Origin of the sequence: Pantoea sp. Seng, assembly GCF_009829935.1 — a bacterium.
GTDB lineage: Bacteria > Pseudomonadota > Gammaproteobacteria > Enterobacterales > Enterobacteriaceae > Pantoea > Pantoea communis.
This window is the reverse complement of sequence record NZ_SZZV01000021.1, coordinates 1-56454: the sequence shown is the minus strand read 5'-3', so window position 1 is coordinate 56454 and position 56454 is coordinate 1. Positions and strand designations below refer to the sequence as shown.

General features: G+C 54.9%; 58 protein-coding genes and 1 tRNA gene (1 of these 59 only partly in view). 30 read left to right on the top strand and 29 right to left on the bottom strand.

Going from position 1 to position 56454, the window contains the following annotated elements; all coding sequences use genetic code 11:
• On the top strand, positions 1-801 hold the 3' portion of the coding sequence (locus FD737_RS19645; protein ID WP_034826777.1) for a carbohydrate ABC transporter permease. Its footprint begins 15 nt before the window's first position; 801 of the gene's 816 nt are visible here — the last part of the coding sequence; the start codon falls outside the window, past its left edge; it ends in the stop codon at positions 799-801.
• A 104-nt stretch (positions 802-905) separates the two neighbouring features.
• Here the strand turns inward: FD737_RS19645 and FD737_RS19640 are convergent, their stop codons facing one another.
• Positions 906-1976, bottom strand: coding sequence for a tartrate dehydrogenase (locus FD737_RS19640; RefSeq protein WP_097118991.1), 1071 nt, complete (start codon positions 1974-1976; stop codon positions 906-908).
• Positions 1977-2060: 84 nt separating this feature from the next.
• Here FD737_RS19640 and FD737_RS19635 point away from each other — a divergent pair, with 84 nt between their 5' ends.
• The 4 genes from FD737_RS19635 to FD737_RS19620 all read left to right on the top strand — a co-directional run bounded on the left by FD737_RS19635 (position 2061) and on the right by FD737_RS19620 (position 6517).
• On the top strand, positions 2061-2966 hold the full coding sequence (locus FD737_RS19635) for a LysR family transcriptional regulator (RefSeq protein WP_160834340.1): 906 nt from the start codon (positions 2061-2063) through the stop codon (positions 2964-2966).
• Positions 2967-3220: 254 nt separating this feature from the next.
• Positions 3221-4642, top strand: a complete 1422-nt coding sequence (locus tag FD737_RS19630; protein WP_097118993.1) for a sodium:solute symporter family protein — start codon at positions 3221-3223, stop codon at positions 4640-4642.
• 1 nt (position 4643) lies between these two features.
• Positions 4644-5843 (top strand): exo-alpha-sialidase, encoded by a 1200-nt coding sequence (locus FD737_RS19625; RefSeq protein ID WP_160834339.1) that lies wholly within the window; start codon positions 4644-4646, stop codon positions 5841-5843.
• A complete protein-coding gene (locus FD737_RS19620; RefSeq protein WP_058961842.1) occupies positions 5840-6517 on the top strand; it encodes an SDR family NAD(P)-dependent oxidoreductase in 678 nt (225 codons plus the stop codon). The genes FD737_RS19625 and FD737_RS19620 overlap by 4 nt, the downstream gene beginning before the upstream one ends.
• A gap of 191 nt (positions 6518-6708) precedes the next feature.
• Here FD737_RS19620 and FD737_RS19615 read toward each other — a convergent pair whose 3' ends face one another.
• Positions 6709-8667, bottom strand: coding sequence for a sigma-54-dependent Fis family transcriptional regulator (locus FD737_RS19615; protein ID WP_176505789.1), 1959 nt, complete (start codon positions 8665-8667; stop codon positions 6709-6711).
• A gap of 197 nt (positions 8668-8864) precedes the next feature.
• Here FD737_RS19615 and FD737_RS19610 point away from each other — a divergent pair, with 197 nt between their 5' ends.
• From FD737_RS19610 to FD737_RS19595, 4 genes are all read left to right on the top strand, one after another.
• Positions 8865-9884 carry a Gfo/Idh/MocA family oxidoreductase gene (locus FD737_RS19610; RefSeq protein WP_097118995.1) on the top strand — a complete coding sequence of 340 codons (1020 nt, stop codon included), beginning with the start codon at positions 8865-8867 and terminating at the stop codon, positions 9882-9884.
• Positions 9884-10663 carry a TIM barrel protein gene (locus tag FD737_RS19605; RefSeq protein WP_160834338.1) on the top strand — a complete coding sequence of 260 codons (780 nt, stop codon included), beginning with the start codon at positions 9884-9886 and terminating at the stop codon, positions 10661-10663. The genes FD737_RS19610 and FD737_RS19605 overlap by 1 nt, the downstream gene beginning before the upstream one ends.
• 73 nt (positions 10664-10736) lie before the next feature.
• Complete coding sequence (locus FD737_RS19600) at positions 10737-11651, top strand: substrate-binding domain-containing protein (RefSeq protein ID WP_034826747.1); 915 nt, start codon at positions 10737-10739, stop codon at positions 11649-11651.
• Between the two features lie 207 nt (positions 11652-11858).
• Positions 11859-13310, top strand: coding sequence for a methyl-accepting chemotaxis protein (locus FD737_RS19595; RefSeq protein ID WP_160834337.1), 1452 nt, complete (start codon positions 11859-11861; stop codon positions 13308-13310).
• Between the two features lie 73 nt (positions 13311-13383).
• Here FD737_RS19595 and FD737_RS19590 read toward each other — a convergent pair whose 3' ends face one another.
• The 3 genes from FD737_RS19590 to FD737_RS19580 all read right to left on the bottom strand — a co-directional run bounded on the left by FD737_RS19590 (position 13384) and on the right by FD737_RS19580 (position 15677).
• Positions 13384-13674, bottom strand: a complete 291-nt coding sequence (locus FD737_RS19590; RefSeq protein WP_160834336.1) for a DUF1330 domain-containing protein — start codon at positions 13672-13674, stop codon at positions 13384-13386.
• Positions 13674-14555, bottom strand: a complete 882-nt coding sequence (gene yghU / locus FD737_RS19585; protein WP_038643540.1) for a glutathione-dependent disulfide-bond oxidoreductase — start codon at positions 14553-14555, stop codon at positions 13674-13676. The genes FD737_RS19590 and yghU overlap by 1 nt, the downstream gene beginning before the upstream one ends.
• 102 nt (positions 14556-14657) lie before the next feature.
• The gene (locus FD737_RS19580; protein ID WP_160834335.1) at positions 14658-15677 is read right to left on the bottom strand and encodes a LacI family DNA-binding transcriptional regulator; all 1020 of its coding nucleotides are present in this window, start codon (positions 15675-15677) and stop codon (positions 14658-14660) included.
• 100 nt (positions 15678-15777) lie between these two features.
• Here FD737_RS19580 and FD737_RS19575 point away from each other — a divergent pair, with 100 nt between their 5' ends.
• Positions 15778-16788 carry a Gfo/Idh/MocA family oxidoreductase gene (locus tag FD737_RS19575; protein WP_160834334.1) on the top strand — a complete coding sequence of 337 codons (1011 nt, stop codon included), beginning with the start codon at positions 15778-15780 and terminating at the stop codon, positions 16786-16788.
• A gap of 35 nt (positions 16789-16823) precedes the next feature.
• Here FD737_RS19575 and FD737_RS19570 read toward each other — a convergent pair whose 3' ends face one another.
• Both FD737_RS19570 and FD737_RS19565 read right to left on the bottom strand, forming a co-directional pair.
• Entirely contained in the window at positions 16824-17705 is an 882-nt protein-coding gene (locus FD737_RS19570; protein WP_034827178.1) for a sugar phosphate isomerase/epimerase family protein, read from the bottom strand.
• Between the two features lie 16 nt (positions 17706-17721).
• On the bottom strand, positions 17722-18759 hold the full coding sequence (locus FD737_RS19565) for a Gfo/Idh/MocA family protein (RefSeq protein WP_097119001.1): 1038 nt from the start codon (positions 18757-18759) through the stop codon (positions 17722-17724).
• A gap of 332 nt (positions 18760-19091) precedes the next feature.
• Between FD737_RS19565 and FD737_RS19560 the strand changes: the two genes are divergently transcribed.
• The 3 genes from FD737_RS19560 (at position 19092) to FD737_RS19550 (ending at position 22475) form a co-directional block, all read left to right on the top strand.
• Positions 19092-20117: a LacI family DNA-binding transcriptional regulator gene (locus tag FD737_RS19560; RefSeq protein WP_097119002.1), complete on the top strand. Its 1026-nt coding sequence runs from the start codon at positions 19092-19094 to the stop codon at positions 20115-20117.
• 254 nt (positions 20118-20371) lie between these two features.
• Entirely contained in the window at positions 20372-21295 is a 924-nt protein-coding gene (locus tag FD737_RS19555; RefSeq protein WP_097119003.1) for a TIM barrel protein, read from the top strand.
• Between the two features lie 10 nt (positions 21296-21305).
• Positions 21306-22475, top strand: coding sequence for a Gfo/Idh/MocA family protein (locus FD737_RS19550; RefSeq protein WP_160834333.1), 1170 nt, complete (start codon positions 21306-21308; stop codon positions 22473-22475).
• A 49-nt stretch (positions 22476-22524) separates the two neighbouring features.
• Here the strand turns inward: FD737_RS19550 and FD737_RS19545 are convergent, their stop codons facing one another.
• From FD737_RS19545 to nac, 6 genes are all read right to left on the bottom strand, one after another.
• On the bottom strand, positions 22525-23262 hold the full coding sequence (locus tag FD737_RS19545; protein ID WP_045816006.1) for an amino acid ABC transporter ATP-binding protein: 738 nt from the start codon (positions 23260-23262) through the stop codon (positions 22525-22527).
• Positions 23263-23271: 9 nt separating this feature from the next.
• Entirely contained in the window at positions 23272-24027 is a 756-nt protein-coding gene (locus tag FD737_RS19540) for an amino acid ABC transporter permease (protein WP_034826721.1), read from the bottom strand.
• Between the two features lie 5 nt (positions 24028-24032).
• On the bottom strand, positions 24033-24728 hold the full coding sequence (locus FD737_RS19535) for an amino acid ABC transporter permease (RefSeq protein WP_058961854.1): 696 nt from the start codon (positions 24726-24728) through the stop codon (positions 24033-24035).
• Positions 24729-24750: 22 nt separating this feature from the next.
• Positions 24751-25503, bottom strand: coding sequence for an SDR family oxidoreductase (locus FD737_RS19530; RefSeq protein ID WP_160834332.1), 753 nt, complete (start codon positions 25501-25503; stop codon positions 24751-24753).
• A 131-nt stretch (positions 25504-25634) separates the two neighbouring features.
• A complete protein-coding gene (locus FD737_RS19525) occupies positions 25635-26051 on the bottom strand; it encodes a hypothetical protein (protein WP_058961856.1) in 417 nt (138 codons plus the stop codon).
• Between the two features lie 114 nt (positions 26052-26165).
• Entirely contained in the window at positions 26166-27089 is a 924-nt protein-coding gene (gene nac / locus FD737_RS19520) for a nitrogen assimilation transcriptional regulator NAC (RefSeq protein ID WP_034826712.1), read from the bottom strand.
• Positions 27090-27545: 456 nt separating this feature from the next.
• Here nac and FD737_RS19515 point away from each other — a divergent pair, with 456 nt between their 5' ends.
• Entirely contained in the window at positions 27546-28748 is a 1203-nt protein-coding gene (locus tag FD737_RS19515) for a pyridoxal phosphate-dependent aminotransferase (protein WP_034826708.1), read from the top strand.
• A gap of 64 nt (positions 28749-28812) precedes the next feature.
• Here FD737_RS19515 and FD737_RS19510 read toward each other — a convergent pair whose 3' ends face one another.
• Genes FD737_RS19510 through FD737_RS19495 form a run of 4 tightly spaced genes read right to left on the bottom strand, consistent with a single transcriptional unit; the run spans position 28813 to position 32140 of the window.
• A complete protein-coding gene (locus FD737_RS19510; RefSeq protein ID WP_160834331.1) occupies positions 28813-29583 on the bottom strand; it encodes a 5-oxoprolinase subunit PxpA in 771 nt (256 codons plus the stop codon).
• A 21-nt stretch (positions 29584-29604) separates the two neighbouring features.
• Positions 29605-30591, bottom strand: a complete 987-nt coding sequence (locus FD737_RS19505) for a biotin-dependent carboxyltransferase family protein (protein WP_160834330.1) — start codon at positions 30589-30591, stop codon at positions 29605-29607.
• Complete coding sequence (gene pxpB / locus FD737_RS19500) at positions 30588-31289, bottom strand: 5-oxoprolinase subunit PxpB (RefSeq protein WP_370523125.1); 702 nt, start codon at positions 31287-31289, stop codon at positions 30588-30590. The genes FD737_RS19505 and pxpB overlap by 4 nt, the downstream gene beginning before the upstream one ends.
• An 11-nt stretch (positions 31290-31300) precedes the next feature.
• Positions 31301-32140 (bottom strand): transporter substrate-binding domain-containing protein, encoded by an 840-nt coding sequence (locus FD737_RS19495; RefSeq protein ID WP_058961861.1) that lies wholly within the window; start codon positions 32138-32140, stop codon positions 31301-31303.
• A 259-nt stretch (positions 32141-32399) separates the two neighbouring features.
• Between FD737_RS19495 and FD737_RS19490 the strand changes: the two genes are divergently transcribed.
• Positions 32400-33320, top strand: coding sequence for a DMT family transporter (locus FD737_RS19490; protein WP_097119011.1), 921 nt, complete (start codon positions 32400-32402; stop codon positions 33318-33320).
• Between the two features lie 79 nt (positions 33321-33399).
• Here the strand turns inward: FD737_RS19490 and FD737_RS19485 are convergent, their stop codons facing one another.
• Both FD737_RS19485 and FD737_RS19480 read right to left on the bottom strand, forming a co-directional pair.
• Positions 33400-34095 carry an RraA family protein gene (locus tag FD737_RS19485; RefSeq protein WP_097119012.1) on the bottom strand — a complete coding sequence of 232 codons (696 nt, stop codon included), beginning with the start codon at positions 34093-34095 and terminating at the stop codon, positions 33400-33402.
• Positions 34096-34424: 329 nt separating this feature from the next.
• Positions 34425-35249 (bottom strand): SDR family oxidoreductase, encoded by an 825-nt coding sequence (locus tag FD737_RS19480; RefSeq protein ID WP_160834328.1) that lies wholly within the window; start codon positions 35247-35249, stop codon positions 34425-34427.
• Positions 35250-35545: 296 nt separating this feature from the next.
• On the opposite strand from FD737_RS19480, the gene FD737_RS19475 reads away from it, so the two are divergent.
• Complete coding sequence (locus FD737_RS19475; RefSeq protein WP_034826694.1) at positions 35546-35905, top strand: type II toxin-antitoxin system RelE/ParE family toxin; 360 nt, start codon at positions 35546-35548, stop codon at positions 35903-35905.
• A complete protein-coding gene (locus tag FD737_RS19470; RefSeq protein WP_034826692.1) occupies positions 35898-36197 on the top strand; it encodes a helix-turn-helix domain-containing protein in 300 nt (99 codons plus the stop codon). The genes FD737_RS19475 and FD737_RS19470 overlap by 8 nt, the downstream gene beginning before the upstream one ends.
• Positions 36198-36392: 195 nt before the next feature.
• Here FD737_RS19470 and FD737_RS19465 read toward each other — a convergent pair whose 3' ends face one another.
• The 6 genes from FD737_RS19465 to aspA all read right to left on the bottom strand — a co-directional run bounded on the left by FD737_RS19465 (position 36393) and on the right by aspA (position 42529).
• Positions 36393-36722, bottom strand: coding sequence for a helix-turn-helix domain-containing protein (locus FD737_RS19465; RefSeq protein WP_045831892.1), 330 nt, complete (start codon positions 36720-36722; stop codon positions 36393-36395).
• A 256-nt stretch (positions 36723-36978) separates the two neighbouring features.
• A tRNA-Phe gene (locus tag FD737_RS19460) sits at positions 36979-37054 on the bottom strand.
• 190 nt (positions 37055-37244) lie between these two features.
• Positions 37245-37823 (bottom strand): transcriptional regulator, encoded by a 579-nt coding sequence (locus tag FD737_RS19455; protein ID WP_097119015.1) that lies wholly within the window; start codon positions 37821-37823, stop codon positions 37245-37247.
• A 66-nt stretch (positions 37824-37889) separates the two neighbouring features.
• The gene (locus FD737_RS19450) at positions 37890-39590 is read right to left on the bottom strand and encodes a protein-disulfide reductase DsbD (protein WP_160834327.1); all 1701 of its coding nucleotides are present in this window, start codon (positions 39588-39590) and stop codon (positions 37890-37892) included.
• 83 nt (positions 39591-39673) lie between these two features.
• Complete coding sequence (locus tag FD737_RS19445) at positions 39674-40975, bottom strand: anaerobic C4-dicarboxylate transporter (RefSeq protein ID WP_160834326.1); 1302 nt, start codon at positions 40973-40975, stop codon at positions 39674-39676.
• A gap of 117 nt (positions 40976-41092) precedes the next feature.
• Entirely contained in the window at positions 41093-42529 is a 1437-nt protein-coding gene (aspA, locus tag FD737_RS19440; RefSeq protein WP_007886584.1) for an aspartate ammonia-lyase, read from the bottom strand.
• Between the two features lie 375 nt (positions 42530-42904).
• On the opposite strand from aspA, the gene FD737_RS19435 reads away from it, so the two are divergent.
• The 4 genes from FD737_RS19435 to FD737_RS19420 all read left to right on the top strand — a co-directional run bounded on the left by FD737_RS19435 (position 42905) and on the right by FD737_RS19420 (position 46090).
• Positions 42905-43357 carry an FxsA family protein gene (locus tag FD737_RS19435; protein WP_097119018.1) on the top strand — a complete coding sequence of 151 codons (453 nt, stop codon included), beginning with the start codon at positions 42905-42907 and terminating at the stop codon, positions 43355-43357.
• A gap of 195 nt (positions 43358-43552) precedes the next feature.
• Positions 43553-43846 (top strand): co-chaperone GroES, encoded by a 294-nt coding sequence (locus FD737_RS19430; protein WP_021507766.1) that lies wholly within the window; start codon positions 43553-43555, stop codon positions 43844-43846.
• 45 nt (positions 43847-43891) lie between these two features.
• Complete coding sequence (groL, locus tag FD737_RS19425; RefSeq protein WP_034826677.1) at positions 43892-45544, top strand: chaperonin GroEL; 1653 nt, start codon at positions 43892-43894, stop codon at positions 45542-45544.
• A gap of 198 nt (positions 45545-45742) precedes the next feature.
• Complete coding sequence (locus FD737_RS19420) at positions 45743-46090, top strand: DUF4156 domain-containing protein (RefSeq protein WP_034826674.1); 348 nt, start codon at positions 45743-45745, stop codon at positions 46088-46090.
• A gap of 43 nt (positions 46091-46133) precedes the next feature.
• On the opposite strand, the gene epmB is transcribed toward FD737_RS19420, so the two are convergent.
• Positions 46134-47162, bottom strand: coding sequence for an EF-P beta-lysylation protein EpmB (gene epmB / locus FD737_RS19415; protein ID WP_097119020.1), 1029 nt, complete (start codon positions 47160-47162; stop codon positions 46134-46136).
• 41 nt (positions 47163-47203) lie between these two features.
• Here epmB and efp point away from each other — a divergent pair, with 41 nt between their 5' ends.
• The 4 genes from efp (at position 47204) to epmA (ending at position 49336) form a co-directional block, all read left to right on the top strand.
• A complete protein-coding gene (efp, locus tag FD737_RS19410; protein ID WP_034826669.1) occupies positions 47204-47770 on the top strand; it encodes an elongation factor P in 567 nt (188 codons plus the stop codon).
• 55 nt (positions 47771-47825) lie between these two features.
• The gene (locus FD737_RS19405) at positions 47826-47960 is read left to right on the top strand and encodes an entericidin A/B family lipoprotein (RefSeq protein WP_034826667.1); all 135 of its coding nucleotides are present in this window, start codon (positions 47826-47828) and stop codon (positions 47958-47960) included.
• Positions 47961-48064: 104 nt separating this feature from the next.
• Positions 48065-48199 carry an entericidin A/B family lipoprotein gene (locus FD737_RS19400; protein WP_038649531.1) on the top strand — a complete coding sequence of 45 codons (135 nt, stop codon included), beginning with the start codon at positions 48065-48067 and terminating at the stop codon, positions 48197-48199.
• A 159-nt stretch (positions 48200-48358) separates the two neighbouring features.
• The gene (gene epmA / locus FD737_RS19395) at positions 48359-49336 is read left to right on the top strand and encodes an elongation factor P--(R)-beta-lysine ligase (protein WP_038649528.1); all 978 of its coding nucleotides are present in this window, start codon (positions 48359-48361) and stop codon (positions 49334-49336) included.
• Between the two features lie 69 nt (positions 49337-49405).
• On the opposite strand, the gene degS is transcribed toward epmA, so the two are convergent.
• The 3 genes from degS to zapG form a co-directional block, all read right to left on the bottom strand.
• Entirely contained in the window at positions 49406-50485 is a 1080-nt protein-coding gene (gene degS, locus FD737_RS19390) for an outer membrane-stress sensor serine endopeptidase DegS (RefSeq protein ID WP_034826661.1), read from the bottom strand.
• Between the two features lie 86 nt (positions 50486-50571).
• The gene (gene degQ / locus FD737_RS19385) at positions 50572-51942 is read right to left on the bottom strand and encodes a serine endoprotease DegQ (RefSeq protein WP_160834325.1); all 1371 of its coding nucleotides are present in this window, start codon (positions 51940-51942) and stop codon (positions 50572-50574) included.
• A gap of 111 nt (positions 51943-52053) precedes the next feature.
• Complete coding sequence (gene zapG / locus FD737_RS19380) at positions 52054-52458, bottom strand: Z-ring associated protein ZapG (protein WP_034826655.1); 405 nt, start codon at positions 52456-52458, stop codon at positions 52054-52056.
• A gap of 184 nt (positions 52459-52642) precedes the next feature.
• Between zapG and zapE the strand changes: the two genes are divergently transcribed.
• The 5 genes from zapE (at position 52643) to sspB (ending at position 56301) form a co-directional block, all read left to right on the top strand.
• Positions 52643-53770, top strand: coding sequence for a cell division protein ZapE (zapE, locus tag FD737_RS19375; protein ID WP_160834324.1), 1128 nt, complete (start codon positions 52643-52645; stop codon positions 53768-53770).
• 239 nt (positions 53771-54009) lie between these two features.
• On the top strand, positions 54010-54438 hold the full coding sequence (rplM, locus tag FD737_RS19370) for a 50S ribosomal protein L13 (protein WP_034826650.1): 429 nt from the start codon (positions 54010-54012) through the stop codon (positions 54436-54438).
• Between the two features lie 15 nt (positions 54439-54453).
• Entirely contained in the window at positions 54454-54846 is a 393-nt protein-coding gene (gene rpsI, locus FD737_RS19365) for a 30S ribosomal protein S9 (RefSeq protein WP_034826648.1), read from the top strand.
• A gap of 327 nt (positions 54847-55173) precedes the next feature.
• Positions 55174-55815, top strand: a complete 642-nt coding sequence (gene sspA, locus FD737_RS19360; RefSeq protein WP_034826645.1) for a stringent starvation protein SspA — start codon at positions 55174-55176, stop codon at positions 55813-55815.
• A gap of 3 nt (positions 55816-55818) precedes the next feature.
• Positions 55819-56301: a ClpXP protease specificity-enhancing factor gene (gene sspB / locus FD737_RS19355; protein WP_034826642.1), complete on the top strand. Its 483-nt coding sequence runs from the start codon at positions 55819-55821 to the stop codon at positions 56299-56301.
• Positions 56302-56454 lie beyond the last annotated feature (153 nt).

The window sequence follows — 56454 nt, the reverse complement described above, 5'->3', positions numbered from 1 at the left end:
GTTGTCTCACGCGCACTGATTTGGATTGTCGCGCTGATGACCATCCTGCCGTTTTTAATGGCGCTGATGACTTCGTTCAAAACGCAGATGGAGCTGTTTCAGGGCGTGTTCACGCTGCCTTCATCGCTGAACTTTAAAAATTACGTGACGGCCTGGCAGCAGGGGCACTTCAACGTCTACTTTATGAACTCGGTGCTGGTGGTGATTCCGGTGGTGATCAGCAGCATTTTGTTAGGGATTCTGGCGGGATTTGGTTTTGCCTGGCTGAAAATCCCCGGTAAGAAAGTAATAGCGGCGATGCTGGGCCTGGGTATGGTGCTGCCGAGTGAGGCTTTCATTATCCCGCTTTATCACGAACTGCGCTGGATGGGGCTGACGAACACGTATCTGGCGCTGATCCTGCCACAAATTGCCTTATCACTGCCGTTTACCACGTTGATGATTGCCACTGCACTGCAGCAGGTGCCACGCGAACTGGTGGAAGCGTCAGTGATGGACGGCGCATCCCGGCGCAAAATCCTGTGGGGCATTCTGGTGCCCGCCATCTGGCCCACGCTATCAACGCTGGCGCTGCTGCTGTTTATCTGGACGTGGAATGAGTTCCTGATTCCGCTGATTCTGGTGAACAAGGATGAACTGCGCACTTTGCCAATCGGCATGATGTTTTTCCAGAACAAAAACACCATTGATATTCCAGTGCTAATGGCGGGCGCGATGATTGTGATCATGCCGCTGGTGGCGGTGTTTCTGGTGTTCCAGCGCAAGTTTATCAGCGGAGTGACGGAAGGGGCGGTGAAGTAGGGGTGCGCCAGAGCACGACTCTGTGAGCACCTGCAACTGCGAACATTACAGGCCGTGGCCATTGGGGCGCCCGAGTTGATAGCGGGCGCATCCGTTAAGCCTATTTAAAGCGCTGCTGCGATCGCCGCACCCAACTCTTCCGTTGAGGCGCTGCCGCCGAGGTCGCGCGTCAGGTTAGAACCGGCGGCCAGGGTGCGCTCAATGGCATCCAGCACGGCGGCACCCGCTTCGGCGTAACCGAGGTGCTCCAGCATCATCGCACCACACCAGATCTGTCCAATCGGGTTTGCCACGCCTTTGCCCGCGATATCCGGCGCTGAGCCATGCACCGGCTCAAACAGACTCGGGAATTTCCCTTCCGGGTTGATGTTCGCGGAGGGCGCAATACCGATGGTGCCGGTACAGGCCGGGCCGAGATCCGACAGAATGTCGCCAAACAGGTTGCTGGCCACCACCACATCAAACCAGTCCGGATGCAGCACGAAGTTCGCGGTCAGAATATCGATATGATACTTATCGACTTTCACTTCCGGATAGCTCTGTGCCATGGCTTCAACGCGGCTGTCCCAATACGGCATGGTGATAGCAATGCCATTGGATTTGGTGGCAGAGGTCAGGTGCTTTTTCGGACGCTTCTGCGCTAACTCGTAGGCAAACTTCAGGATGCGATCGACGCCGACGCGCGTCATCACAGTTTCCTGAATCACCACTTCGCGGTCGGTGCCAGGGAACATGGTGCCGCCGACGGACGAGTACTCGCCCTCGGTATTTTCACGCACCACGTAGAAATCGATATCGCCGGGCTGACGATTGGCCAGCGGCGCTTTGACGCCCGGCATCAGGCGAACCGGACGCAGGTTGACGTATTGATCAAATTCGCGGCGGAACTGCAGTAGCGATCCCCACAGCGACACGTGATCCGGTACCACATCCGGCCAGCCCACCGCGCCAAAATAGATGGCATCAAACTGGCTGAGGGTGGCGAACCAGTCATCCGGCAACATCTTGCCGTGCTCTTGCCAGTATTCAGCGCTGGCGAAGTCAAACCATTGCCACTCCAGAGAAATATCGAATTTCTTTGCCGCTGCATCCATTACACGGATGCCTTCTGGCATCACTTCTTTGCCAATGCCATCGCCAGGGATGACGGCGATTTTGTAGGTTTTGCCGCTCATAGGGTTCTCACAGGTTGCTGTTGATGTTCTGAACGCAGTATAACCATGCATCACCGGGAAATAATTAGCCTGAGCGGCAAGCCAATGTTGAATAAAAGTAGAGAATCGCGCACTTCGACTGATGATCTGGCCTTCTTTGTGCGCGTCGCCGCGCTGGAGAGTTTAACCGCTGCGGCGCGTGAGCTGGGGTTGTCGCTGCCCGCCGTCAGCAAACGTCTCAGCCACCTTGAACAGCGTCTGGGGGTGCAACTGCTTAAACGCACCACGCGGCGGCTGGAGCTCACCGCTGAAGGAAAACGCTATCTGGAAGGGGCTCGCCCTTTGCTCGATCAACTGGCGGAGCTGGAGGAGTCGGTCAGCAGCCAGGCGGCGGTGCTGCGTGGCAGCCTGAACATCAACGCCTCGTTTGGATTTGGACGCCGCCATGTTGCCCCTTGCGTGTCGCGCTTTGCGGCGCTGCATCCTGAAGTCTCGTTATCACTACAGCTCAGCAGCCAGCCACTGAATTTCATCGATTCACACATCGACATTGATATCCGCATAGGCGAACCGCCCGATGCGCGACTCATCGCGCGCAAGTTACGCACCAATCCACGCGTGCTATGCTGCGCCCCGATTTATGCGCAACGTCACGGCCTGCCTGACAGTATTGTGGCGCTGGCGCAGCACAACTGTATTTTGCTACGCCAGTACGAAAGCGATTTCGCATTGTGGCGATTGAGTGATGGCCAGCAGCAGGTGACGCAAAAAGTGCAGGGCAGCCTGATCACCAACGATGGTGAAGTGGCGATGCAGTTAGCGATGGATGGGCACGGCATTTTGTTGCGATCCTGGTGGGATGCCCAGCACATGATTGAGCGTGGCGATCTGCTGCATATACTGCCAGCGTGGAGCAGCGTGGACGGGGATATTTTTGCGGTGTGGCGGCCGCAGCGTCAGTTACCTGCCCGCATTAGCGCCTTTGTGGATTTTTTGCAATCCGCCTTGTAACTATTAAGTTATTTTTGATTATTTATTATCATAATTGACTGTTTGTGAGCATGATCAAACAAATCATTGGCTGATTAGCCTATAAATTGCCCTGCTTATGCGTGAATTCATTCTGTTTTGAGTGAAATGAATCAATAAGCATAAACAGGGTTGCCGTTGTGCACAGACACTAAAATAACAAAACAGGCAACCTCATTAACGGCAAGCGTGAAGCCCAGCGCAGGCCACGACCCTACGTTATCAATGAGGCTAAAATGAAACAGTTTTCTGCAGAAGGGATGATGATTATTGTCGGGATCGTCATCGCGTATATTCTGTTTACCACCTGGCTGACCTGGCGCCTGCGCAGTAAAAACAGCGGCGACTTTATGGCGGGATCCAACGTGATGCCGGCTTTTGTTGTGGGTGTGATGTTAATGTCTGAGTACATTGGCGCAAAATCGACCATTGGTACCGCCCAGGCGGCGTTTGAAGGTGGGTTTGCCGCATCCTGGTCGGTGATTGGTGCCGCGATTGGCTTCCCGCTGTTTGGATTCCTGCTGGTTAAGCGTATTTATAACACCGGAAAAATCACCATTTCGGGTGCGATTGCTGAACGTTACGGCAACTCAACCAAGAACATCATTTCCCTCATCATGATCTATGCGCTGCTGCTGGTGAACGTGGGGAACTATGTGAGCGGCGCAGCGGCGATCTCGACCGTGTTGAACCTCGATCTCACCACGGCGGCCGTGATCACCGCAATCGTCAGTACCTTCTACTTTATGTTCGGTGGCATGAAGGGCATTGCCTGGGTCACGCTGCTGCACAGCGGACTGAAATATATCGGTATCCTGATCATTCTCGGCGTTGCACTGCATATGACCGGCGGCGTTAGCCCGATGATCAAAGAGATGCCGCATTTCTACTGGACGTGGGACGGTAATATCGGGGCCAGCACTATTTTTGCCTGGATGATAGGCACCATCGGTTCGATTTTCTGCACCCAGTTTGTCATTCAGGCTATTGCTTCCACCAAAAGTGCCGCATCCGCTAAGCGTGCAACCTGGGTTGCCTTCTTCTTTTGCATGCCGATTGCGATTGCCATTGCGTTGATTGGCGTGGCGGCGAAGTACCTGCATCCGGATATCAAAAGCCTGTATGCACTACCGGTGTTCCTGCAGGATATGAGCCCATGGCTGGCCGGGATTGTGACCACCTCGCTGGTGGCATCGATTTTCGTCAGCGTCAGTACCGTGGCGCTGGCGATTGCCTCGCTGGTGGTTAAAGATTTCTATGTACCGTATCGCAACCCAACGCCAGAACGTGAATTCCGTATGACGCGCTGGCTGTCGCTGCTGATTGGTTTCCTGCCGTTAATCCTGGTGCTGTTCGTCCCCGAGGTGCTGAAGCTCTCCTTCTTCACCCGCGCGATTCGTCTGTCGATCTCGGTGGTGGCGATTATTGCCTTCTACCTGCCGTTCTATAAAAGTACCCGAGGGGCGAATGCCGGTCTGATTGGGGCCTGCGTGGTGACCACCGTCTGGTATCTGCTCGGTGATCCGTTCGGCATCAACAATATGTACGTGGCGTTGATTACGCCTGCAGTGATCATGGTGATTGATCGCCTGATCCCTTCGGTACAAACGCACGACAAAAAAGCACCAAAATCTTCAATGCAAAACAGTGGAGCCTGATATGACCGAATCAACGATTACCGTCGAACGTAACGGTAACCTTCATCCGCACGCGCAGGATGCGCAGCAGCTCACGGCGATGCTGCCTTCGGTCTGTCCGCAGAATCATGCCGCTAATCTGCTGCCGCTGCCCAACGGTGATCTGCTGTGTGTCTGGTTTGGTGGTACGCAGGAAGGGATTGCCGATATCTCCGTGTGGTGCTCGCGCCTGGAACAAGGCGGCAGCCAGTGGAGTGAGGCGCAGAAACTTTCTGATGATTCGACGCGCTCTGAGCAGAACCCGGTGCTGTTCCTCGATCCTGACCAGGTATTGTGGCTGTTATGGACAGCGCAGAAGTCCGGTAATCAGGACACGGCGATTGTGCGCTATCGCCAGTCACGTGATTTTGGCCGCAGCTGGAGCGCCATCGACACGCTGCTCGATCAACCCGGCACCTTTATTCGCCAGCCGATTACGGTGTTACCGAATGGCAACTGGCTGTTGCCGGTGTTCTATTGCCGCACTCAGCCGGGCGTAAAATGGGTCGGTAATGACGACATTAGCGCGGTAAAAATCTCCAGCGATAAAGGCAAAAGCTGGCGCGATGTGGCGGTGCCGGATAGCCTCGGCTGCGTGCACATGAACATTACTTTATTGCAGGATGGCAGTTTACTGGCGCTGTATCGCAGTCGTTGGGCAGACTTTATCTACCAAAGTCGTTCTGTAGACGGTGGTGAAAGCTGGAGTGCGCCGGCGGCGACGGAACTGCCGAACAACAACTCCTCAATTCAGGTGACCACGCTGAACAACGGCCATCTGGCGCTGGTGTTCAACGCCATGAGTGCCAAAGATGCCAGCGAGCGTCGCCTGTCGCTGTATGACGAAATCGAGGATGATGATGAGGATGAGGATGACGATGTGGCGGTGGCCGCTGAACCGGTGGTGCATAGCGGACGTACCGCGTTCTGGGGCGCACCGCGTGCACCGATGACGCTGGCCATCTCCCCGGATGGCGGCCAAAGCTGGCCGTGGCAGCGTCATCTCGATGAAGGCGACGGCTACTGCATGACCAACAATTCGCAGCAGAAGCTCAACCGCGAGTTCTCCTATCCCAGCATCAAGCAAAGTGAGGACGGCGCACTGCATATCGCCTACACCTATTTCCGTCAGGCGATTAAGTACGTCCGCGTTAACGAAGCGTGGGTGAGGGGCGAAAAATGAGTCGACACGCGCTGGTCACGGGTGTCAGTTCAGGTATTGGCGCGGCGATTGCCGATCATCTGCTGGCGCAGGGCTGGCAGGTGACGGGGTTCAGTCGCACACTGGTCAAGAAAGATCATCCGGGCTTTACCTCGGTGAGCGTGGATCTGTTCGATGCCAGTTTGCTGAAGCAGGCGCTGGCCGCTTTGCCAAAGGTGGATGCGCTGGTGCATGCCGCAGGCATGATGGCGGCAGCGCCGCTCGGCGATCTCGATGAGGAGCAGAGCGCGCGCCTGTGGTATCTGCATGTGCAGGTGGCGCAGATCATGGCGAACGCGTTGCAGCCGCAGATGACGCAGGGCGATCGTATTTTGCTGATCGGCAGTCGCACCTCACGCGGCGCCGCTCATCGCAGCCAGTATGTCAGCACCAAAGCGGCAATGGTTGGGATGGCGCGCAGTTGGGCGGCTGAGTTAGCGCCGCAGGGGATCACCGTGAATGTGATCGCGCCCGGTGCCACTGAAACGCCCATGTTGCTGCAACCTGGCCGTGCCAGTTCACCACCCAAGCTGCCGCCCATTGGGCGCTACATCAAGCCGGAGGAAGTGGCGGCGCTGGCGGGTTTTGTGCTGTCCCCCGCTGCTGATGCAATAACCGGGCAGGAATTGGTTATCTGCGGTGGAGCGTCGTTGTAGATAGCGATTCGTGTTGTTATCCGCAGCTGATGCAATCACCGGGCAAGAGTGAATGATTTACGGTAGAGCGTCATTGTAGATGGCGGTCAATATACTCCCCCTCATCCGTCTTCCCTGAATCCCGTCCGGGATTCAGGGAGTGTTGGTACGAGAGCGGGTGGGCTAAAGGAAGCACATGAACCCTTTTTAACCTATCTCCCTCGCAATGCCGTGACATCCACCTGCCAGACATTCAGTTTGTTATACAGCGCGGTACGTGAAATCCCCAGTTGCTGTGCTGACTGGCGCAGGTTGCCTTTCTGCTCACTCACCACCTGCAATACATGCTGACGCTCATTTTCCTGCAATGATGTTAAAACGCTGGATTGTGGCGGCGAGACGCGCTGCGTCATCTCTTCCGGCAAATCCGGCTTGCCAATCTCCAGCCCTTCACACAAATTCACCATGCGTTCGACCAGGTTCTCCAGTTCACGCACGTTGCCCGGCCAGTGCCACGTCTGCAAGCAGTGCATGGCTTCAGACGACACCTGCGGCGCGATACGTTTCAAGCGGGTACAGAGCGCCTGAATAAACGTATTCACCAGACCTGGAATATCTTCCTGACGTTCTCGCAACGGCGGAATGGCTAATGAAATCACGTTAAGACGGTAATACAGGTCGCGGCGAAAGGCGCCTTTTTCCACCGCATCCAGCAGATTACAGTGGGTGGCGGCAATGATGCGCACATTGACCTTAAGCGGATGCGCGGCGCCAATACGCACCACTTCACTCTCTTGTAATACGCGGAGCAGGCTGGTTTGCGCCTCCAGCGGCATTTCGCCAATTTCATCCAGAAACAGCGTGCCGCCATCCGCCAGCTCGAATTTTCCCGCGGAGCCGCCGCGCCGGGAACCGGTGAATGCGCCATCGACATAACCAAACAGTTCGCTCTGCACCAGGTCACGCGGCAGGGCGCCGCAGTTGAGGGCGATAAAGGGTTCCTGATGTCGTGGGCTGGCGTTATGGATCGCCTGCGCGAACAACTCCTTGCCGGTGCCGCTTTCACCGCTTAACAGCACGGTGCTATCTGTGCGGCTGCTGGCGCGTGCCTTCTGAATGGCTTGCTGCACGCGCGGAGCGTGGCCGCGGATCATCTCAAAGGTATAACTGGCGCTGACGCCCATTACCTGCCGCGTAATCGCCCGGATGCGCTGGTTCTCGCGCAGAGACAGCACACGTCCACCATCGGGTGCCGGCATCAATGAAATCAGACAGGAGAGGGGCTGCACGCCGTCCGGGATAAACTGCAACTCACGGTCATTACAGAATGGCATGGTCAGCAGCGATCCTCCCTGGGGTTGCAGTAACACATCAATCGGCCCGGCTTGAGGATCGAGACCACTAAAGATCTGCCGCGCATAGCGGTTTAACGTTTTGATCCGTCCGTGGCGATCGCAGACGATCACGCCCTCATTCAGGGTTTCCAGGATCGACTGTTGTTCTGCCAGCAAACTGCGCAACATTAATTGTTGTCCCACCGCTTCTGCAGCGGCCTGTACCGTGCCCAGCGTGTGCGCATTAAAGTTATCCGGTGTGGCGGTGAGTGTGAGCACGCCGAGCAGTTGGCCGCTGGCATCTCGAATCGGCGCGGCTGCGCACTGGTAGTGGCGCTTACGCAGATCGATCTTCCAGTTTTCCCCGCTCAACACATACACCAGCCGTTGCTCAATCAGGCAACGAGCTGTGCAGTTGGTGCCGAGCACCTCTTCGCTCAGGATGCTACCAATCGGCGTCAAATCAGCGCCGCAAAAATGCAGCGTGACACCTTGCGCGTCGGTGAGGTTGATATGGCCATCCGGGTTATAGGCCAGCAGGTTTTCCATTACGTTACGCGCCACCGCAATCAGCTCGGCATTGTGCGCCAGGATGGCCTTCAGCTCATCCGCAGGAGGCGAAGTGTAGATGAAGGTGTGTGGATCGATGGCGCGCTGCTGCGATCGCTGCCATGACTGCAAAATACTGCGCCGCATCCAGCCCGGTTGTTCCCCCCGGACAAAGCTGTGCCAGCCCTGCCAGAGCAAGGTATCCCATTCGCCCGCTTCAGCCCCTTCCGGCAGGCTGAAAATCGGGTCGCTTTCATCTTTAAACGGCAAACGTTCGCTGGCGCGCATCAGAGGCTCCTGGTCAATCTGGAATGTCCATTTTATTGACATGTGAAGTTGACATGTAAAGTTTATGACCAATTCAAAACGCAACGCTGTGTGGTTCCTCACATAAATTGCCCCTTTTTAGTTGGCATCTGGATTGCAATGAAATGCCTATCTCACCTGTCCCGAACGGACATATCCAAAACAGTAAGGAATGATTTATGACATTTCATCTTCAACCGGTACGTGTTGGTCTGATTGGCGCAGGGCGAATGGGCAGCTTCCACGCCGAGAATCTGGCATATCGCGTCCCCGGCGCCACGCTGGCAGCTGTCGCCGATCCGCAGCCCGGTGCAGCGGAAAAGCTCGCCAGCAAGCTGGGTGTCGCGAAAGCCTATAGCGATTTGCATGCGCTGCTACTCGATCCTGAAATTGATGCGATTGCCATTGCGGCGCCCGCTCGCACCCATGCCGAGTGGGTGATTGCCGCTGCGAATGCCGGTAAGCACGTATTTTGTGAGAAGCCAATGGCGGTCACGCTGGAGGAAGCTGACCGCGCCATTGCCGCCGCCAAAAGCGCAGGCGTAGTGTTGCAGGTGGGCTTTAATCGCCGTTTCGATACGGGTTTTGCGGCGGCGATTGCGGCAGTGAAGGCAGGCGAGAACGGTATTACGCAATTGAGCCGTTCTGTAACGCGCGATCCGGCGCTGCACGATCCGTCGCGCATCCCGCAGTGGACCATTTATCTCGAAACGCTGATCCACGATTTTGACACCCTGCTGCATTTCAACCACGGGGCGAAGCCGGTGGAAGTGTATGCCATCGCCGATGCGCTGGTGCGCCCGGACTTCAAAGATAAAGGCTTGCTGGATACCTCAGTGGTGACCATTCGTTTTGATAACGGGGCGATAGCCATTGCGGAAGCCAACTTCCAGGCAGTGTACGGCTATGACGTGCGCGGCGAAGTGTTTGGCAGTAAGGGGATGTTGCAGGCGGGCCATATCACCTCTTCTAACTGTGTGCGCTACAGCGCCAGCGGCATCAGCATGGAGACCTCGCGCATGGATTCGGATCTGCTGCGCGATGCCTATGTGGCGGAGATGATCGAATTTGCCCGCTGTATCCGCACCGGCGAAACACCGCGTGCCACCGGCGAAGACGCGCGCAATGCGCTGGAGATTGCGCTGGCCTGTATTGAATCGGTCACCCACAACCTGCCTGTCAAAGTAGGAGCGCGCTAATGGCTGCTTATCAACTCTCGGTTTGTGCCGAAATGGTGTTCCTCGATCTGCCATTTGTTGAGCGTGTGAAACGCATTCACGCGCTGGGGTTTGGCGTTGAAATCTGGGGATGGGCCAATAAAGACATTGATGCGTTGGTGGCGACCGGTGCGCGATTCACCTCCATGACCGGTTATCTCACTGGCAATCTCACCGATGATGACGAGATCCAGCAGCTCTTACAGAGTGCCGAAGCCTCGCTGGCGGTGGCTGAGCGGCTTAACTGCCCTGGATTAAATTTGCACGGCACCGGGCTGGATGACAAAGGCTTGCCGGTTAAACCCGTGGAAGTGGTGACCGGTGCGATGTGGCTGAAAGCGGTCGATACCTTGCGCAAAGTGGCGCAACTGGGCGAGCGCGCCGGGCGCGTGTTCACCCTCGAAAACCTCAACCTGCCGGTCAATCACCCCGGCACCCCGTTCGCGCTGGCCGCCGATACCCTGGCGCTGGTGGAAGCGGTCAACAGCCCGGCGCTAAAGATGAATCTCGACCTTTACCATGCGCAGATTGGCGAGGGCAATTTGATTGAGCTGATTCGCCGCAGCGGTTCCGCCATTGGCGAAGTTCAGGTGGCGGATGTACCGGGTCGCCAGCAGCCGGGCACCGGCGAGATCAACTATCGCGCCATCGCGCGTGCACTGCAGGAAGTGGGTTACAGCGGTACGGTGGCGATGGAGGGCTGGGCCAGCGGTGACAGCACCGCCGCGCTAGAGCAGTTCCGCGATCACTTCACGATTTAAGCGTTTTACCGCCGGGTATTTGCCTGTTGCCCGGCGTCATAACAATAAAACCTCAACCTACAGGAATCACCTCATGAACATCCGAAACATCGTGCTTTGTCTGTGCTCGCTGCTGCTGAGTTTGAGCGTCAGTGCGAAAACCTTCACCGTCGGCGTTGCGCTGGCCAACTTCGACCTTAACTTTGTCTCGATTCTGCGTACGCAGATGCAGGCAGAGCTAAAAGCCAATCAGCTCAACGGCCAGTTCGTGGATGCCAAAGGAGATGTGGCACTGCAAGTACAGCAGGTTGATGATTTTATTAACCAGGGCGTGGACGCCATCATCCTTAATCCCGTCGATACGCAGGGCGTGTTGCCGATGATCACCGCCGCGAAAAACGCCAATATCCCGCTGATTTTCGTCAATCGTAAGCCAGAAGTGAAACTGCCGGGCGACATGGCTTATGTGGGTTCTGACTCTGCATTGGGCGGGGAAATGCAGATGGAAGCGTTAGCGAAGAAGATGAATTACAAAGGTAATGTGGCGATTCTGATGGGCGCACTGTCCAATGAAGAGGCGCGCGAGCGCACCCGTGCGGTCGAAGCGGTGATCGCCAAATATAAAGACATGAAAGTGATTGAGAAGCAGACCGCCAAGTGGCAGCGCAATGAAGCCGTAGATGTGGTATCGAGTTGGTTGCTGAACCAGCGTCCGATCGATGCGATTGCCGCTAACAATGATGAAATGGCGATTGGTGCCATCATGGCGCTCAGTCAGGCGAAAAATGAAAAAATTCTGGTCGCGGGAATCGATGGCACGCCTGATGGACAGCAGTTTGTGAAGAACGGCAAGATGACACTGACCATTTTCCAGGACGCTAAAGGTCAGGCAACCGGTGCAGTACAGGTGACGAAGGCACTGCTGGATAAACAGAAAGTGCAGGAGTACAACTGGGTGCCGTATCAGACCATCACTCCGGAAAACTACGCGCAGTTTGCTGCAAAGTAAGTTGAGCGTCATGGCACAGGCGCACGACGTTGCGCCTGTGCTGCCCGGGAAATCATCGCATTCAAGTGAACCTGCTCACATCCTTCTCTTTCAATTATTCACGGTCCTAAACTTTCCCATTAACGCGCCGATAATTTCACCACTCAGTCTGAGCACTTTGCCCTGACGTTTGGGCATCTTAATCAACCTCTGGTGTGGAAAATTGCCATGATCGCAACGCCCTTGTCAGGCCCGGATGCCGCGCCGGTGGAGATGGTTTCGCTGCGACGTATTGCACAGCGCGCAGATAGCCTTGCGGTGATCCTCAACTGGGGATTGTGGCCGATTGCACTCGGCGTTGGGTGGATGAATGACAGTTTAACCGTAGCGCTGATTGCTGGCCTTGCGTTGGCACTGCTGTCGACCTTCTTTGGCACCGTCCTGCGCGGCACGCTGACTTCAAGGTTGGTGCTCTCAGCCCTGTTGATCGGCTGGGCAGGTTTACTGATTCAACTCGGCGGTGGTGAAACCGAATATCACTTCTCGGTATTTGTGTTGATGTCGGTGCTGCTGGCGTGGCGCGACATCCGTCCACTGATCATGGGCGCGGCGGCAGCGGCCACGCATCACATTCTGTTTAATTATCTGCAGGAAAACGATCTTTTCGGCGTGGTGGTGTTCCATCATCCGGGCTGGGACATGGTGGTGTTTCATGCCCTGTTTGTGGTGGCGCAGACCGCCATCTTGCTGGTGATTGCGCGTCAGATGGCCGCCGATGCACGTTCCGCGAGTGAAGTCGCGGAGCTAGCCTCACGGATCAATCAGCAGGCCGGGTATCTGACGCTGAATGCGGATAGCCAGCAGAGTGAAAGCCCGTTCGCCCGCACCTTCAGTACCACGTTGGGCACCATGCATGGCACGCTTCATCAGGTGAGTCTCGGCGTGAGCGCCTTGTTGACGGAGTCTGAAAGTATATTGCAACGCAACGCTGAACTGTCGACCCGCACCGATGAACAGGCGCAGGCACTGGAAGTCGCGGCCAGTGCGATGACGGAAATCAGCATTGCTGCCAGCTTAACGCGTGACAAAGCACAGAGTGCAAGCGAACTCGCGCGGGATGCACGTGCGGTGGCCACGCACGGAGAGGAAAATATCCAGTCGGCGATGAGCTCAATGGCGAAAATCAGCGAAGAGTCACAGCGGGTGAAAGTGATTTTAGCATTGATCGACGGCATCGCTTTCCAGACCAATATTCTTTCTCTGAATGCTTCAGTAGAAGCGGCGCGCGCCGGCAGTCAGGGGCGTGGTTTTGCCGTGGTGGCAAGCGAAGTGCGCAATCTGGCGATGCGCAGCGAGAATGCTGCGCGCGAAATTCGCCAACTGATGGATGCCAGCAGCCTGAGCACCGAACATGGCACCGTGCAGATTGAACATGCTGCACAGACCATGCGTGATATTCACAGCAGCATCAGCGGATTGTCACAGCTGGTCACCGAGTTGTCTGAGATGAGTGAACAGCAGAATTTGAGCATCGAGCAGATTCAGCAGAGCATCAACAGCATCGATCACAGCGTGCATCACAACGTTCAGCACGTGGCGGAAACCTTGCAAGTGGCGCATCAGCAGCAACAGCAGGCGAATCGGTTGCAGCAGGCGATTGCGCTATTCAGACTGGATTGATCGGCGAGACGAGCAAATCTCGACCTCTCTGGCTGGCAGGGCGCACCGATTGAAGTGCGCCCCTGTTGGCAGATTAAGCCACACCCTTGACCAGTAACACGCGATAGTTCGCGCCTTTGACCCGATGGGCTTTCGCTTCCTGATACGCCGGGCTGTGGTACCTGGCTTTTGCTGCATCAATATCCGCAAATTCCAGCACCACTACGCCTTCCGCCTCACGGCCTTCCAGCACTTCAAGATCGCCATAAAATGCCAGCGGCGTGATCTGATGATCGCCGCGTGCCTCACCGGCTTTCTGCGCGTAGGTCGCCAGCTCATCTTTATCCAGCGTTTCGTCTTTAATCATCACCACATAAGCGGCCATTACTGCTCTCCTCGCGCCTGACGTTTGTCTTCGGTGTTGGTATCGAAATCAGAGGCATCGTGGCGTTCCAGCAGTTGATCCTGTGGTTCGGCACCAAATGCCTTATTCACTTTGCGACCCCGAATCACCGCTGGACGCTCAGCGATCTCTTTAGCCCAGCGCACCACGTTTTTGTACGACTGCACATCAAGGAACTCGCCGCCGCCATAGATGTTGTTCAGGACCAGGTTGCCGTACCACGGCCAGGTGGCGATATCGGCGATGGTGTATTCCTCACCGGCGAGGAAACGGTTATTGGCGAGCTGACGATCCAGCACATCCAGCTGACGCTTGGCTTCCAGCGTGAAGCGGTTGACGGCGTACTCGATTTTTTCTGGTGCGTAGAAATAGAAGTGACCATAGCCGCCGCCAAGGTAAGGCGCAGAGCCCTGCAGCCAGAACAACCAGTTCAGGGTTTCGGTGCGGCCTGCAATATCCGCCGGGATGAAGTGACCAAATTTCTCGGCCAGATACAGCAGAATGTTGCCTGATTCGAACACGCGCAGCGGTGGCGTGACTGAGTGGTCACTCAGTGCCGGAATTTTGGAGTTCGGGTTCACGTCAACGAAACCGCTGGAGAACTGATCGCCATCACCGATGCGAATCAGCCAGGCATCGTATTCGGCTTCTTTTGCCCCGACGGCCAGCAACTCTTCCAGCAGGATGGTGACCTTCTGGCCGTTTGGCGTCCCCAGTGAATAGAGCTGCAGCGGATGTTTGCCCACCGGCAGGGTCTTCTCATGCGTCGGCCCGGCGAACGGACGGTTGGTTTTTGCGCCGTTACCTTTGGCTTCCGGGTCCCAGGTCCAGACTTTCGCGGGCTGATACTGATTTTCCGACATAATGATTTCGCCTTGTTGTGATTGCGTTTTTTGCTGCTACTGAGTGTAGCAGCGACAGATGAAGGCGATTTAACCGCGCTGGCGGTGAGATGCAAAGTGTGATTATGCGAAGTTCTCTTGCGTAAACAGCATAAAGTCGACTTTGCCGGACTGGTAGGTGTCAGGCTGTTCACCCTCTTCGAGATGTTTTAGCAATAAGGTGAGCGCCAGCTGAGCATGGCGCAGGGTGTTTTGATCGAGTGTTAGCGTCAGCACGCGCTTCTCAAAAAGCTGGCGCGTGGTGGCATAAAGTTCATGCGTCACGTACACCACTTTGCCGCCGAGTCGATGGCGCGCCAGCGCTTCGTGAATCTGCGTATTGCCGAGGCCGGTGTTGTAGAGTCCGACGATATTTTGCGATCCGGCCAGGGTTTTCTCCAGCAGGCGGCTAATGCGATCGCGTTCATCCTGCCCGGCCAAAACTTCCCGTAACCTGAGCTGCGGAAAACGCTCCGCCAGCACGGTTTGAAAACCTTCAATGCGCTGACGATGCGCCGAATAGTCGGCGCGGCCACTCACCAGCACCACATCGCCCGGTGCTTTGATCATACTGCCCAGCATCAATCCGGCGGTGCGTCCGGCTTTGTATTGATCGATGCCGACGTGACACAGACGTGCCGCATTGGGCAGATCTGTGACCATGGTGATCACCGGTACGCCGCGTGCCTGACACGCCGCTAAGGCATCATAAATCAGCGGATTTTCATGGGCGAAAACGATCAGCGCATCCATCTTTTTACTGCTGGCCGCAATGTGTGCCGCCAGCTTCTCGGGGGCGTTTTCCGGGATCAACGTGCGATGCAGGCGCAGTCGACGATAGCCCAGCTCATCAGCCAGTCGGGCAAAGTCCTGTGCCAGCTGCTGGAAGAAGAACGAGCCGTTGCCGCTGAGCAGCACTTCGATCTGCCAGCTATGGCGATGCTCCTCTGGCAAAATACGCTTCAAACCCGCATCCCGCGCCGCCTGCAGAATTTTTTTTGTCATCGCCGGGGACACACCACCGCGATCGTTGAGTACCCGATCAACCGTGGCCACGCCCACGCCTACTTGCTTCGCCAGCTCCGCCAGCGTCAGTGCTTTCATCTGAGGTAATTCCATCAAAAACCGCGTACAGCTAGCCTGCCAGAAAGCGCTATTTTGACAACATCGGCTATTCCGAAGTGTGAACAAAAGGAGCGTTAAAATGCGGACTCCGCAACGTTTTGCCTTGATTGGCAGTGGATTTATCGGCCAGGTGCACGCTGCCAACCTGGCGGCGCATCCTGGCGTTGAGCTGGCGCTGGTGTGTGACATTGATGCGTCACGTGCCGAAGCGGTGGCACAGCGCTATGGCGCAAAAGCGGCCAGCGTGCAGCAGGCGCTGAGCAGTGATGGGATCGACGCGGTGCTGATCGCCAGCGCTACGCCAACCCATGCCGAACTGCTGGAGCAGGCAGTGCTGGCGGGCAAAGCGGTGTACTGCGAGAAACCGATCGACCTGTCGTTGCAGCGCGCGCGGGAAGTCGTGGAAAAAATCTCACCGGTGCAGGTTCCCGTTACCGTCGGCTTTAACCGTCGTTTTGACCACAGTCATCAGCAACTTAAATCCCAGCTGAAACAGGGGCTGATTGGCTGTACCGAGCTGATTCAGATGGTGTGCCGCGCGTCAGAACTGCCGCCAATCAGCTATCTGCAAGCCTCTGGCGGTCAGATGCGCGATCAGGCGATTCACTTTTTCGATCTGCTGCGCTGGCTGACAGAAGATGAAGTCAGCACCGTTGGTGCACTGGGCGCGGCGCTGGCGATGCCGGAGATCCGCGATTTTGACGTTGATACCTCGGTGCTAATCATGCGCATGCAGCAGGGCGCGCTGGCGCAGTTGGATAACACCCGCCGCACGGCTTACGGCTACGACGAACGCATCAGCGTGATGGGCAGTGAAGGGATGCTGGCTTCAGAGAGCCAGTCAGCGCGGGGTGCCACACTTTATCAGGGCAAAGGCATCACTCAGCCCGGCTTGTATACAGACTGGTTTAGTCGGGTGAAAGAGACCTACTACACCCATCTGGATGCGTTTGTACGCCACATCGGCGGAGAGAAAATCGAAGGGCTGCCGGGATTGATCGACGGTCTGCGCGCGCAGGCGATTGCCGAGGCGGCACAGTTATCGCTGACGCGAGGTGAATTTACAGAAGTGGAGTGGGTAGCCATTTGATGGCAGGGCGCGGCACACTGGCCGCGCCTTCAACTTTATTTCAGCAGCTCACGCTCAATTAATTCACGTGTTTCCACCGCTTGATATTTCATCTTCTCAGGATAGCCAAACAGCGCCGCCGAGATAATCGACTCTCCCCCGACTTTATAGGTGCGGTTGGCGAAATCCATCTCGCGCAGCGCTTCAAACAGCGCATCGAAGTTCACTTCCCCTTCACCCACCGCCACGTGCTGGTGGATGGTGGCGTCGACACCCGGTGGGTTGACGATATAGCGGCAGTGCTTGGTGTGGTTCATGGTATCGGCAATCAGCATATGCGACAGATCGTCGCCCGCGTAGTGCAGCATGTTTTTCACATCGCCCACGCCTTTGTCGTAGTAGAAGGTGTGCGGTGCGCTATAGATGTATTTGACGTTGTCGCTGCGGAACGATTTGACGATATCTGCCGTTTCGTTGCTTTGTTCGCAGAAATCCCACGGATGTGCCTGAATTTCGACGCGGATACCTTCACGTTCGATAATTGGCAGTAACTCATCCATCGAGCGATAGAACATCTCTTCACAAATCTCCGGCTCGTTCGGGTTGCCGGAGAGTTCGGTATTGATCACCTGCACCCCCATCTCGACGGCGATCTCGATCATGCGTTTCCAGTTCTTCACCGCCGCCTGACGACGCAACTCGTCCGGGCCTGACCAGCGATAAACCGTGATAAACGATGAGATTTCCACGCCAGTGGCATTCAGCGCATTTTTGTACTCGCGCATGATTTCCCGGCTGGCTTTCGGGTGTTTATAAAACGGATTGATCTGTGGATGGGGCGATTGTTCGATGTACTTGTAACCCCATTCGGCCACCTGATGCACCATGCGTGTGATGCCCATTTCTCTGATGACATCTACATCAAAAGCGATTTTCATATTGTTCTCCTGATCGTTAAGCGGTGCGCTCTTCATTAAACACCACACCGATCTGCTTCCTGACTTCATCCATGGCGTGCAGCGTGGCCAGTGAGGTGGCCAGCGGACGGACAGGCGAATCAAGCAGCCCCTGGTGGATACACCAGGCGGTATGTTCGATTTCATGACAGAGCTGAATATAGCGATTAGTCGGTTCTTCCCAGCGCAGCGTATGGCGGCCATCGCTGGAAGTGAGACGGAAATTGCCCGGCGCATAGAACTGGCCGTCGAGATAAAGCGTGGCATCACGACCGGCGATCACGGCAGTGCCCGGTGTGTTGCTGAACAGCGTGGTGTTGAGCACTGAGTGCATGCCGTTGCCGTGGGTCAGCAGCATTGATGTTTGCCCATTCACACCGCCAGGTGCAGGCTGGCCTTGCGCCACAATGCTGTCGGGTGCGCCGCCGACCAGCACGCTGAAGCCGATCAAATAGCTGCCGAGATCCAGCATCGGCCCGCCCGCCAGATCGAGATTGAAAATGCGGTGATCCTGGGTGAAATATTCACCATGATCGGCGATCAATGTATGAACATCTCCTAACGCGCCATCGGCCAGCAATTGACGGATCACATCGTATTTCGGCGCAAAATCACACCACATCGCTTCTACGCACAAGCGTTGTTGTTTGTGCGCTTCCTGCTGTAACTGCAACGCCTGCTGTGCATTGAGCGCCAGCGGCTTTTCAATCAGCACATGCTTGCCCGCTTGCAGCGTGCGCAGCCCATCAGGAAAGTGATGATTGTGCGGTGTGGCTATATACACCACATCAATGTCCTGGCGGCTCAGCAGTGCGTCAAGGCCTTCAACGGCGTGCGGGATATCCCATTTGCTGGCAAAAGCTTGTGCTTTCTCCAGACTGCGTGACGATACGGCCACCAGCTGTTGCTGAGTATGATGACGCAACGCATTGGCAAAGTGGTCGGCGATCCAGCCGGGTCCAACAATGCCCCAGCGCAGCGCGGGGATCTGGTTTTCAAGGGGACGGCGAGGTGCAGGTAGGGTCTGAGGGAACATATCATCTCCGTTATTATTGAGTCGTTCATGTGCCGGGAGCCGATAAGGCAGATCGCTTTCACTATAGAAAGGCGCGACCGCCGCCTCTATGGATTTACTGATGCAAATCCATCAGCCCTCACCTCTGTCCTCGAACAGGAAAATATCAAACATTTATTCCGGTAGGTAATTTAATGAAATGAATCATTTCATTTTTGCGATAACGATCAAATTACTGAGAGATTCTCTATCAAATATTGAGATTTGATGACGATTTACTCCGCAATGTCTTCGCACTCCCGGTCCATTTCGGGCATTATTTTGATAACTTACTATCAAACTGGAATCTGTTGATGAGCAAAATCACCATGAACGCTATCGCCAATGCGGCTGGCGTTGGCGTCGCCACGGTGGATCGGGTACTGAATCGGCGGGCTCCGGTTCGAGCGGCCACCGAGCAGAAGGTGTTAGAAGCTGCCAACCGACTGGGTTATCGCATGGCGCCGGTTATGCCTGTCAGCGCTGAGTCGCAGTCCGCGCACGTGACGCTGCGCATGGGTTTTGTGCTGCTATCAAAATCGTATTCGTTCTATCACTCGCTGACAGATGCCCTCAGACAACAGACGCAACCGTTGCATCCTGCGGGCAGTGAGCCACGGTTTTACTGGCATGACATTGATGATGTGGCAGCTGTGGTGGCCTCACTGCACAAGCTGGCGCAAGAGGTGGATGTGATTGGCTTAGTCGCGCTGGATCACCCACTGATCCGCCATGCCATCGAGCAGATATCACGCCAGGGCGTGCGGGTTTACGCCCTGTTCTCCAACTTCTCGCCCTGCGGACATGCGGGGTATTTCGGGTTGGATAATCAGAAAGCCGGACGCACTGCCGGTTGGGTGGCCTCGCATTTGCTGCATCAGCCGGGATCGGTGGGCGTGCTGGTGGGCGACCATCGTTTTACCTGTCAGGAGAGCTGCGAAATCAGCTTCCGCTCCTATCTGCGCGAGCAGGACAGCACCCGACGCGTATTAGAGCCGCTGAAAACCCATGAGTCGATTGATGGCGGCTATCACGCCACGCGTCAGTTGCTGGAAGAGCATGCCGATCTCGCCTTAATCTACGCGCCCTGTGGCGGTATTGAAGGCGTGATTCATGCGTTACGCCAGCAGCCGCAGCGCAAGGTGGCGTTAATCTGTCACGGCCCGGTGAAAGAGGGCGAACTGGCACTGATTGACGGCACAATCACCGTGATGATTCGCCATGAAATTGAGGAAATGGTGCGGCAATTTGTCCGCACGACTCAACAAACTGTCGAATCAGGGGAGCATTTCTCTCAGGTCACGCTGCCGTTTGAGATCATCACGCGTGAGAATCTTTAGCCTCTAAGCACCGAAATCTGGCGACGCGATGAGAAGCGTCAGCCTGATTCGCTCTCCGGCTGGCTGACCGAGAATGCGTTGGCAGTACTTGAGTGGTTGGCCTGAAAGTGGCGCCAGCTATGAACTTGATAGATTATCTATCATTTTAATGATAAAAAATAACATGATCGCTATCAAAAAATGAATGTTTCATGATTGCTGTGGGTGAAATTTTTATTTGATACTTGCGCTATCCAACACCGCAAGGAACGATCATGACGATTCACATTGCTAATGCGCCCTGCAGCTGGGGTGTCGACGATCCTAAAAACCCTTTCCTGCCGCCCTGGCAGAAAGTCCTGTCGGAAGCCGCTCAGGCCGGATACAAAAGCATTGAGCTGGGTCCGTGGACCTATCTGCCGACCGATGCCGCTGAACTGCGTCACCAGCTGGAAGCCCATCAGCTTTCACTGGTGGCGGGCACGATCTTTGACGATCTGGTCAGCGAAGCCAATTTCCCGGCGATGGTTGAACTGACACACAACATCTGTCGCAACCTGTCGCAGGTTCCTACTGCCGAGAAAACCCACGCGGATAATCTGCCCGCACCTTACCTGGTGATTATCGATTTCGGTAACCCTGAGCGTGCCAGATTTGCCGGGCAGTTAGATAAAGCGCCGCGCCTCTCCAGTGAAGAGTGGCAGCGCATGATGCAGCACATCACCACCCTGAGCCAGATTGCCTGGGATGAGTATGGCGTGCGCGCGGTGATCCATCCGCATGCGGGCGGCTGTATTGAGTTCGCCGACGAGCTGGAGCAACTGGTGCAGGACATTCCACACGAGGTAGCCGGTTTGTGTCTCGACACCGGGCATCTCTACTACTCCGGTATGGATCCGATCCCTTATCTGAGCCGTTACTGGGATCGCATCGATTACCTGCATTTTAAAGATGTGAATGACGCAGTCTGGCGCGATGTGATTGCGCGTGGCGTGGACTTCTTTGCCGCCTGCGCCGAAGGGGTGATGTGCCCGATTGGCAAAGGCGCGATTGATTATCCGGCAGTGCGCGCGTTTCTCGCTGAGCGCAACTATCAGGGCTGGATCACCATCGAGCAGGAGCGCGATCCGCGCAACGCCGACACTAGCCTGCGCGACGTCACTGCCAGCCTTCACTACCTGCAATCGGTCGGATTCTGAGGAGATCATCATGATTAACGGCATTAAAGCTCTGGATCGTTCACTGCGCTGGGGCATGGTGGGCGGCGGCGGTACCAGTCAGGTTGGCTACATCCATCGTTCATCGGCACTGCGTGATGGCAACTTTGTGTTGCAGGCGGGCGCATTTGATTTTAACGCCGAACGCGGTCGTGCGTTTGGCGTATCACTGGGCGTCGACGCAAATCGCTGCTATCCGGATTATGAAACGATGTTTGCGGCGGAAGCGGCGCGTGCAGACGGCATCGAAGCCGTTTCGATTGCCACGCCGAACAATACCCACTTCATCATTTGCCGTGCGGCACTCAATGCCGGTCTGCATGTGGTGTGTGAGAAGCCGCTGTGCTTCACCACGGAAGAAGCGGACGAGCTGGAAAAACTCTGCGCCGAGAAGAAGAAGATCATCGGTGTGACTTACGGTTATGCCGGCCATCAGCTGATCCAACAGGCGCGCGAGATGATCGCGGAAGGGCTGCTGGGTGAGATCCGCATTATCAATATGCAGTTCGCGCACGGTTTCCATAACGAAGCGGTCGAACTGCAAAACGAAAGTACCAGGTGGCGCGTCGATCCACGCTTTGTTGGCCCCAGCTATGTGCTGGGCGATCTGGCGACGCACCCGCTGTTTATCGCCGAAACCATGGTGCCGAAACTGCAGGTGAAACGTCTGTTGTGCAGCCGCCAGAGCTTCGTGAAAACCCGTGCGCCGCTGGAAGATAACGCCTTTGTGATGATGGAGTACGACAACGGCGCGGTTGGCACCATGTGGGCCTCGGCAGTGAACTGTGGCTCGATGCACGGCCAGAAAGTGCGGGTGATTGGTGAGAAGGCCAGTCTGGAGTGGTGGGATGAGCAGCCGAACCAATTGCGCTATGAAGTGCAGGGTGAGCCGCTGCAGATTCTGGAGCGTGGTATGGGCTATCTGCACAAAAGTGCGCTGGCTGATGACCGTATCGGCGGCGGCCATCCGGAGGGGCTGTTTGAAGCCTGGTCGAATCTCTATCGCCGTTTTGCGCTGGCGATGGATGCCACCGATCGCGGTGATGAGGCGTTTCTGGCTGACTTCTGGTATCCCGATGTGCATGCCGGATTGATGGGCGTGCGTTGGGTAGAGCAGTGCGTGAAGTCAGCGGATGCCGGTGCGGTGTGGGTGGATTGCTGATTGAGATGAAGTCAACAAACCGGTCGGCGGCTCTGCCGACCGGGATGCATCAATGCGAACGCAAATCGCTCAGGAAGCGCTGGGCACGTGGGTGCTGCGGTTGGGTGAAGAACTTCTCTGGCGTCGATTTTTCCAGAATTTGCCCCTGATCCATAAACCAGATGGTGTCCGCCACTTCACGCGCGAAATTCATCTCGTGCGTCACGCACATCATCGTCATCCCTTCTTGCGCCAGGCTGCGCATCACCGATAACACTTCACCGACCATTTCAGGATCGAGTGCCGAGGTCGGTTCATCAAACAGCATCACCGGCGGCTTCATTGCCAGCGCACGTGCAATCGCCACGCGCTGCTGCTGGCCGCCAGACAACTGCGCCGGATAGGCGTCTGCTTTGTGTGATAAGCCAACGCGCTCCAGCAACTCACCCGCTTGTTTACGCGCTTCGGCACGCTTCACGCCCAATACTTTCATGGGTGACATCATGATGTTCTCTGCCACCGAGACGTGGGGGAACAGGTTGAAGCTCTGAAACACAAATCCAATGCGGGTGCGTAGATGGTTGAGGCGTGTACTGCTGCCGTGAATGTCGGTGCCATCAAACACGATCTGGCCATTATCAATCGGTTCCAGGCGATTAACGGTGCGGATCAAGGTGGATTTCCCCGACCCGGAAGGACCGCACACCACCACCACTTCACCGGTATTGATTTCGGCGCTCAGGTCAGTCAGCGCCTGATACGCGCCGTACCATTTGTTGACCTGGTTAAACATGATCATCGGGCTCATAGTGGTTCCTTATTGCGAAGAGGTTTTAGTCAGCATCACCGCGGGCGCTACGCTGGGATTCGCCTGCGGCGGTTGGCGACGTTTCTGCGCAATATGCGCTTCAAGTTTGTTAGCCAGCCAGGTGAGGCTAAAGCAGATGATGTAGTAGCTCAGCGCCACAATGGCGAACACCTGGAACGGTTTGGTCAGCAGTTGATTGCTGACCTGATTAGCGGCAAAGGTCAGCTCCGGCACGTTAATCACGTAGCCGAGCGTGGAGTCTTTGATGATCGAAACCAGCTGGCTCACCAGGCTCGGCAAAGTGTTAAACAGCGCCTGCGGCAGAATCACTAAACGCAGGGTTTTCAGGTGGCTCATACCCAGCGCGCGTGACGCTTCATACTGGCCGTGCGGCAGTGCCTGAATGCCGCCACGCACGATCTCAGCGATGTAGGCGCTTTCGTAAATCACCAGCGTACACAGCATGGTGGCGAAGCCGCTGATGTTGTGGCCAATCAGCAACGGGACGCAGAAGTAGGTCCAGAACACCACCATCATCAGCGGAATGCCGCGCAGCAGATACACCCAACAGGTGGCGGGCCAGCTCAGCCAGCGCCACGGCGACAGACGCGCCAGGCCGAGCAACACACCGATGGGGAAGGCCAGCAGTACTGCCAGCACGGAGATCAAAAGCGTACAGAGTACGCCGCCCAGCGGACCGTTAGGATACTGGCCCATTAACAGCAGCATGCCGTTGTCATGCAAAATGGTGAAGATCTCAAACATCGCCATTACCTCGCGTAAACGCGCTGGAAGCGGCGGGCCAGCAGCGCGCCCAAGCCCATCAGCAGCAGGGAGAAGAACAGGTAACCCACGGTTGCCACTAAGTAGGATTCGAAGGTACGGAAGGTTTGATTCTCGATATCACGCGTCACATAGGTGAGGTCTGCCACGCCAATCACCATTGCCAGACTGGTGTTTTTGAACAGCAGCACGGTGTGATTGACCACGGATGGCAGCGCATTGCGCACACCCTGCGGCAAAATCACCGAGTGCATGGCGCGGACATAGCTCATGCCAAGCGCGCGGGCGGCCTCATTCTGTCCGTCTGGAATGGCCCGCAGGCCGCTACGGATATCTTCAGAGAAGTAAGCGGCCTGACACAGCCCGAGCGCGATAAGAGAAAATAAAAACTCGGCGTTGTAGTCAACGATCATCATCTGCAGCGATTCCGGCAGCAGGGTGGGGATCGCGAAGTACCACATCATCAACTGAATCAGCGTGGGCACATTGCGGTGATAGGAGACATACGCCTTAACCAGCCCAACGGCAAGACGATTCTCCGTCAGGCGGACCACCACCAATAGCAGGGCGAGAACCATCGCCAGCAGCCAGGCACCCAATGCCAGTTCAAGGGTGACCACCGTTCCGTCAACGATCATCTGGCCGTAATGGCCGGTTATCACACTGCTGAAATCAAGTGCCATACAGTTACCTCATTGTACGGTTTTACGCGGTGCGGTCGCCCGGTCGCATAGTGGAAAGACCGCCCGGCACCTGCAGCGTCGGGGTAATTTCGATGTTGCCGATGTTGACGGCGACTGGCGCAGACAGCGCAAAGGCCACGCAGTCGGCAATATCTTTGGCCTGCGGCAGTTCGAACCCATCGATAAAGCGGCGACGCGCCTCATCGTGATCGCCTGAAACGTTGCCGAAAATATCAGTGGCGACGCGGCCTGGGCAGATTTCGGTGATGCGCACACGTTTGCCATAGCAGTCCACGCGCAGCTGGCGTGACAGGGCATGCACCCCGGCTTTGGTGGCGTGATACACCGAGTTGCCGTTGAAGTTGTAGATGGCGGCAATCGAGGTGATGTTGAACACGTGGCCACGGTCACGCGCCATCATGCCCGGCACCAGCAAGCGGCACAGGTGCAGCACGGCACGCAGATTGACATCGACCTGGGTTTCTACCACGTCTTCGTCGGCATCAAGAATCGAACCAGGATGAGAGAGACCTGCATTGTTGACCAGGATATCGATTTCCAGGTCTTTGCACAGCGCGGTCAGCGCATTGACGTCACTGACATCCACGGCATGCGGGATGCAGCCAGTGCGATCGGCCAGCGCGGCCAGTTGCTCTTTACGACGTGCCACCGCGTGCACGGTGATCCCTTCTTTGCACAGGCGCTCAACAATCGCTTCGCCCATACCAGCCGATGCGCCGGTCACCAGCGCGGTTTTGTAATCTGAGAATGGCATTTGTGTTTCCTCGTCTCGCCAGGTGTGTGTCCGGCGTAATGGGTCTTTTTTGACTTTATGCAGTTATGCCGCAAGGGCATAAGACATAAAAACTGTGAGGCGATAAGAGCCCCTTATAACCGGATTAATGATTAATTATCTGATTGAAGAATAAGAATTTCTTCATCATATTCAACCGCAGATCGCGTTGCAGAGGGGAATGGCTGCACCCGCCCTTTGCAGGGACTGAGCACCGGCACGTACAGGAGGCCGACCTGCACCATCGCCAGCAGATCCTGAGGTTCTACCTGCTGTCCAGGCTGGACAAAATCTTGCTGGCTGTGTGGGTGGCGACGCAGCAGTGTGCCGGGCAGGGGCGCGCCAATGCGATGCGTCACGGGCGGGCACGCTTGCGTCGGGATCTCCGTTGGGGATGAGAAGGAGGGCGGGTCAAACGTCAGACGCACCGACCACTGTTTGCCCTCTAACGCCAGGCTGTTAAGGCCGGATCGTTGCATCTTGCGCGCCAACGCACGCAGCGTCGGCAGCGGTATCGCAGTTTTTTCCATGGGGTTCCCGTCAAAGCGAAACACGCCCGCCGAAGCGGGCAACAGACCGAATCAATCTAGCGCGTTCGTCAGACGGGCAGTAAGAGGGTTTCGCTTTGCGGTGATAAGCGGGTCTTATCCCACCAGGGTCAGTGGATGATTCTCCACGTTGCGGCGCGACATTAGCGACAGCAAAATGGATTTCACTGCTTCAGCAGGCTGGGACAGCGGCAGATGATCTGACATGCAGAACGACAGCGAAGCCTGCACATCCGGCTCGATGATCTTCGCCATCCAGGTATCCCCATTTTTCAGCATCGCGCGTGCGGCGGATTCCGGCATGATGGTGGTGCCCAGACCGGCACTCAACGCCGCATTCAGGGTGGTTTGCGACTCAATTTCGCACTTCACGCGGTACTGCAGATTGTTCTGCACGAAGGCGTCATCCAGCACTTTGCGCATGATGTTATAGATACGTGGCAGGAACAGATCATATTGCGCGACCTGTGACAGCGGGATCTCTTTCACCGGTTTTGCCAGGCTGAACGGGCAAACGAAGCACAGATCTTCTTTCATCAGCGGCATGAAGCGCAGGCCATGGATGGTGCGATGATCGTAAATCACCGCCATATCCATACGCCCGTTCATGATCAGCTCGCTCAGGGTGGTGCCGAAGTTCTCGTTAAAATAGAGCACGATGCCAGGATGCTGCTGCTGCACTTCCATCATCAGCGGTAGCGCCAGGTTTTGCGCCGCTGTGCCCGGTGCCAGCCCGACGGAAACGCTGCCACTCAGCGCAGCGCCGACCAGATCAATCGCACTTTGCGCCTGTTCGCACTGGCGCAAAATGGACTGTGCATGGGAATAGAGTGTTTTCCCGGCTTCAGTAGGCGTGACACCGCGTTTGGTGCGAATCAACAGCTGTTGATTGACTTCACCTTCCAGCGTAGCCAGCTGCTGGCTCAACGCGGGTTGGGCTATATGCAGGATATCGGCAGCTTGCGTCAGGCTTCCGACGTCAACAATTTTAACAAAGTACTTCAGGCGACGAAGATTCATGGACACTTCCCTCAAACAGAACGCATATGCTCATCAAGCAAAGTTGATGCCAGGATAAGCTTTCGTTATTGAACTCAGACAGGAGGGTACGGCTACCGGGCCTCCTGAGGCTGGTGCTGAGCTAGTGAGCCGCCGGCATGGCGGGTGTTGAAAAATGCAGCGCTGCACCGAATGAGTGCAGTTGACCCATCAGCATTGCCAGTGACGGGCAAGGAAAATCGTGGGTTCGGGATGTAATCTGGGAAAGAAAGTAACACTTTATTAACATCCCGTCAGGCGTGCGGGCGTGACCTGTCGCGCAATTCTGAGTCAATCTGCCGCCTTTATGGCAGAAGTGTGCAGTCGGTCCAGTCATCGCTTTGTGTTATATCACCACAACAAAGCACTATTATCCGTGGCTTCGGCCCTAATCCTATGCTCAGGGAAAACTGACATCCCCCGAACCCAGGATTGAACATGCCCGAGATAGCCGATCGTTTAAAGAATGTGACCGTTTCCGCCTCCGTTGCCATGACCCAAAAAGCGCGCGATCTCGCGGCGCAGGGCGTTGATGTGGTAGCACTTTCTACCGGCGAACCGGATTTCCCCACGCCGGAACATGCGATTGAAGCCGCCTACGCCGCTGCACGCGCGGGCGACACGCGCTATCCACCGACCGACGGTACGCCTGCGCTGCGCAAAGCTATCCAGCTGAAATTCAAACGGGATAACCAACTGGAGTATGACGTCAGCCAGATTCTGACGGCCGGTGGCGCTAAGCAGATCATCTTTAACGCCATCCTGGCGACCATCAATCCGGGCGACGAAGTGGTGATCCCCACGCCGTCATGGATCAGCTATGCCGATATCGTGAAATTTGCCGGTGGTGTTCCGGTGCCGCTGCCGTGTGCGCAGGAGAATGGCTTTAAACCACTGCCAGCGGATCTGGATGCGGCGATCACTGACAAGACCAAATGGCTGCTGCTGAACTATCCGAGCAACCCAACCGGTTCGGTGGCTAGCAAAGCCGAGTTGCAGGCGCTGGGTGACGTGCTGCTGCGCCATCCACAGGTGTGGATTATGACGGATGATATCTATGAACATCTGATCTATGACGATGTGCGTTTCTATACCCTGGCGCAGGTTGAACCGCGCCTGTATGACCGTGTACTGACGGTGAACGGCGTATCGAAAGCCTATTCGATGACAGGCTGGCGTCTGGGCTTTTGCGGTGGTCCTGCGCCATTAATTAAAGCCATGAGCAATGTGAACACCCAGAACAGCGGCGGCGTCTGTACCCTGACGCAGGCGGCAGCGGTGGCGGTGCTGGAAGGTCCACAAGATCTGTTGCAGGAGCGCGCACGCATTTACCGTGAACGTCGTGATTACGTGCTGGAGCGTCTGACCTCGATTGATGGCCTGCGCTGCCATAAGCCAGAAGGCGCATTTTATCTGTTTGTGAACATTGAAGGGCTGATCGGCAAGACCAGTGCCGGTGGACGCTTCATCAGCAACGATGCCGATTTTGTGCTGGCGCTGATTGAAGAGCAGCATGTGGTGACGGTGCAGGGTGCGGCTTATGGCATGAGCCCGTACTTCCGCTTGTCCTACGCCACCAGCATGGAGCGCTTAGAGACGGGCTGCGATCGTATTGCGGCATTCTGCGCTGGCTGCCGTTAAACGAAAGGCGAAAAAAATGGCTGCCGATGGGGCAGCCATTTTTATTTGGGCGATTCAAAAAAACTTATTGAGCAAGCACCTCTGCCGCCGGCGCCACCTGATGGCCGCTGGCTTCGATTTCACTGCGTACGATGGTGGCGAGGGCCAGTGAGCCTGGCGTATCGCTGTGCACCAGGATCGACCGGGCACGCACGGCTATCACTTCCCCTTCGAAGGTGGTGACGGTGCCATGCTGCAGGAACTGCCGCACGCGGGCACGCAGCGCCGCTTCCTCTTTGATCACCGAGCCGGCAATGCCACGCGGCACTAAACGGCCCTGTGCATCGTAAGCGCGGTCGGCGAGGAACAGCGTCAGGGTTTTCAGGCCCACTGCCTGTGCCGCTCGCTCAATGATGGTATCGGGTTGTGCGAACACAATCAGATCCGCATTGATACGGGCGACGAGCGTCATGACCTGCTGCGCTAATGCCTCGTCGCGATTGACGATATTGCCCATCGCAGCGTGGAAGCTGAAGTGCGACACCTTCGTGCCTTCTGCCTGAGCAATCGCTGTCAGCGCGCCGAGTTGATAAGCGACCTGCTGGCAGATCTCTTCGGCACTGAACGGCAGCTCGCGACGACCAAAGCCCTGGCGATCGGGCAAGCCAGGATGCGCACCAATGCCGACACGATTCTCTTTCGCCAGTCGCACCATTCGGGTCATGATCGCCGGATCGCCGGCGTGGAATCCGCAGGCGATATTAGCTGAGGAGACCACTTTCATCAGCGCGGCGTCATCGCACAGTTGATAAACGCCGAAGCCTTCGCCCATATCGGAGTTCACATCAATCTTCATGGTTTGGGTTCCTTCGGAAAATTATGCGGTTAACGCTTTACGCAGCGGTGGGCAGCTCACACGTAAGCGGCTCAGCCAGCGTGTGACTTCCTGATCAATGGCGATCGCCTCACGCGTATCGCTCTGGATCAGCTGGATCGATTGGCCGGGTAATACCTGTCCTAAACGCCACAGATCCTGCTCAATCACCCCGGCGATCTTGGGATAACCGCCCGCCGTGTTGGCATCGCTGAGCTGAATGATCGGCTCGCCGCCAGGCGGCACCTGCACAATGCCGGGAATCAACCCGTAAGAACGCATCTCAATGGTTTTTGACGGGAAAATCGGATCGCCCGCCAGTCGATATCCGGTGCGATTGCTTTGATTGGAGACCTGCCATGATTGCTGCCAGAAGCGACCGGCATCGGCAGCAAACAAGGGATATTCGCCGGATGGAATGGCGCGCAGCTGAATCTCACCTGCGCTGTTACGCGGGAAATGTGCACGCAGGGCGCTGTCGGGCGGCTCAATGCCAATACCGCTGCTGGGCAACGGGGATGCCTGTGTTTCACCCAGCGCCAACCGATCGCCACGCTGCAGCGGGCGGCCTTCCAGGCCACCAAAGCCACCACGAAGTGCCGTGCTGCGCGAACCCAGCACCATTGGCACATCAATGCCGCCTGCTATACAGAGATAACCCCGTGCGCCACTGCGCGGGTAACGCATTTCCAGCACCTGTCCGGCACGCACGCCGCAGCCCCACCAGGGCGGCAACGGCGCACCGTCTAAAGTGGCGCGACAATCCGCACCTGTTACCGCAATGCTGCTGTCCTGCAAAAAACGCACACGAAATGGGAACAGCTGAACTTCAATGGCGGCGGCATTTTCTTCATTGCCGAGCAGCAGATTTCCGGCGCGCAGTGCCAGCGGATCCATCACACCACTCACCGAGACGCCCATATGGCGGAAGTTGAAACGCCCCAGATCCTGAACCGTGTTCAGGGCGCCGCTCTGTTCAATTTCGATCACAGTTCAATCCTCTGCGGCAGAAAACGGATACGATCGCCCGGTGCCATTAGCGCGGGGGATTCTGCCATTGGATCAAACACTTCCAGCTCGGCAAAACCGATGGCGTTCCAGCCGTTGGGGCCGGTCAGCGCTGAAACACCGGCCTGGGCGCCGCCAATGGTAACGGTGCCTTTCAACATGCTGAGCGAGGGGACTTTCTTGCGTGGCGTGGCTAATTGCGGATCGAGCCCATGCAAGTAACCAAATCCCGGCGCGCTGCCAAGAGCAAACACGGTGTATTCGCTTTGATGGTGACGGTGCACCACTTCGCGTGCGCTGAACCCGGTGTGACGACAAACCGCATCCAGATCGGTGGCGTGCTCGCCGCCGTAATAGACCGGGATTTCAATCAGTTTGCCCTGAGGGCTAATCGCCTGTGCCTGATCCCAGGCGGCATGCAGCGAAGCACGAACGGCGGCTTCGTCCTCGGGGATGTGTCGGAACAGCACCAGCAGATTAGTGACGCCGGGGATCAAGGCTTCAACCGCCGCATCCGACTGCAGCAAACGCGCTAATGACCAGATGCGTCGCTGGGCGGAAAGATCAAATCCACCCGGTGCTTCCACCAGCCACGCACGGGCGCCAATGGTGGAAAGGGCGATCGCAGAGGAACAAGCCAGCGCGGGTGCGCTGGCGGGCTGGATATCAGAGTGCGACATCACGGGCATGATTATTCCAGTGGTTCAAATTTCAGGCTGGAGAGCGGCTGTACGCGCTCTTCGCGCACCATTTTGTATTCGGTATTTGGCCCAATCCAGGTGTTCCAGATTTTGTCGATGGTGCCATCGTCGTCCATCGCTTTCAGGCCGCTGTTAACGCTGGCCAGCAGGGCCGGTTCATCCTTTTTCATGCCGACACCAATCGGTTCCAGCGCCATCGGCTCTTTCACCATCGCCAGATTGATGCCGTCTTTTTTCGCCTGGGCGATGGTTTTCATCCCGGTCATGGTGTTAGTGACAAAGCCCACCGATTTGTTCTGCTCCAGCGCCAGGAAGGCGGAGGCAGAATCCTGGAAGGTGACGGCTTTACCGCCTTTGATGTGGATCGATTGCTCTGACGTGGTGCCCTTGGTGGCGCTGATACGTTTGCCTTTGAAATAGTCCAGTGGTTTATCTGCCAGCGGCGCTTTCACCAGCAGCATCTCTTTCGCCACGTAGTAAGGATCGCTGAACTGGATCTGATTACCACGCGTTTTGGTGTAGGCCAGGTTAGCAATCAACACATCGGCACGGCCGGTGGCGATCACCGCGATACGCGCTTCAACAGAGGTCGGCACCAGAGTCAGTTTGACGTTCATCTGCTTGGCCAGAGCGTGACACAGGTCGATATCCATGCCAGCCAGCTGGCGCGTTTGTGGATCCGGCGAAGAGAAGGGCGGTACGTCGGAGTAAACGGCGCATTTCAATTCACCGCTCGATTTAATGTTCGCCATCATATCTGCCTGCGCCGCCGAAACAGCCAGCAACGGCAGCATTGCCAAGCCAATGGTGGTCACTCTTTTCATGGTCATGTGCTTTCCCTCAATGGTGGATACTGCTTGGGAGCGCAAAATCTCGCTTTTCTGGACTATATCGGCTTTGTTTTGCGGCGAAAAAGAGGGAAAGCGTGTTATGCAATAGGGAAATGATATGACCGATGGCGATAAGTTATTTCTATTCAGGCAGAGCGAAAAAGTGTTATCCAGCGCACATTTTTCTCCCTAGTGTAAGCCGCGTTGTCCTCTCGGCAACCCCGCCGATTGCACGTGGTAGAGAGAAAAGAGTGAGAGCATGAATCCCCGATTAGGCGTGTTATTAAAGATATTCGCTGCACTCAGCGCTACGCTGATGCTGGCCTGTGTTAAAGGTCTGAACGGTGCTATCCCCACCGGCGAAGTGATTTTTTTCCGCAGCTTTATCGCGCTATTTCCCCTGTTAATCTGGCTGAGAGTGCAGGGGAACGTGCTGGAGAATCTCAAAACGCGCAATTTGTTTGGCCATTTCATTCGCGGTTTCTCCGGCACAGGCGGCATGTATTTTAACTATCTGGCGCTGGTGTATATCTCGCTGGCTGATGCCACGGCACTGAGTTACGCCGCACCGCTTTTCACAGTAATCATGGCGGCGATGCTATTGAAGGAACGGGTGCGCGTGTCGCGCTGGGTGGCCGTGGTGGTGGGATTGTCGGGCATACTGATTATGCTCTCCTCCAGTCTTGCGGCTAGCGGCGGCGTGCCGGCAGGTGGCGCCAGCAGTACCACGGCCAGCCTTGGTGTTGCTTTTGCATTGATTGCCGCACTCTGTACGGCCACCTCGAATGTGCAAATCCGTTTTTTGAATGGCATCGAAAAACCGGGCGCGATCGTGTTCTATTTTTCGCTGATGACGACGTTGATTGGCCTGGCAACGGTATTTTTCGGCTGGATAAAGCCCACTGGCTTGCAGTGGCTGCTGTTGGTGGGCTGTGGTTTATTTGGCGGTCTGGCACAGATTCTGGTGACACTCAGCCTGCGCTATGCTGATGCCTCGCTGCTGGCACCGTTTGATTACACTACGCTGGTGTGGTCGATGCTGATTGGCTATCTGTTCCTTAATAGTCTGCCAGGCACGACAACCCTCTTCGGTGCATCGATTGTGGCACTGGCAGGAATCTTTGCGGTATGGCGTGAAAACCGTCAGCGCAAATTGGCGATGGTGAGCAGTACACCGTGATGCGGTGTGTTAGCCGCTGCGCAGTTTGCAATACCAGGTCGCCATAGCGGGCGACCTGGATAACACAGCGCTCGTGCGCTTATCGATAAACATCATCGATAATTTCTACCTGCTTGTTTTGCAGTGCTTCTGCCAGCCAACCGCGTTCCAGTGAACCGGTTTTCGCCAGCTCAAAGTTATGCTCATCAACAATCAGGTAAGCTTGTGCCGCTTCGAGAATGCGCGCGGCATCCTGCCGGGGAATGACGATCACGCCGTCGGCATCGCCTAATACGATATCGCCAGGTGAAACGTGAATTTTACCGCAGGCAATCGGCACGTTGATTTCGCCTGGGCCATCTTTGAAAGGGCCACCTGGCGTATGTCCGGCGGCATAAATCGGGAAATCCATACGTGATAAGCCCTCAATATCACGCACCGGGCCGTCCAGCACGATGCCTTCCATACCGCGCTGTCTGGCATAAGTGGCCATCACTTCGCCCATCAGCGATTGGCTACGATCGCCCTCATTCGACAGGATGATCACATCGTTCGGCCCGGCCATATCCAGCGCTTTATGCAACATCAGGTTATCGCCAGAGCGCGCTTTTACCGTCACCGCCAGGCCGCACATGATGGGGGTTTTAGGCGCCGTTTTCAGGCTGATCTCTGCCGATAGCGCAGGCAAGCGACTCATGCAGTCGGCGACTACCGCCGCGGGTAAACGGCGGAACGCTTCCAGTAAGGGTTCAGCATCGGAGGGACGGCGTAAATAAATACGATTTCCTGCGGTCATTTTATTTCTCCTGTCAGGGTTATTAACTTGTGATCGATAAAGGATGACCAGCAAATTTCGCCGGTTAATAAATTTAACTTTATTTGTAGATGATCATGTGATGAATGATTTTCTGAATTCAGGAGAGTGTAAAGGATTAGTGATGTGTTACGAATGCGTTGTTACAGCTAACAAAATCAGGATCACGGAATAATATTCACACCGTATTTAACTTACTGATTAATAATTTTATTGGATATGGTTATGGCTAGATATATTTAAAGTATGGTCAGGTGTATTGCATATTTTATATTTAACCCGCCGAAGGACATGTACGGCGGGGAAATCAATCAAGGCTTCAAATCACCGTACCAGTAAGATGCCGTCACGCCGCCATCCATCAGAAAATCACTGCCGCTGATGTAGCCGCCTTCTGGTCCTATTATGAGGGCTGCCAGCGCTGCAACTTCGTCGGCGGTGCCGCCGCGACCGACGGGTGATTTTGCCAGCATATTGCGATAGCCCGCGCCGCGTGGGCCATTTAGCTCATCATTCGCTAAGGGTGTAAAGATAATGCCGGGGCTGATGCTGTTGACACGCGCGCCACGCTGGCCCCACTTCGTCGCTTCGGCCATAACCCGCAGAGCGTTACCGCGTTTGGCATATTGATAGGCCAACAGAGGATCACTGAAAGCGGTGTTCTGCAAAAATGGCAGGCTGAGCAAATCCTCTGTTGGCGTGATGGCTAACGCTTCATTTTGTTCAACCGTGAGCGCAGGCAGTCGATGGCCGGATTGAGAGGCAATCACGATTCCGCAACCGCCTGACGCCATGTGCGGACCGAACTCTTCCAGCACCACGGCAGTACCGTAAAGATCGACTTGTAAAATGGTGGCGGGGCTGGCTTGAGAAGGCGAGACTCCAGCCGAGTGAATCACTCCTTTGATAACACCCAGCGCAGTGGCCTGCTGCACCAGATGTTGAATCGATTGGCGCGAACTGACATCGACTTGGCTGGTTTCTACCGTAAAGCCGGCATCACGTAAGGTTTGTGCGGCAGCCGCACATTTTCTCGAATTGAGGTCCGCCAGCAGCACAGTTTTGCCCTGACTCACGCGACGCGCGATGGCTTGTCCAATCGCACCCGCGCCAATAACCACCATAATTTCTTTCATTGTCTCTCCTGCCTTGAGGAATAAGTGATGCGGCAAGCATAGCGGGGAAGGCCATTGATGACTGTAGGGCCAATTGGCATGAGCTTATGAATGCTGCTCATGGGTTCTGAGCTTTAGGGGCGGGACCTATGACTAACTGCACTTTGCAGGCTGTTTGCAGTTTTGTTCGCGATGTATCTCAGTTCAACATTATTTCAAACTCACTTAAGCGTTCAGGTATTGAAAAAGGGTAAGTTTCAAATATAACTTCTAGTTTATATCCAAGGCGTATAAACTACAGTTCATGTGAGGGACTTTTGAACAACTGGAGCGTTGATACAACGGAGCATTTTGCAGCGTGGCTAAAAGCGCAGGATGATGAAATGATTGAAGATGTACTCGCAAGCCTGGAAGTGTTGAAAATCTTCGGCCCTCATTTAGGGCGGCCTGATGTAGACACCATCATCGGCTCTCAATATGCAAACATGAAAGAATTGCGCGTGCAAAGTAATGGTAGGCCTGTTCGGGCGTTCTTCGCATTCGATCCCAGAAGGAAGGGGATCGTCTTGTGTGCAGGGGACAAAACGGGGATCAATCAGAAGCGGTTTTACCGATCAATGATCAAATTAGCAGATCAAGAATACAGCAAGCATTTGAGAGGAATAATACATGCCTAAACTGGAAGAACTCATTGCACAACGATCTCCAGAATCACAGAAGAGAATTAAGGCTAAAGTCGCGGATAAAATTATTGAGGTTCAATTACGACACTTACGCGAAGAGCTTGAGCTCTCACAAGTACAGTTAGCCGAGAAAATGGGCGTTTCACAGCCAGCCATAGCAGCTATTGAAGCCCGAGGCGATGATATAAAACTCTCAAGCCTAAAAAAGTATGTTGAGGCATTAGGCGGAAAGCTGAGCTTGAACGTTGAACTACCTACGGGCGATGGGCGAACTTTTCTGCTTTGACATTAAAAAGTTTCTCTATTTCATTTGGATGAATGGTGAAGATTTTCGGTTGCAGGTCGTTTGAGGATGCCGTGAGGCATCCTGCAGCTTATCTAGATGCGATTATGTTCATTGATGCTGTTTAAATATCTAAGACAGCGGCTTTGCAGAAAGCACCCACTTCTTGTTGTGCAAAGGTAACATTGATAACTTCCATTACCATTCTGATTTCTCCTCCCTGAGCGGTTTATCTTTTCGTTGTCCTGAAGCTCTACGCCTTTGTTTACCCTGCAGCTTTGCAAGTTGAATCGGGGATATCTCCTGACGCGGCAGAAACAGCTCCAGCTTTTCGGTGAGATCCAACGCTACCATGATGGCGATAAAGACATCGAACGGCACTTTTCCTTTTTCAGCATTGAGCACAGACTTACGTGCAACACCTGCGCGCTCAGCAACCTCCGTCTGCGTTAAGTCACGATTTAGACGGGCTTGCTTGAGTCGCTGGCCAATTTCTTCAGCCAGTGCAGATGCGGAAGGAGTAGTCATATCTTTAAAGTCCCAATGTAGACACTTTATCGTCGGTCATGCGTTTAATGTCCAAATTATAGGACTCTATCGGATCATTGTCATGATAAATGGATGTATTGTAGAGTCCCTTATATAGCACTTTATGAGGATTAAAGGTGATTTAAGTCCTTAAAGTGGGACATAATAAAGTTGAGGGGGGGCTAAGGGATTAAGTTTTGAAAACGTCAAACGCAGAAAAGCAAAAACCCAGCCATAAGCTGGGTTTTCAGAATGTTGGTGCCCGGACGCGGAATCGAACCACGGACACGGGGATTTTCAATCCCCTGCTCTACCGACTGAGCTATCCGGGCAACGGGGCGCATTAAACCTTAATGGCTTTCAGCCGTCAACGGCTTTCGTCAAAAAAGCGTAGCAATCGTGACTGATTGCTTGCTTTTCAGGCAGGGTGTGCAAAATCTCAACGTGCCCGCTGGTGGTAAAGCAGTATTCAGGATTGCGTGACCTGCATGATGCACGGGCTTAAGGGCCTCCTGCGAAAGTTTAGGCCAGTGCCCCGTTCTGTCGGCACAGCGCGATACTCAGCACATCCTCTGCCAGACGACGCGCGGTGGACACATCCTGCACGTTGCGTTTCACTAGCAGCTTGCTCAGACAACCCTCGAGAATCAGCTCCATTTGATCGGCCACCATCGTCGGATTATCCAGCGCCAAATCCACCAGAATTTCATGAGTGAACTGCCATGAGCTGCGTTTCTGCTGCTCTGCTAACTGATGTACGGGTTGGTCAGGCTGCGGATAGAAGCTGCAGGCGGCGATAAACAGGCAGCCGGGAAAGCGGCCTTTGTTCACGTGCTCACTTAACACGTCGTAACGCGCCAGCAATTTTTGTTGGGCTGTGAGATGTTCATTGAGCTGTATCTGGCGGCGCCAGCTGTCAATCTGCTGACCGTGATAGCGCAGCGCGTCGTACAATAATGCGTCACGGTCGGGCCAGAAACGTTCAAGATGTTCTGCATCAAGTCCGGTCTCACCGGCCAACTGCTGCAGGGAAGTGGTGGCGGCAAGGCCGCTTTGCTCAAGCACATTCAGCGCATGCTCAAGAATCTGTTCACGTTGCAAGTGACTCTCCTCTGGAGTGCGGGCCCGCTCGCGCACGAACGGGCAGTGTCCTGCAACCAGTGTCGTTTAACGCGACAGATTGTGCAAATGCGTGCGGAAGTCGGCAGCGTTAAGGAAACCGGTGACGCGTGAGTCAGGGATTTCTTTGCCTTGTGCATCAAAGAACAGAATGGTGGGCAAGCCTAATACCTGTAAATGCTGCAACAGGGCGTTATCCTGCGCATTATTCGCGGTGACGTTGGCTTGCAGCAATTGTAGCTGACTTAAGTCGGCACGCACGCCTTCATCGCTGAAGGTATATTTCTCAAACTCTTTGCAGGCAACGCACCAGTCGGCGTAGAGATCGATCATGGTAATGCGACCTTGTGCCTGCTGTAGCGCGCTATCCAATTGTGCGCTGCTGGCAATGGTTTTGAACGGCAGATGCGCCACTGACTGCACGCTGGCGCTGCTGCCAAAAGCCCAATCCTGCAGCGGACGAGCGGCCACCAGCGCAGCAGCGAGCATGATGATTTGTAGAATGCGCCATTTGCCATTAGCACGCAGGCTGAGGTTGAACGCCCAGGCAAAGAACGCGACGCCGAGCAGGCTCCACAGACGCAAGCCCCAGACATCACCCACTACACGCTCCAGTAAGAACACCGGCAGCGCCAGAATCACAAAGCCGAAGCCCTCTTTGACGCTCTGCATCCACGGGCCACTTTTCGGCAGCAGCTTGTTGCCGAACATCGTTACGGCAACCAGCGGCAGGCCCATGCCGAACGCATAGAGCCACAGCGTGCCCGCACCGGCCCACAGATTACCGCTTTGCGCGATATACAGCAGAATGGCACTCAGCGGCGCGGTGGTGCAGGGCGAGCAGATCAATCCCGCCAGTGCGCCCATCATAAACACGCCCGGCAATGAACCGCCTTGCTGACGATTACTCCACAGCGTCAGGCGCGTTTGCAGACTGGAAGGCAGTTGCAGTGAGAACAGGCCAAACATTGACAACGCCAGCACGATGAACAGCGCTGACAGGCCAATCAACACGTAAGGATGCTGCAGCGCCGCCTGGAAACGTAAACCTGCGGCGGCCACCACCATGCCGAGCACGGTGTAGGTCAGCGCCATCCCTTGCACATAGACCATCGCCAGTGCGAACAGGCGTCCAGCAGAGTAGCGACGCTGGCCACCGAGAATGATGCTGGAGATCAGCGGATACATCGGCAATACGCACGGCGTGAAGGCAACGCCGATGCCAATCAGCAGCGCCCACAGCGGTGAAAACGGCAGTGGCGTACGCTGTTGCGCAGGCTGCGCGTTAACGGCGGTTGCGTCGTGATTGGCAGCAACCGGAGTGAGCGGCACTGAGCGGGTTTCGGGCGGGTAGCAGAAACCAGCGGCCGCACAGCCCTGATAGGTCACCGTGAGCGTGGCACCGGACTCAGCCTGATGCAGAGTGATCGGCACCTGTAAATCCTGCGGATAGATTTCGCTCTTGCCGAAGAACTCATCTTCATGCGGCTGTCCTGGCGGCAGAGCGAGCGGTGCCATCTGTGCTTTTTGCGGCGTCACATGAATCTGCTGACGATAAAGGTAATAGCCGTCCTTCACCTTCCAGCTCAGTGTGAGTTGGTTGCCCTGCTGGCTGAAATCGAAGCCAAATGCCTGATCCACCGGCACAAAGCGGCTGTTATTGGTAGGTGAGAAGATATTGGCCTGTGCTGAAAAGCAAAACAGCAATGCGAGGCAAAGGCCCATCAGGCGAGAAAGTCGTGCAGCCATGAGGATGTAATCAGCTCCGGTGGCGAATGAGCCGCGATGATAGCACGGCCGCCTCGCCACGAGGTTTTCAGGATGTAACGGCGCTACAGAATCAGGCTACCAAACAGGAAGCCAAACGCCACGGAGAAGGCAATCGCCAACACGCCGGGAATGATAAAGGAGTGATTAAACACAAACTTGCCGATTCGGGTCGAACCGGTGTCATCCATTTCTACGGCTGCCAATAAGGTGGGATAGGTCGGCAACACGAACAGGGCTGAAACGGCGGCAAAGGAGGCAACGGCGGCGAGAGGGGATACGCCAAGCATGAGGGCGGCAGGCATCAACGCCTTGGTGGTCGCTGCCTGTGAATAGAGCAGGGTAGCAGCGAAGAACAATATTAACGCCAGCATCCACGGGTAGCTCTGCAACATATCGCCAGCCGCAGTCTGGATGTCCGCCAGGTGGGCTTTGACAAAGGTATCGCCTAGCCATGCCACGCCCATCACGCAGATACAGGCACTCATACCGGATTTGAACGTACTGGCGCTGAGGATTTCGCCGGTATCGACTTTGCAGGTTAGGCAAATCAGTGTGGCAACGGTGAGCATAAACACCACAATCGCTTCGTTACGAGGCAGCACTGGGTTGCTGATTAGCCCAACGCTGTCGCTGATCGCCGTGGCGTAGAGCACAACTGCCGCTATGCCGATCAGGAATAGCCCGACCGCACGTTTGGCGCCAGGCTTAATGTCAAAGACGCGTTCTCCGCGCAGTGTGACTTCACCTTTGGCTAAGCGCGCCTGATACACCTCGTCTTCTTTTAACTCTCTACCAAGAAAGCTGGTGATCACGGCGGCACAGAAGATGGCAGCCATGGTGGACGGGATCGATACCGCGAGCAGCGCCAGATAGCTGACACCGCGCGGTTCCAGAATCGACGCGAAGAACACCACTGCAGCAGAGAGCGGCGAAGCGGTAATGGCAATTTGCGAGGCGACCACCGCAATCGACAGTGGGCGTGAAGGGCGTACACCTTGCTCTTTGGCCACTTCAGCGATGACGGGTAGCGTCGAGAACGCAGTGTGTCCGGTGCCCGCCAGCAGCGTCATCACATAGGTGACGAGTGGGGCGAGGAAGGTGACGTAACGCGGATGACGGCGCAGCAGGCGCTCGGCCAAACCGACCATGTAATCGAGTCCGCCTGCAATCTGCATCGCGGCAATTGCGGCAATCACTGCCATGATAATTTCGATCACATCGAAGGGAATCGCGCCCGGCTTCATGCCGCAGAACAGCGTCAACACCAGTACGCCCAATCCGCCGGCAAATCCAATTCCGATGCCGCCTAGACGTGCACCCAGCCAGATCGCCAGCAGGACAATCAATAATTCCACTAACACCATTCATTCCGCTCCTGAGCCGTGGGGGAAATCTCGACTCTTAAAGTTGTAGCCGCCAATAAGAAAAAAGCACGCCGTATTGTATACAGGCGTGCTTTTGGCAACTTGATCCGGAACGGATTACTGTTCGTTTTCGTCGGTGTAGCGTTTGGCTTTGTAGGTCGGATGCATCAGGTTCTGAATCGAGAAGATGTCATCCAGTTCCGCTTCGGTCAGCAGACCGCGCTCCAATACTACTTCACGTACGCTCTTGCCGGTTTCCGCACAAATCTTGCCGACGATATCGCCATTGTGGTGGCCGATATACGGGTTGAGATAAGTGACGATACCGATGGAGTTGAACACGTAAGCTTCACATACCGCTTTGTTAGCCGTGATGCCGTTGACGCATTTTTCCAGCAGGTTGAAGCAGGCGTTGGTCAGAATGCTGATCGACTCAAACAGCGCCTGGCCAATCACCGGTTCCATCACGTTCAGCTGCAGCTGACCCGCTTCTGATGCCATGGTCACGGTAATGTCGTTGCCGATAACCTTGAAGCACACCTGGTTCACCACTTCTGGCACCACCGGGTTCACTTTGGCTGGCATGATTGATGAACCGGCCTGCAATTCTGGCAAGTTGATTTCGTTCAGACCCGCACGTGGGCCGGAAGAGAGCAGGCGCAGGTCGTTACAGATCTTCGACAGTTTCACCGCCAGACGTTTCAGCGCAGAGTGCACCATCACGTAAGCACCGCAGTCAGAGGTTGCTTCAATCAGGTCTTCTGCCGGGACGACAGGCAAATTACTGACTTCCGCCAGACGCTGAACGGCCAGCTGCTGATAGCCATCCGGGGTGTTGAGGCGAGTCCCGATGGCCGTCGCGCCCAGGTTTACTTCCAGCAGCAGTTCTGCGGTGCGCAGGATGCTGCGGGTTTCTTCATTCAGCAGCACGTTAAACGCGTGGAATTCCTGGCCCAGCGTCATCGGTACGGCATCCTGCAGCTGGGTACGACCCATCTTGAGGATATTTTCGAACTCGACCGCTTTACGCTGGAAGCCTTCACTGAGCTGGCTGATGCCGTCCAGCAGTTTCAGAATTGAAGCGTAAACCGCAATACGGAATCCGGTGGGATAAGCATCGTTGGTCGACTGACACTTATTCACGTGATCGTTAGGGTTGAGGTACTGGTATTCACCTTTTTGGTGGCCCATCAGTTCCAGACCGATGTTTGCCAGCACTTCGTTGGTGTTCATGTTGACCGAGGTGCCCGCGCCGCCCTGATAGACGTCAACCGGGAACTGATCCATGCATTTACCGTTATTCAGCACTTCATCACAGGCCTGAATAATGGTGTTTGCGATGTTGCGAGGGATTGTTTGCAGCTCTTTGTTGGCGAGCGCGGCTGCTTTTTTGACCATCACCATACCGCGGACAAATTCCGGTATGTCACTGATTTTGTTGTTACTAATGTAGAAGTTCTCAATCGCACGCAGAGTATGAACACCGTAGTAAGCGTCTGCCGGAACTTCGCGCATGCCTAACAGGTCTTCTTCGATACGAATGTTGTTCGCCATGATTACCTTCTTATTATTTCTGCGGTGTCACTGCCGGGCGACCGGGATGGTCGGGCGGCAATCACTGTGCAGGTGAAGCAATTATATTGTCGTGGATTACCAGCACCGACATTTTATCCATCTTCGGGCTGGCGGGCACGATCATATTCTGTTGTTACAGAATTGTTTGTGCACAGATCACTTTACGGGCATTTACTGGCCCAGCGGTAATAACGATATGTGATGTAGTTCGCAATTTTAAGTCAGTGGGAAAAATTTGGCAGGATCGGTTGAAATCGCGGGTTGAGATGCCCATCTCTATCAATACGGTCAGACAGACCATCCCTTTCTGCTGCCTGGCAAGAAGCGAGGCAGCCCTACTCACAGGAGATATCGGTGCGCTGGATACCGTTCGTGATTTTTTTTGTTCTGGCCTGGATTGAGATCTCAATTTTCATTCAGGTTGCACATGCCCTCGGCGTGCTGCTTACCATGCTACTGGTGATCTTCACCTCGTGCATCGGTGTGTCGCTGGTGAAAAACCAGGGTATGAAGAACTTCCGTCTGATGCAGGAGAAGCTGGCGCGCAATGAAAGCCCAGCGGCGGAGATGACCAAAAGCGTTTCACTGATTATTTCGGGCTTCTTACTGCTGTTGCCGGGCTTCTTTACTGACTTCCTCGGTTTGTTGCTGCTGTTGCCTCCGGTGCAGAAACATCTGACGCTGAAATTAATGCCGCATCTGCGTGTGTGGCGCGGACCCGGCGCCGGGCCGGACAGTGGCTATACCATGGATGGCGAATACGAGCGTAAAGATCAGGATCAAATCGGACACGATAAAGATCGATAAGAAGAGAAGGGCGGCGAGAGTCGCCCTTTTTGCTGTCTTTTTCGTCAATGGTTACAAAAACGAAAATTTTTTATTTTTTGCCCCTTGAAAGCCTTTTTTAGTGACCCTATCTCTCTCTCCACGAGGCCGGAAGCCATGCAGTCCGGTTCAACCCAAAAAACTGAATGATTGGACTTCTCAAAGGAGAGCTACCAAATGAAAATTCGTCCGTTGCACGATCGCGTTATCGTCAAGCGTAAAGAAGTTGAAGCTAAATCTGCTGGCGGTATCGTTCTGACCGGCTCTGCAGCTGGCAAATCAACCCGTGGTGAAGTTCTGGCTGTGGGTAATGGCCGCATCCTGGAAAACGGTGATGTTAAGCCGCTGGACGTGAAAGTTGGCGATCTGGTTATCTTCAGCGAAGGCTACGGTGCCAAAACTGAGAAGATCGATAACGAAGAAGTTCTGATCATCTCTGAAAGCGACATCCTGGCGATTGTCGAAGCGTAATTACGCGTAATTCACTGAACGAAACGAATTTAAGGGATATTTGAAATGGCAGCTAAAGACGTAAAATTCGGTAATGACGCGCGCGTAAAAATGCTGCGTGGCGTGAACGTACTGGCAGATGCAGTAAAAGTTACCCTGGGCCCGAAAGGCCGTAACGTGGTTCTGGATAAATCTTTTGGTGCACCGACCATCACCAAAGATGGCGTTTCTGTAGCACGTGAAATCGAGCTGGAAGACAAGTTCGAGAACATGGGTGCACAGATGGTGAAAGAAGTGGCCTCTAAAGCGAACGACGCTGCGGGCGACGGCACCACCACTGCAACCGTTCTGGCTCAGTCTATCGTGAACGAAGGCCTGAAAGCCGTTGCGGCTGGCATGAACCCAATGGACCTGAAGCGCGGTATCGATAAAGCCGTTGCTGCTGCCGTTGAAGAGCTGAAAGCGCTGTCTGTTCCTTGCCAGGATACTAAAGCCATTGCTCAGGTAGGTACCATCTCTGCTAACTCTGATGAGTCAGTCGGTACCCTGATCGCGAAAGCGATGGATAAAGTGGGCAAAGAAGGTGTTATCACCGTTGAAGAAGGCACCGGCCTGCAAGACGAGCTGGACGTGGTTGAAGGTATGCAGTTCGACCGTGGCTACCTGTCTCCTTACTTCATCAACAAGCCAGAAACCGGCGCAATCGAACTGGATGCACCGTTTATCCTGTTGGCTGACAAGAAGATCTCTAACATCCGTGAACTGCTGCCAGTACTGGAAGCGGTTGCGAAAGCCGGTAAACCACTGCTGATCATCGCTGAAGATGTTGAAGGCGAAGCACTGGCAACTCTGGTGGTTAACACCATGCGCGGTATCGTGAAAGTGGCTGCGGTTAAAGCACCAGGCTTCGGCGACCGTCGTAAAGCAATGCTGCAGGATATCGCAATCCTGACTGGCGGTACCGTCATCTCTGAAGAGATCGGTATGGAGCTGGAAAAAGCGACCCTGGAAGATCTGGGTCAGGCTAAGCGTGTTGTGATCAACAAAGATACTTCTACCATCATCGATGGTGTGGGCGATCAGGGTGCAATCTCTGGCCGTGTGACTCAGATCCGTCAGCAGATTGAAGAAGCAACTTCTGATTACGACAAAGAAAAACTGCAGGAGCGCGTAGCGAAACTGGCAGGCGGCGTGGCCGTTCTGAAAGTGGGTGCAGCCACTGAAGTTGAAATGAAAGAGAAGAAAGCACGCGTTGAAGATGCCCTGCACGCTACCCGTGCTGCGGTAGAAGAAGGCGTGGTTGCTGGTGGTGGTGTTGCACTGGTTCGCGTTGCAGCCAAGATCGCTGCTTCTGGCCTGAAAGGTCAGAACGAAGATCAGAACGTGGGTATCAAAGTTGCGCTGCGCGCAATGGAAGCTCCACTGCGTCAGATCGTTTCTAACGCCGGTGAAGAGCCATCTGTTGTTGCTAACAACGTGAAAGCAGGCGACGGCAACTACGGCTACAACGCTCAGACTGAAGAATACGGCAACATGATCGACTTCGGTATCCTGGACCCAACCAAAGTGACCCGTTCTGCGCTGCAGTACGCGTCTTCTGTTGCGGGCCTGATGATCACCACCGAAGCGATGGTAACTGACCTGCCTAAAGGCGATGCTCCTGATTTAGGTGGCGCTGGCGGCATGGGTGGCATGGGCGGAATGGGCGGCATGATGTAATTTGCCCCTGACTGCTTAAGTCATGTGAAAAACCCTCGATCGGAAACGGTCGGGGGTTTTTCTTTTGGTGGCGAACAAGGTATAAGTAAGAGCGCAATACTTCGGCTTTGCGGGTTTAGGGCAATGAATGTTCAGAAAAAAAGTGCGCTTTTCTGCTACGCTGCCGCCCGACACTGATGATAATAAATGGGGATTACAATGCGGATTAACCTCTTGCTCGGACTGGCGGTAGGGACTTTACTGCTGGCGGGCTGCAGCAGCTCCAATCAACTGAGTTCCGGCGGACAGCGTGTCACTTTCGTTGACCAACAGCCTGGAAGCCAATGTCAGCTGCTGGGCAATGTCACCGGCTCACAGAGCAACTGGTTGAGCGGTTCAGGCGGTGAAGGCAGTTCTTTGCGTGGCGCAGCCAATGACCTGCGTAACCGCGCGGCAGAGATGGGTGGCAACGTGATTTACGGTGCAACCAGCCCAACGCAGAACCTGCTTTCAGCTTTCGCACCGCTTGACAGCAAAATGTCTGGTCAGGTGTATAAGTGCCCGTAATGGCATGAAAGAGATGTAAAAAAAGCCGCTGATGCGGCTTTTTTTATTCCTGGCGTAACTGCAAATCCAGCGGCGTTTTACTTGGCTCACCACCAATCTCGCGCGCCAGCTTCGGCACCATATAACCCGATACCATGGTTAACAACTGGCGTACTAGCGCACGGGCTTCTTCATCCGGCACAAAGAAATGCGCCGCGCCCTGTACTTTATCCAGCACGTGCAGGTAATAGGGCAGAATACCGGCATCAAACAGCGCGTTGCTCAGGTTGGCCAGCGCTTGTGCATCATCATTGATACCGCGCAGCAGCACGCTCTGATTAAGCAAGGTGACACCCGCGCGTTTCAGCATCTGCATGCCGTAGCGCAGCTCATCATCAATTTCTTGCGCGTGGTTGATGTGGCTCACCATCAGCACTTGCAGGCGTGTCTCGGCCAGAATCTGGCATAACCCTTCGGTAATGCGTGCCGGGATTACCACCGGGAGGCGGCTATGAATGCGCAGACGCCTCAGATGGGGGATTTTCTCCAGTGCGCCCACCAGCCACGCCAGCTCATGGTCTTTAGCCATCAGCGGATCGCCACCCGAGAAGATAATCTCATCCAGCTCTGGATGCTCAGCGATGTAATCGATCGCCGCCTGCCAGTTACGCTTATTGCCCTGATTATCCTGATAGGGGAAATGGCGACGGAAGCAGTAGCGGCAGTTAACCGCACAGCCGCCCTTCACCAGCAGCAATGCACGGTTTCTGTACTTATGCAGTAAACCGGGCACCACGCTACTTTGCTCATCCAGCGGGTCAGTGCTGTAACCTGGCGCATCGACAAATTCCTGACGGCTGGTTAATACCTGCAGCAAAAGGGGGTCGTGCGCATTGCCCGGCGTCATGCGTTGAATGAAGGCACGCGGCACGCGCAGCGCAAAAAGCTTGCGCGCATCGTTGCCTGCGGCCAAATCCGCATGCTGTTCGAGAGATAAAAGTCGCAGTAATTCAGTAGGATCGGTGACAACATCAGCAAGTTGCTGCAACCAATCTTCTCTGATGGGGGGATTTAGGGTTACAATGTTTGCCATTTTTTTGGCTATTACCAGTTCAATATTTACAGAGGGCCTTTATGGCGACTTATCTTAGCAACGATTTCCGTCCCGGTCTTAAAATCATGTTCGAAGGCGAGCCATATGCCATCGAAGCCAGTGAGTTCGTTAAACCGGGTAAAGGCCAGGCATTTGCACGCGTTAAAATGCGTCGTCTGCTGACCGGTTCTCGCGTTGAGAAGACCTTCAAATCTACCGACTCTGCCGAAGGCGCAGACGTTCGTGATATGACGCTGCAGTACTCTTACAACGACGGCGACTTCTACTACTTCATGCACCCTGAGTCTTTCGAGCAGTATCAGATCGAATCTAAAGTGCTGGACGACGTGACCAAATGGTTGCAGGACAATGCGGATTGTATCGTTACCCTGTGGAACGATAAAGCGATCGCTGTTCAGCCACCGAACTTCATCGAAGCAGAAGTCATCGAAACAGATCCAGGTCTGAAAGGTGATACTGCCGGTACCGGCGGCAAGCCAGCGACCCTGTCTACTGGCGCAGTGATCAAAGTTCCACTGTTCGTCCAGATTGGCGAAGTGGTTAAAGTTGACACCCGCTCTGGCGAATACGTTTCTCGCGTAAAATAATTGCCAAATCAGGCGCATCACTCGATGCGCCTTTTTTCTCTATGAGTTCAGAATAATGAAAAAGATGGCGAAATTGGCTGTTTTTGCGTTGCTGGTCTCTTCTGCTTTAAGTGCCTGCAACACTTTCCACGGCTTTGGTGAAGACGTCTCCCATTTGGGCGGTGCCATTTCACGCGCAGCTGATAAATAAATTGCGAGGGCGCCGCCTTTTCTCAGCGGCTTAGCCAGCAAGATTGTGTATAAGGTCTATGCTTGAATGGCTGTACTTTTACTGCAACCAACAAGGATATGGCTATGTTAAAGAAAAGTATTGTCGCGATTCTTTCTGTTCTGGTGCTTTCCTCTGTGTTGACCGCCTGCAACACCACCCGTGGTGTTGGCGAGGACGTTCAGGCCGGTGGCAAAGCGATTCAGCGTAGCGCACAGTGATCCAAACCGGTGCGAAACCCGATTTCGTACCGGATTCCCTGATTCCCTCTTTCTTTGTCTGAAAAAGCACCGCTAACGCCTTCGATCCCGTCACGCCGTTGTTTGCCGTAGCCAATACGGGTAGACTTCTCCCCCTTATCTGTATAAGGAGTCACCAACATGAGCGAAACGGCAAGCTGGCAGCCGAGTGCACCCATTGCCAATTTGTTGAAACGCGCCGCTATTTTGGCGGAGATTCGTCGTTTCTTTGCCGATCGCGGCGTGCTGGAGGTCGATACCCCGGCGATGAGCCAGGCGACCATCACGGATATCCATCTGGTGCCGTTCCAGACGCGCTTTGTGGGTCCAGGTGCAGCGGAAGGGCGCGATCTGTGGCTGATGACCAGCCCGGAATATCATATGAAGCGTCTGCTGGCGGCGGGCAGTGGCCCAATCTATCAGATGGGACGTTGCTTCCGTAACGAAGAAGCAGGGCGCCACCATAATCCTGAGTTCACCATGCTGGAGTGGTATCGTCCTCACTACGATATGTATCGCCTGATGAATGAAGTCGACGATCTGATGCAGCAGGTGCTGGAGTGCGATAGCGCCGAATCTTTATCGTATCAGCAGGCATTTATTCGCCATCTGGAACTTGATCCTTTGTCAGCGGATAAAACGCAGCTGCGTGAAGCCGCGACGAAGTTGGGTGAGGGTGAACTGGCGAATCGTGAAGAAGACCGCGATACCTTGTTGCAGCTGCTGTTTATGCTGGGTGTTGAGCCGAAGATTGGTAACGATAAACCGTGCTTCGTGTATCACTTCCCGGCCAGTCAGGCGGCATTGGCCGAAATCAGCACTGAGGATCATCGCGTCGCGGAGCGTTTCGAGGTGTATTACAAAGGCGTGGAGTTGGCTAACGGCTTCCGCGAATTGACCGATAGCCGCGAACAGCGTCAGCGCTTTGAGCAGGATAATCGTCGCCGTGCAGCGCGTGGTTTACCGCAGCACCCGATTGATACCAACCTGCTGGATGCGCTGGCACATGGCATGCCTGCTTGTTCAGGTGTGGCGTTGGGTGTGGATCGTTTGATTATGCTGGCGTTGAAAGCCAATGCATTAAGCGACGTGATTGCCTTCCCGGTGGATCGCAGCTAATCATTCTTGCTCAGGCAGGGTGTTTCAGACAACAACGGCGCATGTATTGCGCCGTTGTTCATTCAAGGGTTACTGCTGCGTGGTGGGTGCGGCTGGCGCTTCGGGGAACTCCTGAATAGTGACTGGCAGCATCATCTTTTGTTCGTTACGCAGAACCTGCACCTGAATCACCGATCCTGGACGAATCTCGGCGACCTGATCCATGGTTTCCTGCGCCGACAGCGCCGGTTTGCCGTTCACCTGTAAAAGCACATCATTGGCTTGAATGCCTGCCCGATCGGCTGGCCCGCCTGGCGTAACCTCACTGACGATAATACCCTGTGCACGATCCAGACTGCTGCCCTGACCGTGTAGCGGCGGCAGCTCACGTCCGGTGATGCCGATATAGCCACGAATGACCCGACCGTCACGAATCAATTTATCCATGATCTTGGTTGCTAACGCGGTTGGAATCGCAAAGCCAATCCCTTCCGGCGTTTCGCCATCATTGCTTTTATCAAATGTCAGGGTGTTAATGCCCATTAGTTCGCCGAGCGAGTTAATCAGCGCACCGCCTGAGTTGCCCTGATTGATGGATGCATCGGTCTGCAGGAAATTTTGACGACCCGATGAGCTCAAGCCCACGCGCCCGGTGGCACTGATAATGCCCTGAGTGACGGTCTGCCCGAGGTTGTAGGGGTTACCAATCGCCATCACCACATCGCCGATATGTGCGATACGGTTAGCGTTAATCGGAATCACCGGCAGGTTAGTGGCGCTGATTTTCAGCACCGCTAAATCGGTCATCGCATCTGAACCCACTAAGGTGGCTTCAAAGAAACGACCATCCTGCAACGCCACAATGATCTGGTCGGCGTTATTAATGACATGCTTGTTCGTGAGAATGTAGCCTTTCACGTTCATGATCACGCCAGAACCCAGCGTGGTGATACCGCGATTATTGTTGCCATGGGCACTGCGGTTGTAGACGTTGACCACCGCAGGCACAGCGCGGCGCACCCCCTGATTGAAGCTCACGGGGGATTCATCATCACTGTTGTCATGATCAAAGGTGACGTTGCTGCTCATACGCAGCGCAGGGATCGCTACCAGCAGCAAACCCGCTACGATCAGGCCCATCACCACAGAACGCAAAAGTTTAAGAAACATGGTGTTATTTCAGGAAAGGTGGGATCGCTGGGCAGAATAACATGAGAAAGGCGGACAAACACCTGCTTGTCCGCCTGTTGCGAGGATTATCGCATAAGTAAGTAAATGCTCTCGTCGCCTCGCACCACGTTCAGTGCCAGGATCGCGGGTTTACTTTCCAGCGCTTTACGCATTTCCGCCAGTGAAGTGACACGATCGCGGTTAACACCGACAATCACATCATCTTTCTGCAAGCCTGCCTGCTCAGCTGGCGTGCCTTTTTCAATGGCATCCACTTTCACGCCTTTATCGCCGCTCTTGGCTGCGCCATCACTCAGCGTTGCACCTTGTAACGCCGGTGACATCAGCTGGGCGCTGGCGGTGGTTTGCGCGCTCTGTTCCAGCGTCACGGTCACCGTCACCGGTTTGCCTTCACGCAGCAGACCAATTTTCACCTGCTGACCCGGTGGGGTGGTGCCCACTTTTACGCGCAACTCGGCAAAGCTGGTGATCGCTTTGTCATTGATGGAGGTGATGATGTCACCCGCTTTAATGCCCGCTTTTTGCGCCGCCGAGTTAGGCAGCACTTCAGAAACAAAGGCACCACGCTGAGCGTCAACGTTAAAGGCTTTGGCGATGTCAGGCGTCATTTCGGTGCCTTTAATGCCCAACTGACCACGCTTCACTTCACCAGACTGAATCAGCTGCTGCGCGAGGTTCATCGCCATATTGCTGGGAATCGCGAAGCCGATACCAATGTTGCCGCCGCTGGAGGCAAGAATCGCGGTGTTGATACCAATCAACTCGCCATTCAGGTTCACCAGAGCACCGCCGGAGTTCCCCCGGTTAATCGCCGCATCGGTCTGGATGAAGTTTTCCAGTCCTTCAAGGTTCAACCCGCTGCGGCCCAACGCCGAAATAATGCCGGAGGTGGCCGTTTGGCCAAGACCGAAGGGGTTACCGATAGCCACAGCAAAATCGCCCACTTTCAGGGAGTCGGAGTCGGCGATTTTCACCTGCGTCAGATTTTTAGCGCCTTCAACCTGGATCAGCGCGATATCGGTTTGCTCATCATGGCCAATCAGCTTGGCATCATATTCATTGCCATCGCTGAGCTGGACGCTGATTTTATCGGCACCGTTCACCACGTGGTTGTTGGTGAGGATGTAGCCTTTAGCCGCATCAATGATGACACCTGAACCAAGGCCTTCAAACGGCTGTGGCTGGGATTGTCCCGGTGCCTGGCCAAAGAAGCGCTTCAGCGGTTCAGGAATATCCTGTGCCTGCTGGCCGCTGTCGGTGCCTTCAACATGCACGCTAACGACCGCGGGCAGAACTTTTTCCAGCATGGGTGCCAGACTCGGCAGTGCTTGTCCCTGAACCTGAGCGGGCAGCGTCGCCATCGCGCCAGGCGTTGCCGCCAGACTCATCCCAATACTCAAGGCTAATGCGCTTAACAGCCGTGCTTGTTTTTTCATTGCTACAACGCTCTCGCTGCGAAAGAAGAAAGGGGATAGAAAGTGTGACAGTAGTTTGGCGTAAGTGTTCGAAAAACAAAAAGGGCACAGCTAAGCTGTGCCCCAAAAGGATTATTTACGCGGTGTACGGTCGCTGCCGCGCAGCAAACCGGATGCGCCATCAGAGTAATCACGCGGCATCTGCACCGGTGCCTGATCGTTATCCGCTTCGGCTTCCGTCAGCTGATAAGCAAACGGATTTTTTTCGCCCGGCAGATTTGGCAGCAGGTCATTCGAACCCTTTGCCATATGCTGATACAGCTGGCGATAATCATGTGCCATGTTGTCTAGCAATTCTGCGCTGCGCGCAAAGTGGTTGGTGAGCTCTTCGCGATAATCTGCCAGCTCAGCCTTCGATTTTTCCAGTTCGTACTGCATGCTACGCTGCTCACGCAGCTTCTTGTTGCCAAAACGCATGACAACTGCGCCGACAATAATGCCAATCACTAAACCAATCAGCCCGTATTCCCAGGTCATAATGACTCCCGTGTAATTTCCGTTGCTTCGTAGGGCATTGCTTCTGTTTCCACTTCAATAGCAGCCACTATACCCAATAATCTTATGGAAGTGGAACTCTCGGGCTGCATCGCTTAGTGTAGTGCGGCCTAATTTTCGCCAACCGACCCGTGAATCGGACTTTTTCAGGGATTCTGAGAGAACCATGCAAACCTCATCTCCGCTTGCCCGCTATGAGCAGGCGCTATCACAGGGCGAGTTTCGTCCAGATGATGTACAACGCGAAGCCATTACCCGCCTGGATGCGATCCAGCAAGGATTGATTGCCCGTAAGCCCGCGCCTGAACCCGCCCCTAAAGGGCTATTTGGCCGCCTGTCGAAGCTGATGTCCAAAGAGAAAAGCAGCAACGAAGCGCCGGTGCGCGGGCTGTATATGTGGGGCGGCGTGGGTCGCGGTAAAACCTGGGTGATGGATTTATTTTTTCAGTCTATTCCTGGCGATCGCAAACTCCGCCTGCATTTTCATCGTTTTATGCTGCGCGTCCATGAAGAACTGACCCAGTTACAAGGCCATAGCGATCCGCTGCTGATTGTGGCCGACCGCTTTAAAGCAGAAACCGATATTCTCTGCTTCGACGAATTCTTTGTGTCTGATATTACCGATGCCATGCTGTTGGGCACGCTGATGGAAGCACTGTTCGATCGCGGCATTGCGCTGGTGGCGACGTCCAATATTCCGCCTGACGATCTCTATCGCAATGGCCTGCAGCGCCCGCGTTTTCTGCCCGCAATTGAGCAGATCAAACGTCATTGTGATGTGATGAACGTGGATGCGGGTATCGACTACCGCTTGCGTACACTGACATCCGCGCATCTGTGGAATTTCCCGCTTAACGATGCCACGCATGCTGAAATGGAGCGCATGTTCCGCGCCTTGTCCGGCAAGCCGCGTGAAGATGCGCCGGTGCTGGAAATTAACCACCGTCAGATGCCAACGCTGGGCGTTCATGAAGGCGTGCTGGCGATTGATTTCCTCGCGCTGTGTGGCGAAGGGCGTAGTCAGCATGACTACATCGAGCTATCACGCCGCTTCCACAGCGTATTGCTGTATGATGTGCCGGTGATGATTTACAAGACCGAAGATCAGGCACGCCGCTTCCTGGCGCTGGTCGATGAATTCTACGAACGCCACGTGAAACTGGTGGTGGCGGCCGAAACCTCACTGTTTGAAATTTATCAGGGCACGCGCCTTAAGTTTGAGTATCAACGCTGCTTGTCGCGTTTGCAGGAGATGCAAAGCGAAGAGTATTTGCGTCTGCCGCATCTGCCCTGATGACGTGGGCAAAAATCGCAGGATTTCGATGCAAAAAGGTTCGATCTTTGAGTTCGACTTCTCTATAATCTTGCGACCCCACGTTACAGCATCGGTTTTCTTTCCCAAGAACTCGATGTGATCCGGTAACTCACTTGAAGGGGTGGCTTGCTGGGCAAAATGGTCGTGTGAGCCTCAATCGTTTACTTAGCGTTTGGGATTTCACCAACGTGTAACTTTTTATTTGGGTAAGCTTTTCAATGAAAACTTTTACAGCTAAACCAGAAACCGTACAGCGTGACTGGTATGTTGTTGACGCAACTGGCAAAACCTTGGGTCGCCTCGCGACTGAACTGGCGCGCCGTCTGCGTGGTAAGCACAAAGCGGAATACACTCCGCACGTTGATACCGGTGATTACATCATCGTTCTGAACGCTGAGAAAGTTGCTGTAACCGGCAACAAGCGTACTGACAAGATTTACTATCACCACACTGGCCACATCGGTGGTATCAAGCAAGCGACCTTTGCAGAGATGATCGAGCGCCGTCCTGAGCGTGTGATTGAAATCGCGGTTAAAGGCATGCTGCCGAAAGGCCCACTGGGTCGTGCTATGTACCGTAAACTGAAAGTTTACGCAGGCAACGAGCACACTCACGCGGCGCAGCAACCGCAAGTTCTTGACATTTAATCGGGATTATAGGCAATGGCTGAAACTCAAAACTACGGCACTGGTCGCCGCAAAAGCTCTGCCGCTCGCGTCTTCATCAAGCCGGGTAGCGGTAACATCGTCATTAACCAGCGCTCACTGGAGCAATACTTCGGTCGCGAGACTGCACGCATGGTCGTGCGTCAGCCGCTGGAGCTGGTTGATATGGTTGGTAAATTTGACCTGTACATCACCGTTAAAGGTGGTGGTATTTCTGGTCAGGCTGGTGCGATCCGTCACGGTATCACACGCGCTCTGATGGAATACGACGAGTCTCTGCGTCCTGAACTGCGTAAAGCGGGCTTCGTTACCCGTGACGCACGTGAAGTTGAACGTAAGAAAGTCGGCCTGCGTAAAGCACGTCGTCGTCCGCAGTTCTCTAAGCGTTAATTGTTGCTGCTTCGGCAGGCACAATTTGCTCAAAAAACCCGCCTCGGCGGGTTTTTTATTGTCACCGTTCACGATTTTTCACGCTAAAAACGCGAGCTTTACCCGCATTTTGCCCGCAAATCATTATCCCTGCCCCACAAGCTGCTTAAAATCTGGTAAACTCACTGACACTTTGCGCCCGCAAGCCGGAGCGTTGTGCGTGTTATTTCTGTCGGGACGACGGGAGAGCGCCGCTGACGTTGGCTGTGTGCGAATCTGATGAGCAGGTGAGTCGCCGCGTGGTTGGCTATTCGCAGTATCTTTTTGTGAACAAACTTGGAGGTTTTCATGGCTGTCGCTGCCAACAAACGTTCGGTAATGACGCTGTTTTCTGGTCCGACTGACATTTTTAGCCATCAAGTACGTATTGTACTGGCTGAAAAAGGCGTCAGCGTGGAGATCGAGCAGGTTGAAACGGATAACCTGCCGCAGGATCTGATTGACCTCAACCCGTATCGCACTGTACCAACGCTGGTCGACCGTGAACTGACGTTGTATGAATCACGCATCATCATGGAATACCTGGATGAGCGTTTCCCGCATCCACCGCTGATGCCTGTTTACCCGGTTGCCCGTGGTGAAAGCCGCCTGATGATGCATCGCATCGAGCAGGACTGGTACACCCTGATGCGCGCCATCGAAACTGGTAACAACGCTGAAGCTGATGCCGCGCGCAAACAACTGCGTGAAGAGCTGCTGGCGATTGCGCCATTGTTCTCGCGCACGCCGTTCTTCATGAGCGAAGAGTTCAGCCTGGTCGACTGCTATCTGGCACCGCTGCTGTGGCGTTTGCCGCAGATGGGCGTTGAGCTGGTGGGTGCCGGTTCTAAAGAGCTGAAAGGCTACATGACGCGCGTATTTGAACGTGACTCTTTCCTCGCTTCATTAACGGAAGCGGAACGTGAAATGCGCCTGCAAGCCCGGGGCTAATGTATGGAAATGTCGCAACTAACGGCTCGTCGTCCGTATCTGCTGCGTGCGTTTTATGACTGGCTGCTCGATAACCAGTTGACGCCGCATTTGGTGGTCGACATCAATCTGCCTGGTGTGCAGGTGCCGCTGGAGTATGCGCGTGATGGCCAGATCGTTCTGAACATTGCGCCGCGCGCTGTCGGTAACCTCGACCTCGCCAATGACGAAGTGCGTTTCAATGCGCGCTTCGGCGGCGTGCCGCGCCAGGTTTCTGTGCCAATGGCCGCTGTGCTGGCCATCTACGCACGTGAAAACGGTGCTGGCACCATGTTCGAACCGGAACCGGCTTACGAGCTGGAAACCAACGAACAGGAAGGCCAGGAAGAGACGATGATGTCAGTGATTGATGGCGATCGTCCCGACGATGCGGCTGATAACGATCACTCGCCGGATGATGAACCGCCACCGCGTGGTGGACGTCCTTCATTGCGCGTGGTGAAGTAAATCGCATGCAATAAAAACGGGCCATCAGGCCTAATGCCGATCAGTTAAGGATCAGTTGAACGATCCAGTGGCTGTGTAAGAATCCGGAAACGCTTCGTTTCCGGATTTTTTTATGCAGCTCAGTCAGGCCCTTGATATCGTCTCTCGTTACGA

Bases quoted from the DNA above. Each gene is read 5' to 3' on its own strand.
- FD737_RS19565 (WP_097119001.1), bottom strand. From the start codon at position 18,759: ATGTTCCCTCAGACCCTACCTGCACCTCGCCGTCCCCTTGAAAACCAG.
- sspB (WP_034826642.1), top strand. From the start codon at position 55,819: ATGGAAATGTCGCAACTAACGGCTCGTCGTCCGTATCTGCTGCGTGCG.
- FD737_RS19515 (WP_034826708.1), top strand. From the start codon at position 27,546: ATGCCCGAGATAGCCGATCGTTTAAAGAATGTGACCGTTTCCGCCTCC.
- FD737_RS19510 (WP_160834331.1), bottom strand. From the start codon at position 29,583: ATGAAGATTGATGTGAACTCCGATATGGGCGAAGGCTTCGGCGTTTAT.
- FD737_RS19580 (WP_160834335.1), bottom strand. From the start codon at position 15,677: ATGAAAGCACTGACGCTGGCGGAGCTGGCGAAGCAAGTAGGCGTGGGC.
- epmA (WP_038649528.1), top strand. From the start codon at position 48,359: ATGAGCGAAACGGCAAGCTGGCAGCCGAGTGCACCCATTGCCAATTTG.
- FD737_RS19540 (WP_034826721.1), bottom strand. From the start codon at position 24,027: ATGTTTGAGATCTTCACCATTTTGCATGACAACGGCATGCTGCTGTTA.
- FD737_RS19575 (WP_160834334.1), top strand. From the start codon at position 15,778: ATGCGGACTCCGCAACGTTTTGCCTTGATTGGCAGTGGATTTATCGGC.
- FD737_RS19495 (WP_058961861.1), bottom strand. From the start codon at position 32,140: ATGACCATGAAAAGAGTGACCACCATTGGCTTGGCAATGCTGCCGTTG.
- FD737_RS19470 (WP_034826692.1), top strand. From the start codon at position 35,898: ATGCCTAAACTGGAAGAACTCATTGCACAACGATCTCCAGAATCACAG.
- FD737_RS19525 (WP_058961856.1), bottom strand. From the start codon at position 26,051: ATGGAAAAAACTGCGATACCGCTGCCGACGCTGCGTGCGTTGGCGCGC.
- FD737_RS19420 (WP_034826674.1), top strand. From the start codon at position 45,743: ATGCGGATTAACCTCTTGCTCGGACTGGCGGTAGGGACTTTACTGCTG.
- degS (WP_034826661.1), bottom strand. From the start codon at position 50,485: ATGTTTCTTAAACTTTTGCGTTCTGTGGTGATGGGCCTGATCGTAGCG.
- FD737_RS19490 (WP_097119011.1), top strand. From the start codon at position 32,400: ATGAATCCCCGATTAGGCGTGTTATTAAAGATATTCGCTGCACTCAGC.
- FD737_RS19570 (WP_034827178.1), bottom strand. From the start codon at position 17,705: ATGAAAATCGCTTTTGATGTAGATGTCATCAGAGAAATGGGCATCACA.
- FD737_RS19630 (WP_097118993.1), top strand. From the start codon at position 3,221: ATGAAACAGTTTTCTGCAGAAGGGATGATGATTATTGTCGGGATCGTC.
- FD737_RS19620 (WP_058961842.1), top strand. From the start codon at position 5,840: ATGAGTCGACACGCGCTGGTCACGGGTGTCAGTTCAGGTATTGGCGCG.
- FD737_RS19600 (WP_034826747.1), top strand. From the start codon at position 10,737: ATGAACATCCGAAACATCGTGCTTTGTCTGTGCTCGCTGCTGCTGAGT.
- zapG (WP_034826655.1), bottom strand. From the start codon at position 52,458: ATGACCTGGGAATACGGGCTGATTGGTTTAGTGATTGGCATTATTGTC.
- yghU (WP_038643540.1), bottom strand. From the start codon at position 14,555: ATGTCGGAAAATCAGTATCAGCCCGCGAAAGTCTGGACCTGGGACCCG.
- FD737_RS19405 (WP_034826667.1), top strand. From the start codon at position 47,826: ATGAAAAAGATGGCGAAATTGGCTGTTTTTGCGTTGCTGGTCTCTTCT.
- sspA (WP_034826645.1), top strand. From the start codon at position 55,174: ATGGCTGTCGCTGCCAACAAACGTTCGGTAATGACGCTGTTTTCTGGT.
- FD737_RS19545 (WP_045816006.1), bottom strand. From the start codon at position 23,262: ATGAGCCCGATGATCATGTTTAACCAGGTCAACAAATGGTACGGCGCG.
- nac (WP_034826712.1), bottom strand. From the start codon at position 27,089: ATGAATCTTCGTCGCCTGAAGTACTTTGTTAAAATTGTTGACGTCGGA.
- FD737_RS19640 (WP_097118991.1), bottom strand. From the start codon at position 1,976: ATGAGCGGCAAAACCTACAAAATCGCCGTCATCCCTGGCGATGGCATT.
- efp (WP_034826669.1), top strand. From the start codon at position 47,204: ATGGCGACTTATCTTAGCAACGATTTCCGTCCCGGTCTTAAAATCATG.
- zapE (WP_160834324.1), top strand. From the start codon at position 52,643: ATGCAAACCTCATCTCCGCTTGCCCGCTATGAGCAGGCGCTATCACAG.
- FD737_RS19450 (WP_160834327.1), bottom strand. From the start codon at position 39,590: ATGGCTGCACGACTTTCTCGCCTGATGGGCCTTTGCCTCGCATTGCTG.
- FD737_RS19400 (WP_038649531.1), top strand. From the start codon at position 48,065: ATGTTAAAGAAAAGTATTGTCGCGATTCTTTCTGTTCTGGTGCTTTCC.
- FD737_RS19610 (WP_097118995.1), top strand. From the start codon at position 8,865: ATGACATTTCATCTTCAACCGGTACGTGTTGGTCTGATTGGCGCAGGG.
- FD737_RS19605 (WP_160834338.1), top strand. From the start codon at position 9,884: ATGGCTGCTTATCAACTCTCGGTTTGTGCCGAAATGGTGTTCCTCGAT.
- FD737_RS19550 (WP_160834333.1), top strand. From the start codon at position 21,306: ATGATTAACGGCATTAAAGCTCTGGATCGTTCACTGCGCTGGGGCATG.
- FD737_RS19445 (WP_160834326.1), bottom strand. From the start codon at position 40,975: ATGGTGTTAGTGGAATTATTGATTGTCCTGCTGGCGATCTGGCTGGGT.
- pxpB (WP_370523125.1), bottom strand. From the start codon at position 31,289: ATGTCGCACTCTGATATCCAGCCCGCCAGCGCACCCGCGCTGGCTTGT.
- FD737_RS19430 (WP_021507766.1), top strand. From the start codon at position 43,553: ATGAAAATTCGTCCGTTGCACGATCGCGTTATCGTCAAGCGTAAAGAA.
- FD737_RS19530 (WP_160834332.1), bottom strand. From the start codon at position 25,503: ATGCCATTCTCAGATTACAAAACCGCGCTGGTGACCGGCGCATCGGCT.
- groL (WP_034826677.1), top strand. From the start codon at position 43,892: ATGGCAGCTAAAGACGTAAAATTCGGTAATGACGCGCGCGTAAAAATG.
- degQ (WP_160834325.1), bottom strand. From the start codon at position 51,942: ATGAAAAAACAAGCACGGCTGTTAAGCGCATTAGCCTTGAGTATTGGG.
- FD737_RS19560 (WP_097119002.1), top strand. From the start codon at position 19,092: ATGAGCAAAATCACCATGAACGCTATCGCCAATGCGGCTGGCGTTGGC.
- FD737_RS19485 (WP_097119012.1), bottom strand. From the start codon at position 34,095: ATGACCGCAGGAAATCGTATTTATTTACGCCGTCCCTCCGATGCTGAA.
- FD737_RS19535 (WP_058961854.1), bottom strand. From the start codon at position 24,728: ATGGCACTTGATTTCAGCAGTGTGATAACCGGCCATTACGGCCAGATG.
- FD737_RS19555 (WP_097119003.1), top strand. From the start codon at position 20,372: ATGACGATTCACATTGCTAATGCGCCCTGCAGCTGGGGTGTCGACGAT.
- aspA (WP_007886584.1), bottom strand. From the start codon at position 42,529: ATGGCGAACAACATTCGTATCGAAGAAGACCTGTTAGGCATGCGCGAA.
- FD737_RS19615 (WP_176505789.1), bottom strand. From the start codon at position 8,667: ATGCGCGCCAGCGAACGTTTGCCGTTTAAAGATGAAAGCGACCCGATT.
- FD737_RS19465 (WP_045831892.1), bottom strand. From the start codon at position 36,722: ATGACTACTCCTTCCGCATCTGCACTGGCTGAAGAAATTGGCCAGCGA.
- FD737_RS19635 (WP_160834340.1), top strand. From the start codon at position 2,061: ATGTTGAATAAAAGTAGAGAATCGCGCACTTCGACTGATGATCTGGCC.
- rplM (WP_034826650.1), top strand. From the start codon at position 54,010: ATGAAAACTTTTACAGCTAAACCAGAAACCGTACAGCGTGACTGGTAT.
- FD737_RS19595 (WP_160834337.1), top strand. From the start codon at position 11,859: ATGATCGCAACGCCCTTGTCAGGCCCGGATGCCGCGCCGGTGGAGATG.
- FD737_RS19625 (WP_160834339.1), top strand. From the start codon at position 4,644: ATGACCGAATCAACGATTACCGTCGAACGTAACGGTAACCTTCATCCG.
- FD737_RS19480 (WP_160834328.1), bottom strand. From the start codon at position 35,249: ATGAAAGAAATTATGGTGGTTATTGGCGCGGGTGCGATTGGACAAGCC.
- rpsI (WP_034826648.1), top strand. From the start codon at position 54,454: ATGGCTGAAACTCAAAACTACGGCACTGGTCGCCGCAAAAGCTCTGCC.
- epmB (WP_097119020.1), bottom strand. From the start codon at position 47,162: ATGGCAAACATTGTAACCCTAAATCCCCCCATCAGAGAAGATTGGTTG.
- FD737_RS19590 (WP_160834336.1), bottom strand. From the start codon at position 13,674: ATGGCCGCTTATGTGGTGATGATTAAAGACGAAACGCTGGATAAAGAT.